Annotated in this window: 54 protein-coding genes (2 of these 54 cut by a window edge); 14 read left to right on the top strand and 40 right to left on the bottom strand. The window is 66.7% G+C overall.

Annotated elements, in window-relative coordinates:
- The 3 genes from gltX to AC07NY_RS19990 all read left to right on the top strand — a co-directional run.
- On the top strand, positions 1-222 hold the final stretch of the coding sequence (gltX, locus tag AC07NY_RS20000) for a glutamate--tRNA ligase (RefSeq protein ID WP_494585260.1). The gene continues 1200 nt to the left of window position 1, outside the view; 222 of the gene's 1422 nt are visible here — the last part of the coding sequence; the start codon falls outside the window, past its left edge; it ends in the stop codon at positions 220-222.
- A 447-nt stretch (positions 223-669) separates the two neighbouring features.
- A complete protein-coding gene (gene gltA / locus AC07NY_RS19995) occupies positions 670-1959 on the top strand; it encodes a citrate synthase (protein ID WP_492286464.1) in 1290 nt (429 codons plus the stop codon).
- A gap of 139 nt (positions 1960-2098) precedes the next feature.
- Entirely contained in the window at positions 2099-3088 is a 990-nt protein-coding gene (locus tag AC07NY_RS19990; protein WP_494585259.1) for a Bug family tripartite tricarboxylate transporter substrate binding protein, read from the top strand.
- A 6-nt stretch (positions 3089-3094) separates the two neighbouring features.
- On the opposite strand, the gene lpxB is transcribed toward AC07NY_RS19990, so the two are convergent.
- The 11 genes from lpxB to frr all read right to left on the bottom strand — a co-directional run bounded on the left by lpxB (position 3095) and on the right by frr (position 15232).
- On the bottom strand, positions 3095-4282 hold the full coding sequence (lpxB, locus tag AC07NY_RS19985) for a lipid-A-disaccharide synthase (RefSeq protein WP_494585258.1): 1188 nt from the start codon (positions 4280-4282) through the stop codon (positions 3095-3097).
- Positions 4282-5151: an LpxI family protein gene (locus AC07NY_RS19980; RefSeq protein ID WP_494585257.1), complete on the bottom strand. Its 870-nt coding sequence runs from the start codon at positions 5149-5151 to the stop codon at positions 4282-4284. The genes lpxB and AC07NY_RS19980 overlap by 1 nt, the downstream gene beginning before the upstream one ends.
- Positions 5148-5957 (bottom strand): acyl-ACP--UDP-N-acetylglucosamine O-acyltransferase, encoded by an 810-nt coding sequence (gene lpxA / locus AC07NY_RS19975; protein ID WP_492286468.1) that lies wholly within the window; start codon positions 5955-5957, stop codon positions 5148-5150. The genes AC07NY_RS19980 and lpxA overlap by 4 nt, the downstream gene beginning before the upstream one ends.
- A 35-nt stretch (positions 5958-5992) precedes the next feature.
- A complete protein-coding gene (gene fabZ / locus AC07NY_RS19970; protein ID WP_492286469.1) occupies positions 5993-6451 on the bottom strand; it encodes a 3-hydroxyacyl-ACP dehydratase FabZ in 459 nt (152 codons plus the stop codon).
- 193 nt (positions 6452-6644) lie between these two features.
- Complete coding sequence (lpxD, locus tag AC07NY_RS19965) at positions 6645-7706, bottom strand: UDP-3-O-(3-hydroxymyristoyl)glucosamine N-acyltransferase (protein ID WP_492286470.1); 1062 nt, start codon at positions 7704-7706, stop codon at positions 6645-6647.
- 132 nt (positions 7707-7838) lie between these two features.
- Positions 7839-10340 carry an outer membrane protein assembly factor BamA gene (gene bamA, locus AC07NY_RS19960; protein ID WP_494585256.1) on the bottom strand — a complete coding sequence of 834 codons (2502 nt, stop codon included), beginning with the start codon at positions 10338-10340 and terminating at the stop codon, positions 7839-7841.
- Between the two features lie 216 nt (positions 10341-10556).
- A complete protein-coding gene (rseP, locus tag AC07NY_RS19955; RefSeq protein ID WP_494585255.1) occupies positions 10557-11705 on the bottom strand; it encodes an RIP metalloprotease RseP in 1149 nt (382 codons plus the stop codon).
- A 134-nt stretch (positions 11706-11839) separates the two neighbouring features.
- Complete coding sequence (gene dxr / locus AC07NY_RS19950) at positions 11840-13021, bottom strand: 1-deoxy-D-xylulose-5-phosphate reductoisomerase (RefSeq protein ID WP_494585254.1); 1182 nt, start codon at positions 13019-13021, stop codon at positions 11840-11842.
- 5 nt (positions 13022-13026) lie between these two features.
- Positions 13027-13854, bottom strand: coding sequence for a phosphatidate cytidylyltransferase (locus AC07NY_RS19945; protein ID WP_494585253.1), 828 nt, complete (start codon positions 13852-13854; stop codon positions 13027-13029).
- Positions 13851-14609: an isoprenyl transferase gene (locus AC07NY_RS19940; RefSeq protein ID WP_492286475.1), complete on the bottom strand. Its 759-nt coding sequence runs from the start codon at positions 14607-14609 to the stop codon at positions 13851-13853. Before AC07NY_RS19940 ends, AC07NY_RS19945 begins: the two co-directional genes overlap by 4 nt.
- A gap of 59 nt (positions 14610-14668) precedes the next feature.
- The gene (gene frr / locus AC07NY_RS19935; protein ID WP_492286476.1) at positions 14669-15232 is read right to left on the bottom strand and encodes a ribosome recycling factor; all 564 of its coding nucleotides are present in this window, start codon (positions 15230-15232) and stop codon (positions 14669-14671) included.
- Between the two features lie 249 nt (positions 15233-15481).
- Between frr and AC07NY_RS19930 the strand changes: the two genes are divergently transcribed.
- Positions 15482-15895, top strand: a complete 414-nt coding sequence (locus AC07NY_RS19930; protein WP_492286477.1) for a VOC family protein — start codon at positions 15482-15484, stop codon at positions 15893-15895.
- A 10-nt stretch (positions 15896-15905) separates the two neighbouring features.
- Here AC07NY_RS19930 and pyrH read toward each other — a convergent pair whose 3' ends face one another.
- The 4 genes from pyrH to AC07NY_RS19910 all read right to left on the bottom strand — a co-directional run bounded on the left by pyrH (position 15906) and on the right by AC07NY_RS19910 (position 19542).
- Positions 15906-16613, bottom strand: a complete 708-nt coding sequence (gene pyrH, locus AC07NY_RS19925) for a UMP kinase (protein ID WP_199085617.1) — start codon at positions 16611-16613, stop codon at positions 15906-15908.
- 174 nt (positions 16614-16787) lie between these two features.
- Positions 16788-17711, bottom strand: a complete 924-nt coding sequence (gene tsf / locus AC07NY_RS19920; RefSeq protein WP_494585252.1) for a translation elongation factor Ts — start codon at positions 17709-17711, stop codon at positions 16788-16790.
- A gap of 194 nt (positions 17712-17905) precedes the next feature.
- Positions 17906-18898, bottom strand: a complete 993-nt coding sequence (locus AC07NY_RS19915) for a 30S ribosomal protein S2 (protein ID WP_492286479.1) — start codon at positions 18896-18898, stop codon at positions 17906-17908.
- Positions 18899-19149: 251 nt separating this feature from the next.
- On the bottom strand, positions 19150-19542 hold the full coding sequence (locus AC07NY_RS19910) for a pore-forming ESAT-6 family protein (protein ID WP_492286480.1): 393 nt from the start codon (positions 19540-19542) through the stop codon (positions 19150-19152).
- Between the two features lie 137 nt (positions 19543-19679).
- Between AC07NY_RS19910 and AC07NY_RS19905 the strand changes: the two genes are divergently transcribed.
- Positions 19680-20834, top strand: a complete 1155-nt coding sequence (locus AC07NY_RS19905; protein WP_494585251.1) for a GGDEF domain-containing protein — start codon at positions 19680-19682, stop codon at positions 20832-20834.
- Positions 20835-20849: 15 nt separating this feature from the next.
- Here AC07NY_RS19905 and pncA read toward each other — a convergent pair whose 3' ends face one another.
- The 7 genes from pncA to AC07NY_RS19870 all read right to left on the bottom strand — a co-directional run bounded on the left by pncA (position 20850) and on the right by AC07NY_RS19870 (position 29874).
- The gene (gene pncA, locus AC07NY_RS19900; protein WP_494585250.1) at positions 20850-21476 is read right to left on the bottom strand and encodes a bifunctional nicotinamidase/pyrazinamidase; all 627 of its coding nucleotides are present in this window, start codon (positions 21474-21476) and stop codon (positions 20850-20852) included.
- A 10-nt stretch (positions 21477-21486) separates the two neighbouring features.
- The gene (gene dnaE / locus AC07NY_RS19895) at positions 21487-24960 is read right to left on the bottom strand and encodes a DNA polymerase III subunit alpha (protein WP_494585249.1); all 3474 of its coding nucleotides are present in this window, start codon (positions 24958-24960) and stop codon (positions 21487-21489) included.
- Positions 24961-25653: 693 nt separating this feature from the next.
- Complete coding sequence (locus AC07NY_RS19890) at positions 25654-26340, bottom strand: ABC transporter ATP-binding protein (protein ID WP_492286484.1); 687 nt, start codon at positions 26338-26340, stop codon at positions 25654-25656.
- A gap of 4 nt (positions 26341-26344) precedes the next feature.
- Positions 26345-27652, bottom strand: a complete 1308-nt coding sequence (locus tag AC07NY_RS19885) for a lipoprotein-releasing ABC transporter permease subunit (RefSeq protein WP_494585248.1) — start codon at positions 27650-27652, stop codon at positions 26345-26347.
- A 43-nt stretch (positions 27653-27695) separates the two neighbouring features.
- Positions 27696-29027 carry a proline--tRNA ligase gene (proS, locus tag AC07NY_RS19880; protein ID WP_494585246.1) on the bottom strand — a complete coding sequence of 444 codons (1332 nt, stop codon included), beginning with the start codon at positions 29025-29027 and terminating at the stop codon, positions 27696-27698.
- 164 nt (positions 29028-29191) lie between these two features.
- Positions 29192-29692 carry a pantetheine-phosphate adenylyltransferase gene (coaD, locus tag AC07NY_RS19875; RefSeq protein WP_494585245.1) on the bottom strand — a complete coding sequence of 167 codons (501 nt, stop codon included), beginning with the start codon at positions 29690-29692 and terminating at the stop codon, positions 29192-29194.
- Between the two features lie 59 nt (positions 29693-29751).
- Positions 29752-29874, bottom strand: coding sequence for a hypothetical protein (locus tag AC07NY_RS19870; RefSeq protein ID WP_494585244.1), 123 nt, complete (start codon positions 29872-29874; stop codon positions 29752-29754).
- A 156-nt stretch (positions 29875-30030) separates the two neighbouring features.
- On the opposite strand from AC07NY_RS19870, the gene AC07NY_RS19865 reads away from it, so the two are divergent.
- Positions 30031-31902, top strand: coding sequence for an ABC-F family ATP-binding cassette domain-containing protein (locus tag AC07NY_RS19865; RefSeq protein ID WP_494585243.1), 1872 nt, complete (start codon positions 30031-30033; stop codon positions 31900-31902).
- A 42-nt stretch (positions 31903-31944) separates the two neighbouring features.
- Here the strand turns inward: AC07NY_RS19865 and AC07NY_RS19860 are convergent, their stop codons facing one another.
- The 5 genes from AC07NY_RS19860 to clpS form a co-directional block, all read right to left on the bottom strand.
- Complete coding sequence (locus AC07NY_RS19860) at positions 31945-32199, bottom strand: hypothetical protein (protein WP_494585242.1); 255 nt, start codon at positions 32197-32199, stop codon at positions 31945-31947.
- 114 nt (positions 32200-32313) lie between these two features.
- Positions 32314-32652, bottom strand: coding sequence for a YciI family protein (locus AC07NY_RS19855; RefSeq protein WP_494585241.1), 339 nt, complete (start codon positions 32650-32652; stop codon positions 32314-32316).
- 195 nt (positions 32653-32847) lie between these two features.
- A complete protein-coding gene (locus tag AC07NY_RS19850) occupies positions 32848-33144 on the bottom strand; it encodes a hypothetical protein (protein WP_492286492.1) in 297 nt (98 codons plus the stop codon).
- Between the two features lie 7 nt (positions 33145-33151).
- A complete protein-coding gene (clpA, locus tag AC07NY_RS19845; RefSeq protein WP_494585240.1) occupies positions 33152-35677 on the bottom strand; it encodes an ATP-dependent Clp protease ATP-binding subunit ClpA in 2526 nt (841 codons plus the stop codon).
- Between the two features lie 46 nt (positions 35678-35723).
- Positions 35724-36089 carry an ATP-dependent Clp protease adapter ClpS gene (clpS, locus tag AC07NY_RS19840; protein WP_492286620.1) on the bottom strand — a complete coding sequence of 122 codons (366 nt, stop codon included), beginning with the start codon at positions 36087-36089 and terminating at the stop codon, positions 35724-35726.
- Positions 36090-36354: 265 nt separating this feature from the next.
- Between clpS and kdsA the strand changes: the two genes are divergently transcribed.
- Both kdsA and AC07NY_RS19830 read left to right on the top strand, forming a co-directional pair.
- Positions 36355-37227 (top strand): 3-deoxy-8-phosphooctulonate synthase, encoded by an 873-nt coding sequence (gene kdsA / locus AC07NY_RS19835; RefSeq protein WP_494585239.1) that lies wholly within the window; start codon positions 36355-36357, stop codon positions 37225-37227.
- Positions 37220-38416, top strand: a complete 1197-nt coding sequence (locus tag AC07NY_RS19830; protein WP_494585238.1) for an MFS transporter — start codon at positions 37220-37222, stop codon at positions 38414-38416. Before kdsA ends, AC07NY_RS19830 begins: the two co-directional genes overlap by 8 nt.
- 116 nt (positions 38417-38532) lie before the next feature.
- On the opposite strand, the gene queF is transcribed toward AC07NY_RS19830, so the two are convergent.
- Entirely contained in the window at positions 38533-38988 is a 456-nt protein-coding gene (gene queF, locus AC07NY_RS19825; RefSeq protein ID WP_293808740.1) for a preQ(1) synthase, read from the bottom strand.
- Between the two features lie 292 nt (positions 38989-39280).
- On the opposite strand from queF, the gene AC07NY_RS19820 reads away from it, so the two are divergent.
- Both AC07NY_RS19820 and eno read left to right on the top strand, forming a co-directional pair.
- The gene (locus AC07NY_RS19820; protein WP_494585237.1) at positions 39281-39604 is read left to right on the top strand and encodes a hypothetical protein; all 324 of its coding nucleotides are present in this window, start codon (positions 39281-39283) and stop codon (positions 39602-39604) included.
- A 201-nt stretch (positions 39605-39805) separates the two neighbouring features.
- Positions 39806-41089 (top strand): phosphopyruvate hydratase, encoded by a 1284-nt coding sequence (eno, locus tag AC07NY_RS19815; protein WP_494585236.1) that lies wholly within the window; start codon positions 39806-39808, stop codon positions 41087-41089.
- A 24-nt stretch (positions 41090-41113) separates the two neighbouring features.
- On the opposite strand, the gene AC07NY_RS19810 is transcribed toward eno, so the two are convergent.
- Positions 41114-41743: a hypothetical protein gene (locus AC07NY_RS19810; RefSeq protein ID WP_494585235.1), complete on the bottom strand. Its 630-nt coding sequence runs from the start codon at positions 41741-41743 to the stop codon at positions 41114-41116.
- Positions 41744-41914: 171 nt separating this feature from the next.
- Between AC07NY_RS19810 and AC07NY_RS19805 the strand changes: the two genes are divergently transcribed.
- Complete coding sequence (locus AC07NY_RS19805) at positions 41915-42886, top strand: DMT family transporter (protein ID WP_494585234.1); 972 nt, start codon at positions 41915-41917, stop codon at positions 42884-42886.
- Here AC07NY_RS19805 and AC07NY_RS19800 read toward each other — a convergent pair.
- The 3 genes from AC07NY_RS19800 to AC07NY_RS19790 form a co-directional block, all read right to left on the bottom strand.
- Positions 42818-43603, bottom strand: a complete 786-nt coding sequence (locus AC07NY_RS19800) for a hypothetical protein (RefSeq protein ID WP_494585233.1) — start codon at positions 43601-43603, stop codon at positions 42818-42820. The two genes, AC07NY_RS19805 and AC07NY_RS19800, sit on opposite strands and share 69 nt — an antisense overlap.
- Entirely contained in the window at positions 43600-44763 is a 1164-nt protein-coding gene (gene tgt / locus AC07NY_RS19795; RefSeq protein ID WP_494585232.1) for a tRNA guanosine(34) transglycosylase Tgt, read from the bottom strand. Before tgt ends, AC07NY_RS19800 begins: the two co-directional genes overlap by 4 nt.
- Positions 44764-44845: 82 nt before the next feature.
- Complete coding sequence (locus AC07NY_RS19790; protein WP_494585231.1) at positions 44846-45202, bottom strand: ArsC family reductase; 357 nt, start codon at positions 45200-45202, stop codon at positions 44846-44848.
- A 121-nt stretch (positions 45203-45323) separates the two neighbouring features.
- Here AC07NY_RS19790 and AC07NY_RS19785 point away from each other — a divergent pair, with 121 nt between their 5' ends.
- Positions 45324-45893 carry a phosphoribosyltransferase family protein gene (locus AC07NY_RS19785; protein ID WP_494585230.1) on the top strand — a complete coding sequence of 190 codons (570 nt, stop codon included), beginning with the start codon at positions 45324-45326 and terminating at the stop codon, positions 45891-45893.
- Positions 45894-45927: 34 nt separating this feature from the next.
- Here AC07NY_RS19785 and AC07NY_RS19780 read toward each other — a convergent pair whose 3' ends face one another.
- Positions 45928-46635, bottom strand: coding sequence for a glutathione S-transferase N-terminal domain-containing protein (locus tag AC07NY_RS19780; protein WP_494585229.1), 708 nt, complete (start codon positions 46633-46635; stop codon positions 45928-45930).
- Between the two features lie 118 nt (positions 46636-46753).
- Positions 46754-47338: a 2'-5' RNA ligase family protein gene (locus AC07NY_RS19775; protein ID WP_494585228.1), complete on the bottom strand. Its 585-nt coding sequence runs from the start codon at positions 47336-47338 to the stop codon at positions 46754-46756.
- 203 nt (positions 47339-47541) lie between these two features.
- Here AC07NY_RS19775 and AC07NY_RS19770 point away from each other — a divergent pair, with 203 nt between their 5' ends.
- Complete coding sequence (locus AC07NY_RS19770; RefSeq protein ID WP_494585227.1) at positions 47542-48921, top strand: M20/M25/M40 family metallo-hydrolase; 1380 nt, start codon at positions 47542-47544, stop codon at positions 48919-48921.
- A 263-nt stretch (positions 48922-49184) separates the two neighbouring features.
- On the opposite strand, the gene AC07NY_RS19765 is transcribed toward AC07NY_RS19770, so the two are convergent.
- The 3 genes from AC07NY_RS19765 to AC07NY_RS19755 form a co-directional block, all read right to left on the bottom strand.
- Positions 49185-49967, bottom strand: a complete 783-nt coding sequence (locus AC07NY_RS19765; protein ID WP_494585225.1) for an enoyl-CoA hydratase/isomerase family protein — start codon at positions 49965-49967, stop codon at positions 49185-49187.
- Between the two features lie 11 nt (positions 49968-49978).
- The gene (locus AC07NY_RS19760; protein WP_494585224.1) at positions 49979-51172 is read right to left on the bottom strand and encodes a CaiB/BaiF CoA transferase family protein; all 1194 of its coding nucleotides are present in this window, start codon (positions 51170-51172) and stop codon (positions 49979-49981) included.
- 254 nt (positions 51173-51426) lie between these two features.
- The gene (locus AC07NY_RS19755) at positions 51427-52743 is read right to left on the bottom strand and encodes an aspartate aminotransferase family protein (RefSeq protein ID WP_494585223.1); all 1317 of its coding nucleotides are present in this window, start codon (positions 52741-52743) and stop codon (positions 51427-51429) included.
- A 133-nt stretch (positions 52744-52876) separates the two neighbouring features.
- On the opposite strand from AC07NY_RS19755, the gene AC07NY_RS19750 reads away from it, so the two are divergent.
- Positions 52877-53668 carry an IclR family transcriptional regulator gene (locus AC07NY_RS19750; protein ID WP_494585222.1) on the top strand — a complete coding sequence of 264 codons (792 nt, stop codon included), beginning with the start codon at positions 52877-52879 and terminating at the stop codon, positions 53666-53668.
- A 5-nt stretch (positions 53669-53673) separates the two neighbouring features.
- Here AC07NY_RS19750 and AC07NY_RS19745 read toward each other — a convergent pair whose 3' ends face one another.
- The 3 genes in view from AC07NY_RS19745 to AC07NY_RS19735 are tightly spaced (at most 43 nt apart) and all read right to left on the bottom strand, a layout consistent with a single transcriptional unit that may run on beyond the window.
- Entirely contained in the window at positions 53674-54621 is a 948-nt protein-coding gene (locus tag AC07NY_RS19745; protein WP_494585221.1) for an ABC transporter permease, read from the bottom strand.
- Positions 54618-55496 carry an ABC transporter permease gene (locus AC07NY_RS19740; RefSeq protein WP_494585220.1) on the bottom strand — a complete coding sequence of 293 codons (879 nt, stop codon included), beginning with the start codon at positions 55494-55496 and terminating at the stop codon, positions 54618-54620. Before AC07NY_RS19740 ends, AC07NY_RS19745 begins: the two co-directional genes overlap by 4 nt.
- A 43-nt stretch (positions 55497-55539) precedes the next feature.
- On the bottom strand, positions 55540-55979 hold the 3' portion of the coding sequence (locus tag AC07NY_RS19735; RefSeq protein WP_494585219.1) for an ABC transporter substrate-binding protein. The gene runs 1099 nt beyond the window's last position; the window shows 440 of its 1539 coding nt (coding positions 1100-1539); the start codon falls outside the window, past its right edge; its stop codon occupies positions 55540-55542.

Here is a 55979-nt window from a genome sequence, read left to right as displayed (position 1 = left end):
CAGATCGCGGAAAAGCTCGCGGCCGTCGAAGACTGGTCGCCGGCCCCGCTTGAGGCGGCGGTTCGCGCCTATGTCGAGGAAAGCGGGTTGAAGCTCGGCCAGGCGGCGCAGCCGCTGCGCGCCGCGCTGACCGGCCGTGCGATGTCGCCGGGCCTGTTCGACGTCATGGCCGTTCTCGGCCGCGAGGAGACGCTGGCACGGCTCGCCGATCAGGCGGCGTGAGCAGGCGCGAACAAGGCCACCTTGTCATTCCGGGGCTTCGCGCAGCGGAGAACCCGGAACCCACGACCGGGTGATCCAAGGCTTTTGGGCTCGCCAGCACGGCGCCTTCCGTCAACGCAGGCCCGGGAAAATCGCAGGTTCAAAAACACCTTCATCGGGCGCAAACCACCCGCTCGCGCAGATATGAGCGCAGCGCGGCTCCAACCGCCTTTTGGCTCGGTTGAATGCACTGCGCAAATGGTCTAGTGACGCGCAAGTGCATTGCAGCGCGCCAGCGCGGCGGGCACGAATATTGCTTGTAAATCAGTCACATGGACCGCCTCTTCCCGTCTCCTTTCGACATGTGTCCGTCACATCGCGGCCTTCGGATGCGAGATGCCCGGCGCGAAAGCGCGGAGAGGCGAAACCAGGGCTGAACAGCAGCGAGCCTTGAAAGGATCGGTATCGATGAGCGGAAGTAACAGCCAGCTCCAGGTCGGCGACAAGACCGTCGACATGGCGATCAAGGAGGGGTCGGTCGGCCCCGCCGTCATCGACATCGCCAAGCTCTACGCCCAAACGGGCATGTTCACCTACGATCCCGGCTTCACCTCGACGGCGAGCTGCGAGTCGCAGATCACCTATATCGACGGCGACAAGGGCATCCTGCTTTATCGCGGCTTCCCGATCGATCAGCTCGCCGAGCATGGCGACTTCCTCGAGACCTGCTACCTGCTGCTCTACGGGGAGCTGCCGACGGCCGCCCAGAAGGCCGATTTCGACTATCGCATCACGCGCCACACCATGGTGCATGAGCAGATGGCCCGCTTCTTCCAGGGCTTCCGCCGCGACGCGCACCCGATGGCGGTGATGGTCGCCTCGATCGGCGCGATGTCGGCCTTCTATCACGACTCGACCGACATCTCGGACCCGCACCAGCGCATGATCGCCTCGATGCGCATGATCGCGAAGGTGCCGACGCTGGCCGCGATGGCCTACAAGTACTCGGTCGGTCAGCCCTTCGTGTACCCGCTGAACTCGCTCGACTACACCTCGAACTTCCTGCGCATGTGCTTCGCGGTGCCGGCCGAGGAGTACAAGGTCAATCCCGTCCTGTCGCGCGCGCTCGACCGCATCTTCATCCTGCATGCCGACCACGAGCAGAACGCCTCGACCTCGACGGTCCGCCTCGCCGGCTCCTCGGGCGCCAATCCCTTCGCCTGCATCGCGGCCGGCACCGCCTGCCTCTGGGGCCCCGCCCATGGCGGCGCCAACGAAGCCGCGCTCAAGATGCTCGAGGAGATCGGCTCGGTCGAGAACATCCCGAAATACATCGCCAAGGCGAAGGACAAGAACGATCCGTTCCGCCTGATGGGCTTCGGCCACCGCGTCTACAAGAACTACGACCCGCGCGCCAAGATCATGCAGAAGACCACGCATGAGGTGCTGAACGAGCTCGGCATCAAGGACGATCCGCTGCTCGACGTTGCGGTCGAACTGGAGCGCATCGCGCTCTCGGACGAGTACTTCATCGAGAAGAAGCTCTACCCGAACATCGACTTCTATTCGGGCATCACGCTCAAGGCGATGGGCTTCCCGACCTCGATGTTCACGGTGCTCTTCGCCGTCGCCCGCACGGTCGGCTGGATCGCGCAGTGGAAGGAAATGATCGAGGACCCGTCCCAGCGGATCGGCCGCCCGCGTCAGCTCTATACCGGCTCGCCGCAGCGCGACTACACCCCGATCGGCCGTCGCTGATCCCGGCGAAAGCGTGAATACCTGCAAGGGCGCGGTGGTCTCCACCGCGCCCTTATTGTTTCAGATGATTGATCAATGCAGCGCGAGTGATCCGCAGGCGCGTCCGGTTAAAATCGCATCATCCAACGGAGATCCGTTCATGACCGAAAGCCGCTTCCTCGACCGCCGCTCCTTCCTGATCGCAGCCGGCGCCGCCGGCTTCGCGAGCACGCAGGCGCGGGCGCAGGCCGCTTTCCCTACCCGGCCGATCACGCTGATCGTCCCCTTCGCCGCCGGCGGCTCGACCGATATCGTCGCCCGCCTCGTCGGACAGAAGATGGGCGAAATCCTCGGCCAGAGCGTGGTGATCGAGAACCGGGCCGGCGCCGGCGGCAATATCGGCTCCACCGCAGTCGCCCGTGCGCAAGCTGACGGCTACACGCTGCTGCTCGGCACCATCTCGACCCATGCCCTCAACCCCGCGATCCTGAAGACGGTGACCTTCGACGCGGTGAAGGACTTCACCCCGATCTCCCTGCTCGCGATCGTGCCGAACGTCATGGTCGTGCATCCGGACTTCCCGGCCAAGACGGTCAAGGAGGTGATCGAGGTGCTGAAGGCCAATCCCGGCAAGTACTCCTATGCCTCCTCCGGCGTCGGCACGCCGCTGCATCTCTCGGGCGAATTGTTCAAGTCGCTCGGCGGCGTGCAGATGAACCATGTGCCCTATCGCGGCGCGGGGCCTGCCCTGAACGATGTGGTCGCCGGCGCGGTGCCGATCATGTTCGACAACCTGCCCTCCTCGGCCGGCTTCATCCGGAACGGCCAGCTGCGGGCGATCGGCGTCACCACCAAGGAACGCGTCGCCTCCTTCCCGGATTTGCCGACGATCGCCGAGGGCGGCCTTGCCGGCTACGAGACCTATACCTGGAACGCGCTGTTCGGCCCGGCCAACATGCCCCGCCCGATCGTCGACAGGATCAACCAGGCCGCCAACCAGGCCCTGAAGGACGAGAACGTCAAGAAGAAGCTCAACGACGTCAGCGCCGATATCGTCGGCTCGACGCCGGAGCAGCTCGGCGAGCACGTCAAGGTCGAGCTCGCCAAATGGGCGCCGATCGCCAAGGCCTCGGGCGCCGTCGTCGAGTAAGCCGGCTCAGGCTTGCGTCGCCTCGCGGCCGCTCCGCAAGGCGACCAGCTCCAACGCCGCCGCAACCGCGTTCGCGGCTGGGCTCGGCCCGGCCGAACGCATGATCGTCTCGACCTCGGCGAAGCCGTCGAGCTGCTCGCGGCGCTTCTCGCCTTCCGCTATCGCGGCAAGCAGGTGGCCGCTCAGCGCATCGGCGGTCGCCTCTTCCTGGATGAATTCGGGGACGACGCTGCGGCCGAGAATGAGGTTGGGCAGGATGACGCTCGGCAGCTTGACGAGGCGCCGCGCCAGGAAGGCCTCCCAACCAGCACCACGATAGGCAGCGACGGTCGGAATCTGCGACAAGGCAAGCTCCAGCGTCACGGTCCCAGAGGCCGCCAACGCGGCGCGGGCCTCCCGGAACGCCGTGAGCTTGGCAGCCTCACCCGTCACGATCTCAGGCGCGACCGGCCAACGCGCAGTCGCCTCGGCAATCATCGGCTGCAACCGCTGCACCGCCGGCAGGACGAAACGCGCGCCCGGCACCGCCGCTGCGGCCTTCGCGACCGCCTCGCCGAAGACCGGCATCAAGTGATGGATCTCGGAACGCCGGCTGCCGGGCAGGACGAGCACGACCGGCTGCCCGACATCGTCACGACGACGCCGTTCCTCCGTATCGGGGCGCATCTCGGCGAGCCGCTCCATCAAGGGATGGCCGACATAGACGGTCTCGGGCCCGTGCAGGCGCGCGAGCGCCGCGGGCTCGAAAGGCAGCAGCGCGAGGATGCGGTCGACATGCGGTGCCATCCGGCGCGCCCGGCTGGAACGCCAGGCCCAGACGCTGGGGCAGACCCAATGCACGATCGGGATGGAAGGTGCCCGCGCCCTCACCTTCTTCGCGACGCGCAGGCAGAAATCCGGGCTGTCGATCGTCAGCAGCAGGTCGGGCTGGAATGCGACGATGCCACGCGCCGCATCCTCCATCCGCCGCAGCAGCAAAGGCAGGCGCGCGATCACCGGGCCGAAGCCCATCACGGCGATATCGGCCTGGGGAAAGAGCGATTTGAGCCCGGCCTCGGGCAGGCCATGGTCGCCCACGCCGCAAAGCGCGATCGGGCGATCGCCCATGCGCTCGCGTAGAGCAGCGAGGAAGCGCAAGGCCAGGGCATCGCCCGAAGCCTCACCCGCGATGATCGCCAGCCGGAAGGGCCGCATCAGGCAAAGCCCTCGACGAAGAGGCCGAGCTGGTCCGCCTGCCGACCCAGCGCCGCCCGGTCACCGACCAGCACCGCGCCGGCACGGACGCCGATACCGGAAAGCCCGGCCTCGGCGATGTTCCGCAGGGTCTCCGGCCCGATGGCCGGCATGTCGACGCGCAGATCCTGCCCGGTCTTCGGGACCTTGACGAGGAAACCGTCGCCTTTCCCGATCTTGAGACGCCCCCGTGCCACCAGATCGGCCACCCGGCGGATCATCGCATCCGTGCCTTCGGCGGCCTCGATCGCGACGACGCGATGATCGGCGAGGATCGCGGCCTGTCCGACATCGAAAGGCGAGAGCGTCGCCAGCAAGGCGAAGCCGCGCTCGAGCTCGGCCCTCTGTTCGGGATTGACCTGCTTACGGCCGAGCGCCCCCTGCGGCGCGGTCATCGCGGGCGCGATATCCGCCGGCCCGTGGACGCGAAAGCCCTGCATCTCGAAGAAGCGGACCACGCCGCGCAGCAGATGGTCGTCCCCGCCCTGAAAAGCCTTGGCGAAATGCGGAAGATATTTCAGCGTCGAGACTTCGGGGCGCAGCGAGCCGAAGCTTGGCCGCGGCAGGGCGCCCAGCATGACGATATCGGCGATGCCCCGCCGACGCAGCTCTTCGAGCAGGCTGCCGAGCTGGCCGAGGCGATAGGTTCTAACCTCCGCGGAATCACCGAACGCTGCCGGATCAGCCGCGCCAGCGAGCGCCGCGATGTACGGGCGCTCGCCACGAGCCTCGAGGATACCGGCAAGCTGTGGCGGGAAGTCGCCACCACCCGCGATCATCACGAGCGGCCCGCGCGGGGCGGCTGCGTCGGCCGGACGGCCGGAGTTCACCGCTCCGCGACGGTGGCGTCCCGCGGCGTGCAGAGCGCCTTGTCACCGCCTTCCCTGATGAAATTCAGGATCTCATGAACCAGAGGATCCTCGCTGAACTCGGCCGCGACATCCTCGACACGCTCGGTCAAGGTTCCCTCGGCCGCGAAAAGCGACCGATAGGCACGGCGCAGCTCGTGGATCTGCTCGCGCGTGAAGCCGCGCCGCTTGAGGCCGATGAGATTCAACCCGACAAGATGGGCGGGGTTGTCACGAATGGTACCGAACGGAATGACATCGCTCAGCACACCGGCTCCGCCGCCGATGAAGGCGTGGTCGCCGATACGGATGAACTGCTGCAAGCCCGCGCCGCCGCCGACGATGACGTAGTTCCCGATCGTGACATGGCCGGCGCACATCACGTTGTTCGAGAAGATGATGTTGTTGCCGAGGCGGCTATCGTGGCCGACATGCGAATTGGCGAGGAAAAAGCAGCGATCCCCCACGCTGGTGATCATGCCGCCGCCTTCGGTGCCCGGATTCATCGTGACACCCTCGCGGATCTGACAATCGGCTCCGATCGTCAGCGTCGAGGGCTCGCCGCGATACTTCACGTCCTGCGGCGGGTGGCCGATCGAGGCGAAGGGGAAGATCCGCGTACGGGCACCGATGGTGGTACGGCCGGCGACGACAGCATGGCTGACGAGCTCGACACCCTCGCCGAGCACGACATCGGGGCCGACCTGGCAAAACGGCCCGATCGTCACGCCCGCACCGAGCTGGGCCTTCGGGTCGACCAGCGACATGGGATGGATGGATACGCTCATCGAGACGCTGCCCTGATCCTGAACCATCGCAACGCTCAAACGACCATCGCCGAGATCTCGGCTTCGGCCACGAGCACGCCATCGACGCGCGCCTCGCCACGGTAGAAGAAGATATTGCGCTTGCGGGCGAGCTTGGTGAGGTGGAAGCGGATCTGGTCACCCGGCGTGACGGGCTTGCGGAACTTGGCCTTGTCGATCGTGGTGAAGAGGACGGATTTGACCTCCTGCGCCCCGACCTCGCGGGCATTCACGACCAGCACGCCGGCCGTCTGGGCCATCGCCTCGATCATCAGGACGCCCGGGAACACCGGCCGCTCAGGGAAATGGCCGGTGAACTGCGGCTCGTTGACCGTCACGTTCTTGATGCCGACGCCAGACGTATCGCCATCGATCTCGACGACCCGGTCCACCAGCAAAAACGGGTAACGATGGGGAATGCTGGCCATGATCCTCTGGATGTCGATCACACCCAGTGCCGTCGTCGCCTCGCTCATGGTCTGTCTTCTCCCGCGTGCCTTCGCCGGGCAGCGCCTTGCATTCACGTCAGCGGCCGGAAGCAGGCAACGCCCCTGCAACCCGCCACGATTTCAAAGCCTTCCGCCGCTTTGCCGGAAACGGAGCGGGTTCGGCAACAAAATTCTCGGCATTCGCGGTAGAAAGAGCCTATCCAGCGTTGAAAACGCTGGATCAACCCTGCGCTGCGCCGGTCTTCTTGCCGCGATTGGCGACCAGCGTCTTGAGCAGCGCCGTCTCGCGCGCCCAGCCGAGCGCCGGCTGGGCCGGATAGCCGCCATAGCGGGCGCCGCGCGGAACATCGCCGGCGACGCCGCTCTGCGCCGCAATCTGAGCGCCGACGCCGATGGTGAGATGGCCTGCAAGCCCGACCTGGCCGCCGAGAACCACGAAATCCTCAAGCGTCGAGGAACCCGCCAACCCCGTCTGCGCGCAGATCACGCAATGGCGCCCGATGACGCAGTTATGGCCGATCTGGACGAGGTTATCGATCTTGGTGCCCTCGCCGATCACCGTGTCGCGGCTGGCACCCCGGTCGATCGTGCTGTTGGCACCGATCTCGACATCGTCCTGGATGATGACGCGGCCGATCTGCGGCACCTTCATGTGGCCCTTCGGGCTCATCGCGAAGCCGAAACCGTCCTGCCCGATCCGCGCACCGGGGTGGACGATGACGCGATTGCCGATCAGGGACGCTTGGATCGTGCTGCCCGCGCCGATCGAGCAGTTGCGCCCGATCCGGACCTGCGGACCGATCACCGCATGCGACGCGATCACGGTGCCAGCTCCGATCTCGGCACCCGGGCCGATCACGGCGCCCGGATCGACGGTCACGCCCGCCTCGAGAACGGCGGTGGCATGGACGATCGCGCCAGGCGCGACGCCCTGCGAGGCGAAAACCGATTCAGGCTTCAGCGCGCTCGGGAAGCAGCGCGCCATCACCTTCGCGAAGGCGTGGTAGGGCGCCGGCGAGACCAGGGCCACCGTACCGGCCGGCACGCGATCAGCGAAGCGCGGCGAAACCAGGCACAGGCCCGCCTTGGTCGCAGCCAGCGCCTCGGTGTATTTGGGATTGTCCATATAGGCGAGATCGGCCGGGCCGGCCGTCTCGAGAGCGGCGACACCATCGAGCTTGCGGGTCGGCTCGACGCCGTCCGGCAAGGCTCCGCCTGAAATGCTTGCGACCTCGCCGAAGTCCAGCGAGGTCGCGAAGGGAAAGAAAACTGGCTCTGCCATGATCCGGTCCGAAGCGGGCAGGATCGCCGCACGCCCTGCCGGGCGCGAAATCGGCGATCGTCCATGTTATCGCACCGGACTTGCCCGAAAAGTGGAAGCCACTTCTCGGGCCGGTGCTACGCCCCGCTTACGTCAGAAGCGGGTGCCGCCCGAGAACCGGAAGGCCTGGAGACGGTCGCCGCCGTACTTGCCGACGAGACCGGTCTGCGGATTGATGCCGATCTGGCCCTCGTCCTTGGTCAGGGCGTAGGCGTAGTCGAAGCGGATCGGGCCCAGCGGCGACTGCCAGAGCAAGCTGACACCCACCGACGAGCGCAGGATGTTCTTGTCGCGGATACAGCCGATGCTCGACTGCGCACCGCCGGTCACGACATTGTACTGGCGCGCCTCGGAGCCGGCCGGGCAGGCATAAGCCACCGACTTCGAGCCGCCGTCATAGTTGAACAGCGTGCCGGCATCGGCGAAGACCGCGCCGCGCAGGCCGAGGTCACGCGGCAGGCCGAAGATCGGGAACTGCACCTCGACGGTGCCGCCGAAATAGGTCGTACCGCCGACCGCGTTCGCCGTCGGGTCGTTCAGCACGTCGCGCGGACCGATGCCGGAGGGCGCGAAACCACGCACCAGCGACGGTCCGAGGAAGTAGTGATCGACCATGCGCAGATTGCCGCTGGTCGCCTGGACGTGACCGCCCTGGACGCGCAGGAAGCCGACGACATCGTCGAAAATCTCGCGGTAGTAGCGGGCATCGGCCGAGATACGCATGAACTTCGAGTCGCCGCCGAGGCCGGCGAATTCCGGCTTCAGCTCAGCCGTGAAGCCGTTGCGCGGGTTCTGGACGCTGTCGAGCGAGTTGTAGTTGAAGTTCAGGCCGACGAGCGAGGTCAGGGTCGAGCCCTGGGCCTCCTTGACCGCCACCGTCGCCTCGCCGTTGGTCACGCAGTTAAACGGGGTCGCCGCCGTGGCGCCTGTCGGCGTGATGCCCGGGATCGGGAAGGTACAGTCGTTATAGGGCCGGTTGGGCTCGTTCGGGATGTCGATCTCGGTCGTGTAGAGCGAGTAGCGCGGCGTGATCGAGAATTCTTCCGTGATCGGGAAGGTGAAGCGCACCTGACCACCCGTCACGCGGCTCTCAAAGCGGCCGGTGTTGTAGTTGTCGTTGAACTTCGAGAACAGGTCGATACCCGCAGCCACGCGATAGCCCAGAAAATAGGGCTCGGTGAACGAGAAATCGACGCCTTGCGTTCTCTCGCCGAGCGTGCCGGCGATGCGAACGAACTGGCCACGGCCGAGGAAGTTCGACTCCGACAGCGAGATTTCGCCGATGACACCGTCCGAGGTCGAGTAACCGCCGGCGATCGAGAACGAGCCGGTGGCCTTGTCCTCGACGTCGATATTGACGACCACGCGGTCCGGAGCGGAGCCCGGCTCGTTGGTGATGCGGACCTTGTTGAAGAAGCCAAGGTTGTTCAGGCGCCGCTCGGCGCGATCGACCATGACCTTGTTGTAGGCATCGCCCTCGCCGAGATCGAGCTCGCGGCGCACGACATAGTCGCGGGTACGGGTGTTGCCGCGCACGTTGATGCGCTCGACATAGACCCGCGGGCCTTCGTCGACGACATAGGTGATGCCGATCTGGCGGCCGGAAGCGTCGCGATCACCGCGCGGGCGAACCTGGGCGAAGGCATGGCCGCGGCGCGCAACTTCCGTCGTGAGCGCGACCAGCGACTTCTCGACCGCTTCGGCGTTGTAGGTATCGCCTGTCGAGGTCGCGACGTAACGCTGCAGGGCAGCGGCATCGACATCGCGCAGCGAGGAATCGACCGAGACATTGCCGACCTGGTAGCGCGGACCTTCCTGGACCTGAATATCGACGACCCAGCCACCAGCCGCCTCGTCGAAGCGAGCCGCGCTATTGGTGATCTGGAAATCGGCGTAGCCGTTCTTCAGATAGAAGCGGCGGATGAGATCCATATCGGAATTGATCTTGTCGGGATCATAGACGTCGGAGGTCTTGATCCAGCTCAGGAAGTTTGATTCCGTCGAGGTCATCAACCCGCGCAGGCGCCCGGCCGAATAAGCTTCGTTGCCGGTGAAGTTGATCGACTTGATGCCGGTCTTGCCGCTCTCGTTGATCGTGAAGACGACGTCCTGGCGGCCGTTCGGCAGCGGCGCGACACGGGCGCTGACCGAGGACAGACCGTAGCCCGACCGCTTATAGGCTTCGCGCAGGCGCTCAGCATCGGAGTCCATCAGCGCCTGGCTGATAGGGCCGCCGGCGCGCGACTGCACGACCTGGGCGAGCTGCTCGCCCTTGATCTTGCGGTTGCCTTCGAACGCGACGCGATTGACCGTGCCGCCCTGCTCCTGGACCGAGACGACGATCTGCGAGCCACGGCGGTTGACCTGCACGCTGCTGAACAGACCGGTCGCCAGCAGGCTCTCGCGAATCTCCTGCGGGTTCTCGCGGCCGACCGCGTAGGAGCGGATCGTCTCCGCATCCACGCGCCGGTTGCCGTGGACGACCACGGCCTGCGCGAAAGCCACACCACCACTCACGGCCAGCATCAAAGCCGAAAGTCCGATCGATCGAGAGAGCCGCGTCTTGGTCGTCCGGCTCTTTTGGGTCGACGTCATCGGGTCGCCTATTCCATCTCTCTGGTCACCACCCCAAACGGGGACCGCCATCAACCGATGGCAGCACGGGGACATTGCGGTTCAATCGCTTCTACAAAGTTTCCGGCAGGGTGCAAACCGCGATCGTCGTTAATAAAGTGTTTTTAGGAATCTCGTTGCCGGAGGGCCACGCAGCGTGCCGTTTTTCCGCCGCAAAGTGCGGCGCCGCGGGCGGTTTCAGAGCATCCCGCGAACGTGGACGATGTCGTTCCAGGTCACGAACAGCATCAGCATCAGCACGAGCGCAAGGCCGACCCGGAAACCGATTTCCTGCGCGCGCGGGCTCAGAGGCCGGCCACGGAGCGCCTCATAGAGATAGAACAGGAGGTGACCGCCATCGAGCATGGGAACCGGCACCAGATTCATCAGGCCGATCGAGACCGAGAGGATCGCGGCGAGATTGATCAGCCCGAGCAGCCCGCCATTCGAGGCGACGATGCCCGAGACCTGCGCGATCCGAATCGGGCCCGAGAGCTGGTCGGTGGACTCGCGCCCCGTCACCAGCTTGGCGATGTAGTCATAGGTCCGCGTCACGACGAACCAGGTCTCGACGAAGCCGGCCTTGGTGGATTCGAGCAGTCCGAATCGTTGCGTCTGCCAATCCTCCGGCCGCGGCGAGGCCTTCACGCCGATCACGCCGATGCGCTGGATGCCGAGCTGGGTCTTCATCTCGGTGAGCGCAGGCGTCACCGGCAGGGTCACCGTCCCGCCGTCACGCTCGACCTGGACCTCGAGGCGCTCGTCGGGTCGGGTCGAGACGATGCGCTGCATGTCCGAGAAGTTGGTGACCCTCTGACCGTCGATGGCGATCACGATATCGCCCGCCTTCAGGCCGGCCTTCTCTGCCGCGCTGCCCGCGACGACGGCATCGACGCGCGGGATCAGCACCTGCTTGCCGAAGAAGAAGGCCGAGCCGGCGAAGATCAGGATCGCCAGCAGGAAATTCGCGATCGGGCCGGCGGCAACGATCGCCGCCCGCTCCCCGAGGGACTGCGCCGGGAAGGAGCGCGCGCGCTCCTGCGCCGACATCCGGTTGACCGCAGCATCGTCAGGGGCGCTGGCGGCGTCGGCATCACCGGAAAACTTGACGTAGCCGCCGAGCGGAATCAGCGCGAAGCGCCAGCGCGTGCCATGCCGGTCGTTGAAGCCGAAGAGCTCGCGGCCGAAGCCGATCGAGAAGGTCTTGACGTCGACCCCGCACCAGCGGCCGACCAGGAAATGCCCGAGCTCGTGGACGAAGACGACGATGGTGAGAACGAACAGGAACGGCAGCAGATAGCCGAGCACGAATTGCCCGGCATTCCAGAGCGACGCTGCGAATTCCATGAAACTATTCCCCCAAGGGTCCTAGATCATCGCGCGTCCTGTCGGACGCGATCACGATGATCTAGCTGATTGGTGCTGCATCGGATTTGTCCGAAAAGTGGATTCCACTTTTCGGTCCGATGCAATGTCGGCCTTTAGGTGACAGTGAACCGTGCTTGCGACAAGAGCGAGGCAGCTCGCCGTCTCGAATCGTGGTCAATGGCGAGCGCCTCAGCGACATCGCCCGAAGCTTGCGATCCGCCGGGAGACGTTGCGCAGACCGCCTCCACCAGGGCCGCGATATCGGGAAAGCGGAGCCGGCCTTCGAGAAAGGCAGCGACCGCGACCTCGTTGGCGGCGTTGAGCACGGCCGGCATCGCTCCGCCTTCCCGCAAGGCGGCCGTGGCGAGCCTCAATGCCGGAAAGCGGATGAGATCGGGCCGCTCGAAACTGAGCGGCGCCGCCAGGGCGAGATCGAGGAAGCGTGGCGGCGGGGCGTCAAGGCGCCCGTCGATGCCGAGGCAATGCGCGGCCGCGACCCGCATGTCCGGCACCGCCATGCCGGCGCTGACCGAGCCGTCGCGGAAGGTCACCAGACCATGGACGAGCTGCTGGGGATGGACGAGCACGTCGAGCTGGTCCGGCTGCAGATCGAACAGGAAGCGGGCCTCGATCAGCTCCAGCCCCTTGTTCATCATGCTGGCGGAATCGATCGTGATCTTGGCGCCCATCGCATAATTCGGGTGCTTCAGCGCCTGATCGGGCGTCGCCGCGGCGATGCGCTCGGCGCTCCAGGTCCGGAACGGGCCGCCCGAGGCCGTCAATGTCATGCTGCGGACCGATGAGAGCGGCTCCGCGCCGAGCACCTGAAACAGGGCGTTGTGCTCGGAATCGAGCGGCAGCAAACGGACGCCGACCTCGGCCGCGCGCGCCATCACCGCAGCCCCGGCGCAGACCAGGCTTTCCTTGTTGGCGAGCGCGATCGTGCGCCCGGCCTGCAGCGCGGCAAAGGTCGCCTCCAGCCCCGCCGCACCGGAAATCGCGCTGACGACGATATCGGCCGGGCGGTCGACGGCTTCCAGCACGGCGGAACGCCCTGCCCCGCACGCGATCCCCGTGCCGGAGAGCGCCTGTTTCAGCGCCTCGCCGCCTGTGGCGTCGGCCAAGGCGGCGAAGGATGCGCCGGTCTCGATCGCGGTTCGGGCGAGCGCCTCAGCATCCCGGCCGCCGACAACCGTCGTGATCGACAGGCGCTCAGGATTCTCGGCGACGATGTCGCGGACCGAACGTCCGACGGAGCCGGTCGCTCCCAGAAGCGTGACGCTGCGCAGGGGCATCGCGATCAGACGTTGAGATGCAGGGCGAAGAGCGCGAAGCCGGCGAGCACCAGCACCGCCCAGTAGCCGTCGAGCCGGTCGAGGAAGCCGCCATGGCCGGGGATGAGCTTGCTCGAATCCTTGGCGTCGAAACGGCGCTTGAGGGAGGATTCGAACAGATCGCCCGCCTGGCTGACGATCGAGCCTGCGAGCGAAGCTGCGACCACAGGCCCGGCTGCCGTCACGCCTTGGAGCGCCGGCATCAAGCGCCAGACGAGGTAGCCGCCGACCATGCCGGCGACGGCGCCGCCGATCGCACCCGACCAGGTCTTCTTCGGGCTCACCGCCGGCATCAGCTTCGGCCCGCCAAGCTTGCGGCCGGTGAAATAAGCGGCGATGTCGGTAAGCCAGACGACCGCGAAGCTCCACAGGATCAGGGCGAGGCCGATCGCCGGAAGATCGCGCAAGGCCGGCGTGACCAGCGCGAAGGCCAGCGCATAGGCGACGCCGCAGAGTTCCAGCGCCAGGCGCGAGCGCACGAAGGGCGTGGCGAGCGCGCCGAGAAGGGCTGCGGCCGCCGCCGTACCCGCGAGCGCGGCTGGGCTTGCGGGGGAGTAGGTCAGTGCGAAACCGGCGACGACCACGCCGATGCCGGCGGGGATCGCATTGCCCCGCCCGACGATCGCGAGCCATTCATAGGCGACGAGCCCGGCGACGAGAATCCAGACCAGCCGGAACGGCCAGCCGCCCCAGAGCGTGACCAGCAGGATCAGCGCGCCGAGCACCAGCGCCGAGGCGACCCTGAGCCTCAGCTCGGAGTTCGCGCGTGGCGCGGAGGGTGACGGCGCATTCACGCGACGCCCACGCTGCGGTCGGAGGGCGTGGACAGTCCGCCGAAGCGGCGATCGCGCTGGCGGTACTGGGCGAGCGCGTCCTCGAAGGCGGCCCGGTCGAAATCAGGCCACATCACCGGGGCGAAGATGAACTCGGCATAGGCCGCCTGCCAGAGCAGGAAATTCGAGATGCGGGTCTCGCCCGAAGTCCGGATGACCAGCTCGGGATCGGGAATGTCGTGGGTGTCGAGCTGGCCGGCGATCGCGGCCTCGTCGATCGCGGCTGGGTCGATCCGCCCTGCCACGGCCTCCGCCGCCAGCCGGCGCGTCGCGCGGATGATCTCGTCGCGGGAGCCGTAATTGAAGGCGATCACCAGCACGAGGCCGGTATTGTCGCGCGTGCTGGCCTCGGCATGCTCGACGAGGCGGCGCAGGTCGGCCGCCAGATCGTCGCGGCTGCCGATGATCCGCACCCGGACATTGGCGGCGGAAAGCTCGGCAAGGTCCTTCTCGACGAAATGCTTGAGCAGCCCCATCAGGAAGGAGACTTCCGCATAGGGGCGGCGCCAGTTCTCGGTCGAGAAGCTGTAGAGCGTCAGATAGCGGAGGCCGAGATCGCTGGCATTGCGGACCGTGCGGCGCAGCGCCTCCAGCCCGCGGCGATGGCCCTCCTGCCGCGGCAGCCCGCGCATCTGCGCCCAGCGCCCATTGCCGTCCATGATGATGGCGACATGAGCCGGGTTGGACGGGCCTGCGTCGCGCTGACCGGATGACATGCGGATGAGCCTCGCTCGGCTTCGGCCGAAGGGGCGCGGGAGATCTCCCGCGCGGGAAATCAGACGTGCAGGATTTCCTTTTCCTTCGCCGCGAGCGCCTGGTCGATCTCGGCGATGTGCTGGTCGGTCGCCTTCTGGACGAGGTCGGAATTGCGCGCGGCGTCGTCCTTGGTCATGTCGCTGTCCTTCTCCAGCTTCTTGACCACGTCGATGCCGTCGCGGCGGACATGGCGCACGGAGATCTTGGCCTCCTCGGCATATTTATGCGCGACCTTGACCATCTCCTTGCGGCGCTGCTCGTTCAGCTCCGGAATGCGGATGCGCAGAACCTGGCCTTCCGTCTGCGGGTTGAGGCCGAGATCGGACTCGCGCACCGCCTTGTCGACGGCGTTGACCATCGAGCGGTCCCAGACCTGGACGCTGAGCAGGCGCGGCTCCGGCACGCTGACCGTTGCGAGCTGGCTCAGCGGGGTGCGGGCGCCATAGGCCTCCACCATGATCGGGTCGAGCATGTTGGCGGAGGCGCGGCCGGAGCGCAGCGAGGCGAGATCGCTCTTGAAGGACTGCACCGCACCGGCCATGCGGCGCTTGATGTCGGCGAGGTCGAACGTCGTCTGGGCCATTTCAATCGGGACCTTGCAGGTAATTCAAAATCGGCGCGACCATGGCGGCGAGGCCGCGCAGGGTCAAGATTGACATCCTCGAACAGCATTTTCCCCCGCGATGAGCAAGGGAAAAGCGTCGATGCGGGCAGCTCATGGCCGGTTGGCAGCGCGACCCGCTAGCCCGCGGCATTCCGGATGCCCATCTCATCCTAGAGACCGGCCCGCCCGTCGGCCACCACCGCCCGCACGAAACCACGGAGAAAAGACGTGCCTCGCCTGAACCGCATCGTCGAGACCGCGCTCTATGTCGACGATCTCGACCGCGCCCGCATCTTCTACGAGGACAAGCTCGGCCTCGCGCCGCTGCTCAAGACGAAGACGCTCTTCGCCTATGATGTCGGCGGATCGAACGTGCTGCTGCTGTTCCAGCGTGGTGCCTCGCTGCAGACGCAAGCCTCGGCGGGAGGCAGCATCCCGCCCCATGACGGCAGCGGGCCGCTGCACATCGCCTTTGCGATCGATGCCGATGAGCTCCCGGCCTGGGAGGCCAGGCTGGAGGAACTCGGCATCGCCGTAGAAGGGCGCATGCAATGGGAGCGCGGCAGCACGAGCCTCTATTTCCGCGATCCGGACGGGCATCTGCTCGAACTGGCGACGCCCCGCCTGTGGCAGACCTACTGAGACTGGCGCCTCAGGGCGTGACGTAGGTCGCCCGGCCCTCGCCGCGCAGGACAGCCGCCAGCATGCCGGGCTCGGCGATCGAGAAGACGACGATGGTCAGGCTCGCGTCGCGGGCGAGCGCGAAGGCGGCGGTGTCCATCACCTTGAGATCGCGCTTGATCGCATCCTCATGGGTCAGCGTGTCGTAGCGGGTCGCGGTCGGGTCCTTCTTCGGGTCGGCGCTGTAGACGCCGTCGACCTGCGTCGCCTTGAGGAGATGGCTGCAGCCAAGTTCGGCCGCGCGAAGCGCCGCGCCGGTGTCGGTGGTGAAATAGGGGTTGCCGGTGCCGCCGCCGAGGATGACGACCTTGCCATTGCTGAGATGGTCGAGCGCGCGCTTGCGGGCATAGCTCTCGCAGAGCGAGGGCATCGGCACGGCCGACATGGCGCGCGCCGGAGCGCCGGCCGCCTCGATCGCATGCTCCAGCGCCAGCGCGTTCATCACCGTGCCGAGCATGCCGATCGAATCGGCGGTGGTGCGGTCGAGACCCTTGTTCAGACCCTGGACACCGCGGAAGAAGTTGCCGCCGCCGACGACGATGCCGATTTCGACGCCCTCGCGAGAGGCATGGGCGATATCGGCGGCCAGCGCCGTCAGCGTGATGCCGTCGAGGCCGTTTCCGACAGGTCCCGCAAGGGCTTCGCCGGAGAGCTTCACGAGAACGCGTTGGGGTCTCATCGATGTCTCTCCGTCGTGTTGGGGGCCGGCCGCGATTCGACGCAGCCCTATCTTCCTACAAAAAAGGCCGCGCGATGCGCGGCCTTTCTGTCACTTGATGAGCATTTTGTCTTATCGCATTTTCTTCGCGCGAACCGGTGTCCACTTCGCTTGAAAATGCTTTGAGCGAGCTTGTCAGCCCGTGGTGCCGCCGGCGGCAGCGACCTCGGCCGCGAAGTCCTGCTCTTCCTTCTCGATGCCCTCGCCGAGCGCGAAGCGGGCAAAGCCCGTGAGCTTCACGGGAGCGCCGACCTTGCCCTCGATCTCCTTGAGGACCTGCGAGACCGACTTCGAGCCGTCATGGATATAGGCCTGCTCGAGCAGGCAATATTCCTTGGCGTAGCTCTTCAGGCCGCTCTCGGTGATCTTGGCGAGAACGTGCTCGGGCTTGCCGGCGTTCTTCTCGGCCAAGATCGCCTTCTCGCGCTCCAGCACTTCCGGGGCGACCGAGGCGAGGTCGAGCGCGACCGGGTTGGTCGCGGCGACATGCATGGCGAGCTGGCGGCCAAGCGCGGCGAGCTCATCCGACTTTCCGGTCGACTCGAGCGCGACGATGACGCCGATCTTGCCGAGGCCCTCGGTGATCGCACCGTGGACATAGGAGCCGATCACGCCCGAGGAGACCTTGAGCGAGGAAACGCGGCGCAGCGTCATGTTCTCGCCGATCGTGGCGATGGCATTGGCGATCGCGTCCTGCACCGAGCCGCCGCCCGGATAGTGATGGCCGAGCAGTGCCTCGACATCGCCGCCGCGCTCAAGCGCGACATCGGCGATGGTCTTGGCGAGCGCCTGGAACTCGGGGTTGCGCGCGACGAAGTCGGTCTCGGAGTTGACCTCGACGACGACGCCCTCGTTGCCCTGCACGGTGACGGCGACGAGGCCCTCGGCGGCGACGCGGCCGGCCTTCTTGGCGGCCTTCGACAGGCCCTTGGCGCGCAGCCAGTCGACGGCGGCTTCCATGTTGCCGTCGGTCGCCGAGAGGGCGGTCTTACAATCCATCATGCCCGCGCCGGTCTTGTCGCGGAGTTCCTTCACCATCGCGGCGGTGATCGCTGCCATCTGTCTTGTCCTTGCTGTCGGTGCGGCGCTGGCCCGGAGGCCGGCCACGGATCGGAATGATGCGGACGCCTGCATGGGGAAACGCCGACGCTCCGTTTCCGGCCGTCGGCGCGTCCTCTTAACGTTTCAAAGCCGGCGTCAATCGAGAGGCCCGATTGCGACGCGCCGATGACGCGCCGCAACCGCTAACCGAATTACGCGTCGGCGAGATCGCGAGCCTGGGCGACCCAGCCCTCGCGCTCGATCTTGCCACCGAGCTTCAGGTCGTGGTCGATCTTGGTCACATCGGCCGGGGTCATCGCAGCGATCTGCCAGAAGTGGTAGATGCCGCCGTCGTTCAGCTTCTGGACCGCGTCCGGACCCATGCCCGAGAGCTTGGTCAGGTCGTCCGGAGCGCCACGCGGGGTGGTCAGCGTCTCGAAGGCACCCGAAACGGTCTCGAGAGCCTCCTCGACGACCGGCGCCTCGGCGGCGCCGACATCGATGCCCTGGTCGCCCGAGGCGCGGCCGATGCCGTCGATCGCCGAGCGCGCAACCAGATCGCAATACAGAGCGATGGCGCGGCCGGCGTCGTCATTGGCCGGAACCGGGAAGGTGATGCCATCCGGATCGCTGTTCGAATCGATGATCGCGGCGACCGGGATGCCGAGGCGCTGAGCCTCCTTGATCGCCAGCTGCTCCTTGTTGGTGTCGATCACGAAGATCATGTCCGGCGTGCCGCCCATGTCCTTGATGCCGCCCAGAGCCTTCTCGAGCTTGTCGCGCTCACGCGACAGCATCAGGCGCTCCTTCTTGGTCAGGCCGGTGCCGCCGCCGTTGAGCAGCTCGTCGACCTTGCGCAGACGCTGGATCGAAGCCGAGATGGTCTTCCAGTTGGTCAGCATGCCGCCGAGCCAGCGGGAGTTGACATAATACTGGGCCGAACGCTTGGCGGCATCGGCGATGGCATCCTGCGCCTGGCGCTTGGTGCCGACGAAGAGGACGCGGCCGCCACGGGCGACGGTGTCAGACACGGCCTGCAGGGCGCGGTGCAGCATCGGCACCGACTGCGACAGGTCGAGGATGTGGATGTTGTTGCGGACGCCGAAGATGTACGGGGACATCTTGGGGTTCCAGCGGTGCGACTGGTGGCCGAAATGGGCGCCGGCCTCGAGGAGCTGGCGCATGGAGAAATCAGGCAGAGCCATGGTGTTCTAGTCCTTCCGGTTGAACCTCTGGAGCGCGAATGAACAGGGCATGAGCTGCCACGTCACCGGAACGCCTCGGGATAGCGAGGCGATGCACTCCATGTGGGATGGGCTGCGCCTTACAGGGGATGGCGCCGCATTGCAAGCCGCTTGGGCCGGGAAAGCCGGGAGCGCGACATGATAAGGCCCATGCGGATACCGCATGGGCCCATCCACAGGCATCCGCCGGACAAGAGCGCCGGGGGCTCGCCTTACTGCGGCAGCTTGGCGCCGATCTGCTTCACGACATCGCCGATCTGCTTGCAATAGGCGGCCGGCGTGCTGTTCGTCGCCTTGGCGATCGCCTCGATGTTCTGCTCCATGCCCATGGCCGAGATCGTGCCCTTGCGGCCGGCGGCCTCGGCCGCGTCTCCGCCGCTGACATCGGCCGGCACCGGGATCATCGCGATCAGTTTCTTCTGGACATCGGCCGCAGCCGCGTCGGTGAAGCCCTTGTCGGCGCAATAGCCGAGAATGCCGAGCTGATTGCGGGCCGCCTGATAGGCGACCTTGAGCTGGTCGGCCTGGCTCTGCGCGAAGGACGGGGCGACCGAGCCCAAAAACGCGACCGCAGAGGCGGCCATCAACGACTTGTAAAAGGTCATGGGGAATATCCTCAGGCTATCATGTTCTCAAGCATGCCACGATGCTCGCCCACCCGCCGCCACCTGCCTAGCGCGTGGAACCGGGCCGAACAACCCGGATCGCCCCGTCAGGACGGCGGTCGGAGACCGGATTCGGCGTGATCCTCGACCTGAGAACGATCTTCGTCACCGGCGCGCTGACCTGCTTCATCATCGGCGCGCTGCAATTGATGACCTTCGCCACCGGCCGCTTCACCCGCAGCCCGGTCTGGTGGGGCGTCAGCAGCCTGTGCATCGGCACCGGCCTGCTCGGCGCGGCTTTCCGCGGCACGATTCCCGACATCGTCTCGATCGAGTTCGCCAACACCATCATGCTGGCCGGCTGCCTGCTGCTGCTTTTCGGCATCCGCAATTTCGCCGGCCGCGAGCTCAACTGGTTCGGTTTCGGGGTGGTGCTCCTCGGCATCTGGACCCTGCTCGCGCTCTCGCCCGGAACAGAGGGCTATTCGACGCGCGTCATGGTCGTGGCGACGGTGATGGCGCTCTGCGATGCCGCCATCGTCCGCGAAGCCGTTCGGCTCGGCCGGCGGGAAAGGTTGCGCTCGGCCTGGCTGCTGGCCGTTCTGTTCGCGCCGACGGTGGTGATCTATGCCGGACGCATCACGCTGGCAGCGCTGGACCAGGTCGGCACGACGCTGTTCCCGACCGATTCGGGAGCGACGGGCTGGCTCGCCGCGACGGGCGTCGCCTTCGTCATCCTGAGAGGCCAGGCGTTGCTGCTGCTCGCGGCCGAGCGCAGCAACCGCATTCTGGCGACGCTCGCCCGCCGCGATCCGCTGACCGGAGCGATGAACCGCTCCGGCCTCGAACAGTGGCTGGCGCGACAGTCGCGCGGCGAGCAACGGGCCGCGCTCCTGCTCATCGACATCGATCATTTCAAGCAGCTCAACGACACGCTCGGCCACGCCGAGGGGGATCGCATCCTGCGCCTCTTCGCCACTGCCGTGCAGGAGCAGTTGCGCAGTACCGATATCCTGGCCCGGCAAGGCGGTGACGAATTCGCCATCATCCTGCCCGATGTCGGAGTCCGGGAAGCGGTGCGGGTGGCCGAGCGGCTGCGCGGCGCCTTCCGCGACAAGGTCGCCGATCTCGCCGAGATCGGGTTGCAGCCGACGCTCAGCATCGGAGTGGCCGAGGTCGAGCTCGGCGGGCGCGAGCTCGACGACCTGCTGGTCGAGGCCGATGAGGCGCTCTACCGCGCCAAGCGGCTCGGGCGCGACCGCGTCCAGGCGCAGCTCAAGCCCGCGGCCTGAAGCCGGGCTCAGGTCTCAGAGCATCAGGGTCGCGGCGCTGACACGCTTGATCCCGGCCGCCGCCATCTCGGCCCAGGCCCGGTCGAGCGAGCCGTCGAGATCGATAGCGCGGCAGGCATCCTCGACCACGATGGTCTCGAAGCCGGTGCGGGCGGCATCCTGCGCCGTCCAGCTCACGCAGAAATCCGTCGCGAGCCCAGCCACGACGACGCGCGTAAAGCCGCGCTCGCGCAGATAGCCTTCCAATCCCGTCCACGTCTGGCGATCGGCCTCGATGAAGCCGGAATAGCTGTCGATGCCCTGGCGAAAGCCCTTGCGGATCACCGCTTCGGCATGGGGCAGGTCGAGCCCGGCATGAAAGGCGGCTCCGACCGTGCCCTGCACGCAATGGTCCGGCCAGAGCACCTGCGAACCATAGGCCAGTTCGATCGTCTCGAAGGGTTTGCGGCCAGGATGGCTGGAGGCGAAGGAGGCATGGCCGGCCGGATGCCAATCCTGCGTCAGCACGACATGGCGGAAGCGGCGCCCGAGCGCGTTGACGACGGGCACGACCGCGTCGCCGTCCGGCACGGTGAGGCTGCCGCCCGGACAGAAATCGTTCTGGACGTCGACGACGAGCAGCACGGTCCGGTCGTCGGCCATTGATGCGCTCCTATTGCAGCCTGACATCGACCACGCCGGGCGCGGCCCGCACGGCATTGGCGATCTGCTGGTTGACCGGGAACTTGCCGGGCAATTCGATCTCGACCTCCTGGGCGCCGTCGTCGATGATCATGATGATCGAGACCTTGCCCTCGGCGCGCGTCGCCTCGCGCGGACGGATGCGCTCGGCGACCGAGGCCACCGCCTTGTCGTCACGCAGATAGACGACGAGGTCCTGCTTCTGGCGCGCGGCGAGCCCGTCGAGCTCCTCGGCATCCTCGATGCGCGGGCGCACCTCTTCGCCATCGAGCACCGCCGACAGGCGCAGCACGAGCGCCCTGCCCGGTTCAAGCAGATCGCGCAGCTTCATCAGCCCTTCGGAGAACAGAACGGCCTCGAACTGGCCGCTCGGATCGGACAGGTTGACGATGCCCATCTTGGAGCCGGACTTGGTGCGCCGCTCCGACTTGTCGATGACGGAAACCGCGACCTTGCCGACACCAGTGCCGTTGACCTTCACCGTCTGGGCGAAATCGGCATAGCGCTGCACGCGCAGACGCTTCAGCACATGCTCGTAATCGTCGAGCGGGTGGCCGGAGAGGAAGAAGCCGACCGCCTCGTGCTCGCGCTTGAGCTTCTCGGCCGGCGCCCAGGGCTCGACCTGCGGGATGCGGAAGGCCTCCTGCACCACACCGCCGCCGAGCAGGTCGAACTGGCCCGCAGCCGCTTCGTCGCGGGTGCGGTTGGAGAGCGCGAGCATGCCGTCGAGCGCCGCGACGGCCCGGGCGCGATCCGCCTCCAACTCGTCGAGCGCGCCCGCAGCAATGAGCGCTTCCAGCGTGCGGCGGTTGACCAGCCTTGTGTCGATCCGGCGGGCGAGATCGGCGAGGTCCCGGAACGGACCGGCGGATTGCCGCGCTGCCACCAGCGATTCCACCGCCGCCGTGCCGACGCCCTTGATCGCGCCGAGCGCGTAGAAGATCTTGCCGTCGGCAACGTCGAACTCGACGCCGGATTGGTTGATCGCCGGCCGCTCGACCTTGATGCCGAGCCGCTCGGCATCGCGGCGGAATTCCGAGAGCTTGTCGGTATTGCCCATGTCGAGCGTCATCGACGCGGCCAGGAACTCGACCGGATAGTTCGCCTTCAGATAGGCGGTCTGGAAGGCGACGATGGCATAGGCCGCCGCGTGGCTCTTGTTGAAGCCGTAATCGGCGAATTTCGCCAGCAGGTCGAAAATCTCGGAGGCGATGTCCTTCTTGATGCCGCCGTCCACGGCGCCCTTCACGAAGCGGTCGCGCTGGGCATCCATCTCCGCCTTGATCTTCTTGCCCATGGCGCGGCGCAGCAGATCGGCCTCGCCGAGCGAATAGCCAGAAAGCGCCTGCGCCACCTGCATCACCTGTTCCTGGTAGACGATGATGCCGTGGGTCTCGCGCAGATAGGGCTCCATGCCCGGATGGAGATAGGTCGGATCCTCCAGCCCGAGCTTGCGGCGGCAATAGGTCGGGATGTTGTCCATCGGGCCCGGCCGATAGAGCGCCACCAGCGCGATCAGGTCCTCGATCCGGTCGGCCTTCATCTCGACCAGCGCCTTGCGCATGCCGACCGATTCCACCTGGAACACGCCGACCGTCTCACCACGGGCCAGCATGGCGTAGGTGGTGGGGTCGTCGAAGGGCAGATCGGCGAGATCGATGTCGATGTCGCGCTGTTTGATCAGCCTCACTGCCGTGGTCAGCGTGGTCAGCGTCTTCAGCCCGAGGAAGTCGAACTTCACCAGTCCGGCCTGCTCGACCCATTTCATGTTGAACTGGGTGACGCGCATGCCGGTGCGCGCGTCGACCGAGAGCGCGACGAGCTGCTCCAGCGGCCGGTCGCCGATCACCACGCCTGCGGCGTGGGTCGAAGCATGGCGATGAAGCCCTTCCAGCTTCTGGCCAATTTCGAGCAGGCGCGCGACGATCGGCTCCTCCTCGGCGGCCTGCTGCAGCTTGGGCTCGCCCTCGATCGCATCCTTGAGCGAGATCGGCTTGGCCGGGTTCTGCGGCACGAGCTTGGTCAGCTTGTCGACCTGGCCATAGGGCATTTCGAGCACGCGGCCGACGTCGCGCAGCACGCCACGCGCCAGCAGTGTGCCGAAGGTGATGATCTGGGCGACGCGTTCCTGCCCGTAATGGTGCTTCACATACTCGATCACCTCTTCACGCCGGTTCTGGCAGAAGTCGATGTCGAAATCGGGCATCGAGACGCGGTCCGGGTTGAGGAAGCGCTCGAAGAGCAGGCCGAAGCGCAGCGGATCGACATCGGTAATGGTCAGCGCATAGGCGACGAGCGAGCCCGCGCCCGAGCCGCGGCCCGGCCCGACCGGAATGTCGTGGTTCTTCGCCCATTTGATGAAGTCCGCGACGATCAGGAAGTAACCCGGGAACTGCATCCGGGTGATGATCGAGAGCTCGAATTCGAGCCGCTTCTCGTAGGTCTCGACCGTGTAGCCCTCGGCCGGGCCGTGCTTGGCGAGACGGGCGGCAAGGCCGGCGCGGGCCTGCTCCTGCAGCTCCTCGGCCTCGTCGCGTCCCTCCTCGCCGAAGCGCGGCAGGATCGGCTTGCGGGTGGTGACGCGCCAATGACAGCGCATCGCGATCTCGACCGTGTTCGCCAGCGCTTCCGGCAGGTCGGCGAAGCGCTTCCTCATCTCGGCGCGCGAGGCGAAATAATGCTCCGGCGTGACGCGGCGGCGCGTGCCATCCGAGACGAGACGGCCCTCGGCCACGGCGAGCAGCGCGTCATGCGCGTCGAAATCGGCGGGCTTGGCGAAGAAGGGCTCGTTGGTCGCGACGACGGGTAAGTCGGAATCATAGGCGAGGCGCAGGAGATGGGCCTCCCGCGCCGCCTCGCCCTCGCCGCCATGGCGCTGGATCTCGACATAGAGCCGGTCGCCATAGATGCCGGCGAGCGTCGAAAGGCGCGAGGCGGCCTGCGGGAGCTGGCCGAGGCGCAGGGCGACATCGATCGGCCCGCCCTGCCCGCCGGTCAGCGCGATCAGCCCGCTATTGTAGGCGGCGAGGCGCTCGACCGTGGTCACCGGCTGGCCGGAGCCGCCAGTCGCCAGCGCCGCCTCGCTGACGAGCTTCATCAGGTTGCCGTAGCCGGCCTCATCCATAGCGAGCAGGACGATATGCGGCAGGCGCTGGAGCTGCGCCGGCTTGCGGCCGCCCTCGCCCTCATCGGCGAAATCGACCGAGAGCTGCACGCCGACGATCGGCTGCAGGCCTGAACCGGCGAGCTTCTCGGAGAATTCGAGGCCGCCGAAGAGATTGTCGGTGTCGGTCAGCGCCAGGGCGGGCTGGCCGTCGGCCACCGCCATCTTGGCGAGCGTCGCGATCGTCATCGCGCCTTCGAGCAGCGAATAGCTCGAATGGACATGCAGGTGGACGAAGCCGATCTCCTGGAGAACGCGCGCCTCGTCAGCTTCCCGACTCATGTCCCACTCCTGTCGCCGCGCGGGCGACTCGTCGACCCTGTCCTCAAGCGCCTCTTATGCGTCCTGGGCGGGGCCGGCGTCGAGGCCTTGCAGGCCCATCTGTGGATGGCTCCTGCCGTCCTCAGACATGCGGGCCGGAGAGGATGGCGGCCCAGAGCCAGATCATGCCGAGGAAGACGCCGAGCGAGGCGATCTCGGCAAGGCCGGCGGCGAATTTACGCGCTGCAGTCATGGGAACCTCCTGTGTTCGCGATAAGTTCAGTTTAGTTCACTATTTGTTCTCGTCAATGTCGATAGGGAAGCGGGCAGCGCGTTCCCGGCATGGAGGTTAATGAAACCCTACCAGCACTCGGATTCAGGTATCGCGATCAGTGTCGCCGCTCCAGGATTTTCCCGGCCGTCATGGTCGGGCTCGTCCCGACCATCCACGCGTTCACGGATGCAGTGCGGTATTCAAGACGTGGATGCTCGCCACAAGGGCGAGCATGACGCAGGATTGTTCTCGGCCAAAGAGCACCCTTGTCATTCCGGGGCGCGCCACAGGCGCGAACCCGGAACCCACGACTGGGTAAATACCCCAATGCCCGGTTGCAGGCGGCTCACCCGGTCGTGGGTTCCGGGTTCTTCGCTGCGCGAAGCCCCGGAATGACAAGGGTAGCGCTGGTCATGAGCGATCTAGCCGACGCAAGCCGCCTACAGCTTGACGACCAGCCCGTCGCGGATCGTGACCTGCCGGTCCATCTGGCGGGCGAGGTCGAGGTTATGCGTCGCGATCAGCGCCGCGAGTCCCGAGGCGCGCGCCAGCGCCATCAGCGTGCCGAAGACATGCTGCGCCGTCTGCGGGTCGAGATTGCCGGTCGGCTCGTCGGCCAGCAGCAGGCGCGGCCCGTTGGCGACGGCGCGGCCGATGGCGACGCGCTGCTGCTCACCGCCCGACAGTTCGCCCGGCAGATGGTCGAGCCGCTCGCCGAGGCCGAGGAAGGTCAGAAGCTCGGACGCGCGTTCCTCAGCAAGGCCCCGCGAGAGGCCGCGGATGCGCTGGGGCAGCACGACGTTCTCCAGCGCCGTGAACTCGGGCAGGAGATGGTGGAACTGGTAGACGAAGCCGATCTCGGTGCGGCGCAGCCGCGTGCGGCCCTTGTCGTCGAGCTTGGTCGTGGCGAGCCCGCCGACGAAGACCTCGCCGGAATCGGGCTTCTCCAAGAGGCCGGCGACATGCAGCAGGGTCGACTTGCCGGTACCGCTCGGCGCGACCAGGGCTACGACCTCGCCCGGCCAGAGCGCGAAATCGGCCTTGCGCAGCACTTCGAGCGGCGCGTCGCTCTGCGGGTAATAGCGCTCGACCTGGGAAAGGAAGAGCGCGGGCATTTCCTGTGCCATGTGCTCAGCCCATCCTCAGCGCTTCGACCGGATCGAGGCGCGCCGCCTTCCAGGCCGGATAGAGCGTCGCCAGCAGCGACAGGGTCAGCGCCATCAGCACCACGCTGGTGACCTCGCTCCAGTCGGTGACGGAGGGAATGTCGCTGAGGAAGCGCACGGTCGGGTCCCAGAGATTGGCCCCGGTGATCCAGTTCAGTGCCGCCATGATCGACTTGATGTTCTTGGCGAAAACAACGCCGAGGGCGAGACCCGCCAGCGTGCCGATGACGCCGATCGCCGCCCCCGTGATCAGGAAGACGCGCAGCACCGTGCCGCGCGTGCAGCCCATGGTGCGCATGATCGCGATATCGGCGGTCTTGTCCTTCACCAGCATGATCAGGCCGGAGACGATGTTGAGCGCCGCGACCAGCACGATCAGGGTCAGGATGATGAACATCACGTTGCGCTCGACTTCCAGCGCATTGAAGAAGCTTCGATTCCTCTGGCGCCAGTCGGAGAGCACGAGCGGACGCGGTGCATCGGCCTCGATGGCGTCGCGGACGGCCTGGGTCCGGTCGGGATTGTCGACGAAGATCTCGATGACGTTCACGTCGCCATCGCGGTTGAAATAGGCCTGCGCCTCGCCGAGCGGCATATAGACGAAGGTGCCGTCGAATTCGGTCATGCCGATCTCGAAGATCGCCTTGACCGGATAGGCCTTGATGCGCGGCGCCGTGCCGAAGGGCGTCGAGGCCCCTTGCGGCGAGACCAGCGTCATCATGTCATTGACCTGGATGCCCAGCGCATTGGCGAGGCGGCGGCCGATGGCGACGCCGGGCGTCCCGCCATCGAAGCCATCGAGCGTGCCGCCCTTGATGTTGCCGCCGATGAAGGGGATCGCCTTGATGTCGCTCTCGCGGATGCCGCGCACCAGCACACCGTTGTTGCCGGTCTGCGAGGACGCGAGCGCCTGCCCCTCGACCAGCGGGATGGCGAGCTTGATGCCGGGGATCTTGCTGAGCCTGGCCGCGACGCTGTCGTAATCGTCGAGCGGCCGGTCGATCGGGGTCGCGAAGATATGGCCGTTCACGCCGACGATCTTGCTCAGCAGCTCGATGCGGAAGCCGTTCATCACCGACATCACGATGATCAGCGTCGCGACGCCGAGCATGATGCCGAGGAAGGAGAAGCCGGCGATGACCGAGACGAAGCCCTCGCGGCGACGCGTGCGCAGGTAGCGCCCGGCGAGCAGCCATTCGAAACCGGCGAAGGCCTTGGTTCCGGTCGGAATCTCGCCGGTCGGGATGTCGGCGCTGTCGGCGACGGCGCTCATGCGGCAGCTCCCATCCGATGCGTCTGCATGGCGGCGCCCGCCGTCACGCCGCCCGGCCCTTGAAGCGGTCGAGCGCGGCCTCCAGCGAGACGAGTTCGCGCTCGCCGCCGGCGCGACGCTTGATCTCGACCTTGCCCTCGGCCAGCCCCTTCGGGCCGACGATGATCTGCCAGGGCACGCCGATCAGGTCGGCGGTCGCGAACTTGGCGCCCGGCCGGTCGTCGGTATCGTCGAGCACGGCGTCGTAGCCCTTGGCGAGCAGATCCTTGTAGATGCGCTCGGCCGCGCCGTCGGTCGCCGCGTCGCCGGCCTTGAGGTTGATGACCGCGATGTCGAAGGGCGCGATCTCCTCGGGCCAGACGATGCCGGCATCGTCATGGCCGGCCTCGATCAGCGCCGCGACGAGGCGGCTCGGCCCGATGCCGTAGGAGCCGCCATGCAACAGCACGGGCTGGCCGTCGGGACCGGCGACGGTCGCGCCCATCGGCTCGGAATATTTCGTGCCGAAATAGAAGATATGGCCGACCTCGATGCCGCGCGCCGAGACGCGCTTGTCTTCGGGAACCGCCTCGAAGGCGGCCTTGTCGTGCATTTCCTCGGTCGCGGCGTAGAGGCTCGTCCACTTGTCGAAGACGCCCTGCAGGCCGGCGACGCTGTCGAAATCGGTGTCGGCGGCCGGCGTCTCGAAATTCAGGTAGTCGCTGTGGCAAAAGACCTCGCTCTCGCCGGTCGAGGCGAGCACGATGAACTCGTGGCTGAGATCGCCGCCGATCGGGCCGGTATCGGCCTTCATCGGGATCGCCTTGAGGCCGAGCCGTGTGAAGGTGCGCAGATAGGCCGTGAACATGCGGTTATAGGCGTGGCGCGCCGCATCCTTGTCGAGATCGAAGGAATAGGCGTCCTTCATCAGGAACTCGCGGCCGCGCATCACGCCGAAGCGCGGGCGGACTTCGTCGCGGAACTTCCACTGGATGTGGTAGAGATTGAGCGGCAGGTCCTTGTAGGACTTGACGTAGGAGCGGACGATCTCGGTGACCATCTCCTCATTGGTCGGCCCGTACAGCATGTCGCGATCATGCCGGTCCTTGATGCGCAGCATCTCCTTGCCATAGGCGTCGTAGCGCCCGCTCTCGCGCCAGAGATCGGCCGACTGGATGGTCGGCATCAGGATCTCGACGGCGCCCGAGCGATTCTGCTCCTCGCGGACGACGTTGCTGATCTTGTTCAGCACCCGCAGGCCCAGCGGCAGCCAGGAATAGATGCCCGCCGATTGCTGGCGGATCATGCCGGCGCGCAGCATCAGCCGATGCGAGACGATCTCCGCTTCCTTGGGCGTGTCGCGCAGAAGGGGCAGGAAATAGCGGGAAAGACGCATCGGAAAACCTGTCGGAGGGCCCTGCGCGCGGAATCGCGCCGGGAGATCGGAAAGCGAGTCGGCCTCGCTGAGAGACACCATCGCTCTCGGCAAAATGCAAACCAAAATCAGCAGGAAGCGGCGGAAGATGGCGAAGTTATGTGCCTTTCGCCGGGTTCGCGCCTTCAGCCCTTGGCGAAGCGCGCCTTCAGCGCGACGAGCACCGGTGCCGGCACGAAGGGCGAGACATCGCCGCCCATCGCCGCGATCTGGCGCACCAGTGTCGCGGTTATGTAGCGCACGCCGGGCGAGGCCGGCAGGAAGACGGTCTGCACATCCGGCGCCATGGTGCCGTTCATCCCGGCCATCTGCATCTCGTAGTCGAGATCGCTGCCGTCGCGCAGGCCACGGATGATGATCGAGGCCCCTGCCCGGCGCGCCGCGTCCACCGCGAGATCGTCGAAGGTCACGACATCGAGCGCCGCGCCTTTGGCCGCGAGCAACGGCCCGGCGACGGCGCGCAGCAATTCGGCGCGGATATCGACGGAGAGCAGCGGGGTCTTGCCGGGATGGACCCCGATCGCCAGGACGAGCCTGTCGCAGAGGCCGGCGGCGGCCGCGATGACGTCGGCATGGCCGTTGGTCACGGGGTCGAAGGAGCCGGTGTAGAAAGCGATGCGTGCCATAGGGCCAGCGTTAGCGGCTGGACCGGGAGACGACAAGTCTTCTCAGGGGCTTGGCGGTCTCAGCTCAGCGGCACCAGCGCGGCGAGCGCTGCGGCGCTGCCGATGATGATCGAGACGAGAACCATGAGGGACGCCGTAGTGGAAGCGCGGCGGGAGCTGGCGAAGGACAGGCGGGTATCCATGAAGATAACCTCGGCGAATCGCGGTTGATCCGGTTCCCTTGGGTGATGGCCAGCGGGGGCCGTCCCAAGGCAAGATTTTGACGAAACGGTGACATCGGCCGCTTGTTCCGGCTTTCGATTGCCTTTTCAGGCCTCCCCGGCCTAAACGGGCGCGCCATGCTGACGATCAACGACATCACCTACCGCCTCGGCGAGCGCCTGCTGCTCGACCATACCGGCGCCGCCATCCCCGACGGCGCGCGCGTCGGCTTCGTCGGCCGCAACGGCACGGGCAAGACCACGCTGTTCAAGATCATCACCGGCGATCTCGGCACCGAGAGCGGCAATATCAGCCTGCCCAAGGGCCGGCGCATCGGCGGCGTCGCACAGGAAGCGCCGGGCGGCCCGGAGACGCTGATCGAGGTCGTGCTCGCGGCCGACACCGAGCGCACCGCCCTGATGACGGAAGCGGAGACCGCGACCGATCCGCATCGCATCGCCGAGATCGGCACGCGGCTGGCCGATATCGGCGCCCATTCCGCCCCAGCGCGTGCCGCGATGGTGCTGCACGGGCTCGGCTTCAACGAGGAGGCGCAGCAGCGCCCCTGCTCCGATTTCTCGGGCGGCTGGCGCATGCGCGTCGCGCTCGCGGCCGTGCTGTTCTCCGAGCCCGACCTGCTGCTGCTCGACGAGCCCACCAACTATCTCGATCTCGAAGGCACGCTCTGGCTCTACGACTATCTGGAGCGCTATCCGCATACGGTGATCGTCATCAGCCACGATCGCGAACTGCTCGACACCTCGGTCGATCACATCATGCATCTCGACCAGGGCAAGCTCACGCTCTATCGCGGCGGCTATTCCTCCTTCGAGAAGCAGCGCGCCGAGAAGCAGATGCAGCTCGCCCGCGCCAAGGAGAAGCAGGACGCCGAGCGCAAGCATCTCCAGTCCTTCGTCGACCGCTTCAAGGCCAAGGCGACCAAGGCCCGGCAGGCGCAGTCGCGCGTCAAGCGGCTGGAGAAGATGCAGACCATCGCCGCGATCGTCGATCGCGACGTCCAGCCCTTCGTCTTCCCCGGGCCGGAAAAGCCGCTCTCGCCGCCGATGATCGTGCTGGAAGATGCCAGCGCCGGCTATGGCGAGCGCAAGGTTTTATCGCGGCTCAACCTGTCGCTGGCGCCGGACGACCGCATTGCGCTGCTCGGCTCGAACGGCAACGGCAAGTCGACCTTCTGCAAGCTGATCGGCGGGCGGCTCGACGCTATGTCCGGCGAGATGAAGAAGTCGAGCAAGCTGGAGACGGCGTATTTCGCCCAGCACCAGCTCGACGAGCTGCGCATCGAGGACACGCCGGTCGGCCATCTGCGCGACCTGATGCCGGATGCACCCGAGGCCAAGGTCCGCTCCAAGGCGGCGCAGATCGGCTTTCCCGCGAACAAGGCGGATACCCCGGTGAAACTGCTCTCCGGCGGCGAGAAGGCGCGCCTGATGCTGGGGCTCGCGACCTTCCACGGGCCGCATCTGCTCATCCTCGACGAGCCGACCAACCATCTCGACATCGACAGCCGGACCGCGCTCGTCAACGCGATCAACGATTATCCCGGCGCCGTCATCCTCGTCAGCCACGACCGCTTCCTGATCGAGGCCTGCGCCGACCGGCTCTGGCTCGTCGGCGGCGGGACGGTGAAGAATTTCGACGGCGACATGGACGATTACCGCACCTATGTGCTGGGCGCCGCCAAGGCCGAGAAACGCGGCAAGGCGGCGCCTGAGGCCAACGCCAAACCCAAGGCCGACGAGCGCAAGGAAGCCGCGACGAAGCGCGCCGCGCAGGGGCCGCTCAGGCAGAAGCTCAACCTCGCCGAGGCGCGCATCGCCAAGCTGACGGGCCTGATCGAGAAGGTCGATGCGGCGCTCGCCAACGGCGCTTTCGCACGCGATCCCGACAAGGCTATTCAGATCTCGCGCCAGCGCGCCGAGCTGTCGGAGGCGCTGGCGGCTGCGGAAGAGGAATGGCTGCTGCTCGGTGAGGAGCTGGAGAACGCCTGAGGCGTCAGGTCTCCCGTATACGGCGCTATCGCGGCCGGCGGCCTACTGGCGCGGGACGCAGGCGCCCAGTCGCAGCATGGTACCGGCCGGACAGGCATGCGCGCCGGTGGGCTGCGAGATCGGCCGGACGGATTCGCAGCAGGCGCCGCGAACGACATAGCCGCTCGGGCAGCCGCCGGACATTTCCATCCGGTCCTTGCCATCCCGCGTCGGGCGGCACGAACCAGACGCAAGCGCGGCATTGGCGGCACCCAGGGCGATCGCGACCAGCGCGGTAGCGAGAGCGAATCTGATCATAGGCGGTAACCTACGACGGCGGCGGGGCGCCGGCCACTCGTCTCGGCTTGCGATGGCCTGCTTGTCGAGCGGCTACCAGCGAGCGGCATTTCCGCCAGCAACGCACCCGTGATTCTAGCTGGCCGGATCGTACATGAACTCGCGGAGTTCCTGCGAGCAACGGCAAGCGCGCGCGAGCTTCGCGGCCCACTTCACAGCCTCCTCGCGCGTCGGCAGCTCCAGCACGGCGAAGCCGCCATTGAGGCGGCTGCCCGGATAGATCTCCTCGGACACCGATCCATCGGCAGCGACGAGCACGGGGGCGACCGGCTCGTTGATCCCGCCGCCGAAAACATAGATGCCGGCCGCCTTGGCCTCCTCGATCACGGCGTGGGAATCGACGGAGGCAGCGGCCAGCTGCTCGCCCGTGACCACCATCGCCTCGCTTGGAAAGGAGATCAGGTATTTCGTCATGCCGCGATGATGCGCAGCCGTTCCGATGGAAACAAGCGCAGTCGGTGGCTCAGCCGTTCGCCAATCGCGCCTTCTCGCACGATCCTGACAAGGGTTGGCAGTTGTCGCGCCAGCAAAGGCGCTGGGCCGCTACGGAGAAGGAGTGGCTGCTGGTGAAGAGCTGAGAGCGCCTGAACAGCGTCCGCGGCGGCAGTCTCAGCCCTTGCCACCCTTCATCGCGAGCGCGATCAGCTCATTGGCGAAATCGACCAGTTCCTTCGGGATGCCGCCGACAGCCTGCACGCCGAGATAAATCAGATAGATGAAGGCCGGCACCAGGATCCAGCCCAACACCTCCTCGAAGATCTTGCGGCGGCGGCGGCGCCGGTCTCGCTTCTCGAACCAGCCGAGCTTTTCCTTCTTCGGGCGCGCCGGCGCAGCGGGCGCCACCGGCGCCTCCTGAAGCACCTCGCCGCTATCGGCGGCGAGGCTCGCGGTCTTTCGCTTGAACAACACGTTCTCAGGCCTTCGTCAGCGGAACCTTCGGCACGGTGCGGACGCCCTTGGCCGAGGCCTTCGGCGCGCCACCCGTCCCATCCGGAGTTCCGCCACCTTTAGGCGCTCGCCGCGGCGGAGTCTTGGCCGTTTTGCCGGCAGCCGCAGCTTTCGCGCGCGGCTTCGGCTCCCGCTTGGCGGTCGCGGCCTCGACATCCTTCTCCGGCTTGGGCTTGGCCGGCCCGTCCGGGAATTCGAGGCCGAGCACCTTGATGCCGGTCTCGGACTGAACGACGACGACCTTGACCGCGCCCCCGTTCTTCAGGCGCCCGAACAGCACCTCGTCGGCGAGCGGCGTCTTGATCGTCTGCTGGATCAGCCGCGCCATCGGCCGGGCACCCATCGCCTCGTCATAGCCGTTCTCGACCAGCCATTCGCGCGCCTCGTCCGAGAGCTCGATCGTGACGTTGCGATCGGCGAGCTGCGCTTCGAGCTGGAGCACGAACTTGTCGACGACACGAGCGACCACCGTCTTCGGCAGATGGCCGAAGGAGATGACCGAATCGAGCCGGTTGCGGAATTCCGGCGCGAACAGCTTGTTGATCGCCTCGGTGTCGTCGCCCTCGCGCTTGGTGCGGGTGAAGCCATAGGCGTTGCGGGCCATGTCGGCGGCGCCGGCATTGGTGGTCATGATCAGGATGACGTTCCTGAAATCGACCTGCTTGCCGTTATTGTCGGTCAGCTTGCCGTGGTCCATCACCTGCAGGAGGATGTTGAACAGGTCGGGATGGGCCTTCTCGATCTCGTCGAGCAGCAGCACGCTATGCGGATGCTGGTCGATCTGGTCGGTCAGCAGGCCGCCCTGGTCGAAGCCGACATAGCCGGGAGGCGCGCCGATCAATCGCGAGACGGTGTGGCGCTCCATATATTCGGACATGTCGAAGCGGATCAGCTCGACCCCGAGCGAGGAGGCGAGCTGGCGCGCGACCTCGGTCTTGCCGACGCCGGTCGGGCCCGCAAAGAGATAGCAGCCGATCGGCTTCTCGCCGTCGCGCAGGCCCGCGCGGGCGAGCTTGATCGAGGAGGACAAAGCCTCGATCGCCTTCTCCTGCCCGTAGACCGTGCGCTTGAGCGTCGTCTCGAGATTGCGCAGCACCTCGGCATCGTCCTTGGAGACGGTCTTGGCCGGGATGCGCGCCATGGTCGCGATCGCCGCCTCGATCTCCTTCACGCCGATCGTCTTCTTGCGCTTCGACTCGGTCACCAGCATCTGCGAGGCGCCGGTCTCGTCGATCACGTCGATCGCCTTGTCCGGCAGCTTGCGGTCATGGATGTAGCGCGCCGAAAGCTCCACCGCCGCCTTGATGGCGTCGTTGGTGTAGCGCAGCTTGTGGAACTCCTCGAAATAGGGCTTCAGCCCCTTCAGGATCTCGATCGTATCCGGCACCGACGGCTCGTTGACGTCGATCTTCTGGAAGCGGCGCACCAGCGCCCGGTCCTTCTCGAAATACTGGCGGTATTCCTTGTAGGTGGTCGAGCCGATGCAGCGCAGCGAGCCCGAGGCCAGCGCCGGCTTCAGCAGGTTCGAGGCGTCCATCGCGCCGCCCGAGGTCGCACCGGCACCGATCACCGTGTGGATCTCGTCGATGAACATGATCGCCTTCGGGTGCTGCTCGATCTCCTTCATCACCTGCTTGAGGCGTTCCTCGAAATCGCCGCGATAGCGCGTGCCGGCGAGCAGCGTGCCCATGTCGAGCGAGAAGACGGTCGCGTCCTCCAGCACCTCGGGCACCTCGCCGCGCGTGATCTTGAGGGCGAGGCCCTCAGCGATCGCGGTCTTGCCGACGCCGGGGTCGCCGACCAGCAGCGGATTGTTCTTCTGGCGGCGGCACAGGATCTGGATCGTGCGCTGCACCTCGGCCTCGCGGCCGATCAGCGGATCGATGCGCCCGTCCCTCGCCTTGCGGTTGAGGTTGACGCAGTAAGCGTCGAGCGCGCTTTCCTTTTTCTTCTTGTCCTTGTCCTCGGCCTGGCCCTGTTCGGAGCGCTGCTCGCGCTGCGGCTCACCCTCCTCCTCGGAGCCGCGCACGGGCCGGCTTTCGCTCGCGCCGGGGCGCTTGGCGATGCCGTGGCTGATATAGTTGACCGCGTCGTAGCGGGTCATGTCCTGCTCCTGCAGGAAGTACGCGGCGTGGCTCTCGCGCTCGGCGAACATCGCGACGAGCACATTGGCGCCGGTCACCTCCTCGCGGCCCGAGGACTGGACATGGATAACCGCCCGCTGGATGACGCGCTGGAAGCCGGCGGTCGGCTTGGAATCGTCACGTCCGTCGGTGACGAGATTGGTCAGCTCCGCGTCGATATAGTCGACGAGATTGCGCCTGAGCAGGTCGAGATCGACGCTGCAGGCGCGCATCACCGCGGCCGCATCCTGGTCATCGACCAGCGCAAGCAGCAGGTGCTCAAGGGTGGCGTATTCGTGACGGCGCTCATTGGCGAGGGCCAGAGCCCGGTGAAGCGCCTGTTCGAGGCTGCGCGAGAAACTCGGCAAGGGGCGCGCTCCTATCTGATTTCCAAAAGAACTCGATGACCCAAGGCTACTTTTTCTCCATCACGCATTGCAGCGGATGCATGTGCTTGCGCGCCAGATCCATGACGAGCGTAACCTTGGTCTCGGCGACTTCGTAGGTAAAGACGCCGCATTCGCCGACGCCGTTCTGATGCACATGCATCATGATCTGCGTGGCCTCGGAGCGGTCCTTGTTGAAGAACCGCTCCAGAACGTGAACGACGAACTCCATCGGGGTGTAGTCGTCGTTGAGCAGCAGGACGCGATAGAGATTGGGCTTGCGCGTCCGCGTCCGGGTGAGGACGGCGGTGCCGCTGCCCTCGCGCCCGTTGCCTTCGCGCCCGCCGCCATCGTTCGGCGGCTGGCCGCGCTTGGGACGATCGGCCATGATCAGCCCATCGCCGGCCCGCGCCGGACGCCCTGCCTGCCTTGCCTTGTCCTGGCCTGACTGCATCATTTCCGTCCGCGCCGTATCCACATCCGATCCTGCATCGCCAATCGAGATAGTGCTTCGCTTGCGAATTTACAGACCTCGCTCCCGCTTCGCCAGCCCGTTCGCAAGCGAGCCCCATCTATAAGCTCACCGCAGGGCTGCCCTGACTTGACCCGGCCGTACCGGCGGACTTAAGCCCGGCAGCCCGCTGGACAAGGACGCCGCCATGACTCCCAACGCCATCGTGACCATCGGCGAGAATCTCGCCCGCCCCGTGCGCTTCGGCAATGCGCTGCCGTTCGCCCTGATCGCCGGCCCCTGCCAGATGGAAAGCCGCAACCACGCGCTCGAATGCGCGCTGGCGCTCAAGCAAATTGCGGAGGAGCTGAATATCGGCCTCGTCTTCAAGGCTTCCTTCGACAAGGCCAACCGCACCAGCGTCAAGGGCGCCCGCGGCATCGGCATGAAGGCGGCCCTGCCCGTCTATGCCGAGATTCGCGAGCGCACCGGCCTGCCGGTCCTGACCGACGTGCACGAGGTCGACCAATGCGCGCCCGTGGCGGAAATCGTCGACATCCTCCAGATTCCGGCCTTCCTCTGCCGCCAGACCGACCTGCTCGTCGCCGCCGCGAAGACCGGCCGCGTCGTCAACGTCAAGAAGGGCCAGTTCCTCGCGCCCTGGGACATGGTCAATGTCGCCGCCAAGGTGACCGAGAGCGGCAACCCGAACGTGATGCTGACCGAGCGCGGCGCCTCCTTCGGCTACAACACGCTGGTCTCCGACATGCGTGCCCTGCCGACCATGGCCGAGATCGGCGCGCCCGTGATCTTCGACGCCACCCATTCGGTGCAACAGCCCGGCGGCAAGGGCGCCTCGACCGGCGGCCAGCGCGAATACGTGCCGGTGCTGTCGCGCGCGGCGGTCGCCGTCGGCGTCGCCGGCCTCTTCATCGAGACCCATCCCGATCCCGACAAGGCGCCCTCGGACGGCCCCAACATGGTGCCGCTTTCCGAGTTCAAGGGCCTGATCGCCGAATTGCAGGGCTTCGACCGCCTCGCCAAATCGCGGACGGCCCCGGCGGCGCTCGCCTATGTCTGAACCCGCCAAGGCTCCCGGCGACAATCTGGGGGCCCTGATCCCGGTCCTCGGGCTCTGCGGTTTCGCCTCGACCTTCACCATGCGGCTGATCGATCCGCTGGTGCCAACGCTCGCCGGCGAGTTCGGCCAGAGCGTCCATCAGATCGCCTTCCTGGTGACCGCCTTCGCCAGTTGCTACGCGCTGGGCCAGCCCTTCCTCGGCCCGATCGCCGACTCGGTCGGCAAGCTGCGCAGCATCGCCACCTGCCTCGCGGCTTTGTGCGTTCTCTCGATCCTTGCCGCCTTCGCGACGGATTTCTGGATGCTGCTCGTGCTGCGCGCGCTCGGCGGCGTCATGGCCGGCGGCATCATCCCGGCCGCGATGGCCGCGATCGGCGACCGCGCCCCGATGGCCGAGCGGCAAATCATGCTCGGCCGCTTCCTCGTCATCATGATCATCGGCCAGATGGCGGGCGCGACCTTCTCAGGCCTCGTCGCCGACCATATCGGCTGGCGCGCCGTGCTGGTCATTGCCGGGCTTCTCGCGGCGGGCGGCGCCCTGCTGGTGCGGCTCGTGCTCAAGCCCCGGCCGGACGCCGCACGGCCTCCCTTAAGCCTTGCCGGCGCGATCACGAGCTACAAGGCCGTCTTCGCCAACCCGCGCAGCAAGCTGCTCTATCTGCTCGTCATGATCGAAGGCGCCTTCGTTTTCGGATTGCAGCCCTTCATCGCCGCGATCCTGCACGAGCGCTCCGGCGTCGGCGCCTCCGAGGCCGGGCTCGCCATCGGTGCGATGGGGCTCGGCGGCCTGGTCTATGGCCTCCTCACCCGCATCCTCGTCGAGCGCGTCGGCCCGCGCCAGATGATGCGCTATGGCGGGCTCGCCGTGGCGCTGAGCTATTTCGCCTTCATCATTCCAGGCCCGTGGTGGAGCGCGATCGGCATCTTCCTGGTGACCGGCTTCGGTTTCTTCCTGATGCACGGCACTTTCCAGGCCCAGGCGACGGAACTGGCGCCGACGGCACGCGGCTCGGCCATGGCGCTGTTCGCCTGCTTCTTCTTCATGGGCCATGCGACCGGACCGCTGATCATGGGCGCGCTCTTGCATCTGCTCGGCCCGCAGCTGGCGCTGGTCGTCTTCGGCATCACCATCGGCACGCTGGGTATCGTGACCCCGCGCGTGCTCCCTCCATTGGGCACGCGAACCTGAGGCGCAGGCCGCAGGTCGAAGGCGTCATTCTCGGGGCTTGACCCGAGAATCTCGATCGGGAGATGCCCGGGTCAAGCCCGGGCATGACGCAGAACGTCAAGCGAGAACGATAAGACTCACCGCCCGCGATAGGGCGCGACGCCCTGGTCCGGCAGCCAGAGGCCCTTCGGCGGCTCGCCCGTCTGCCAGAACACGTCGATCGGAATGCCGCCGCGCGGATACCAGTAGCCGCCGATGCGGAACCATTCCGGCTCCAGCAGATCGACCAGCGTCTTGCCGATCGAGACGGTGCAATCTTCGTGGAAGGCGCCGTGATTGCGGAACGAGCCGAGATAGAGCTTCAGCGACTTCGACTCGACCAGCCATTGCCCCGGCAGGTAGTCGATCACGAGGATGCCGAAATCGGGCTGGCCGGTGACCGGGCAGATCGAGGTGAATTCCGGGCAGGTGAAACGGGCGAGATAGTTCGTGCCGGCATGCGGATTGGGCACGCGGTCGAGCCGCGCCTCCTCCGGCGAGGCGGGCAAGGCGCTGCTCTGGCCGAGCTGCAAGGTCGAGGCGTCGATGGTCATGGGATGCTCCTGCATTTGGGCGGGGTTCTAGAGCATCTCCGGCCGGTCTGGGAACTGCCACCGGCGCCGCGCCGCTTGAGCTGGCGGAAAGAGGCAGGCCCGGCGCACCGCAAGCCGGAACAAACGGCCTCCAATCAAATATAAAACAACAACTTGAGACAACACTAAAACTTTAAGCAATTAACTTCGGTAGTTTTCTTAAATATTTCTCGATCTTCCACACGCTTGTTTGCGTGATCGAGCGGTACGCTCTACTTCGATTTCGCGAAATCGGAAGTGTAGACCGAACTATATGATCATTGCCGGCATATTATTCCTGATCGGCCTTTTGATCGGCCTGTCCCATGGCTATCCGGCAATCATTCTTGCCAGCGCCGCGGTCACGCTCGTCGTCTTTCCGGCGTGGATTTTCCGCGGCGAGTTCGGCCTCTTCGTCGTCCTCGTCTGGATCGGCTATCTCTTCGCGCTGCAGGCCGGTTTCATGCTCGGCAGCTATCTCGGCCTGCCCGACGAGCCGGAAGACCTACCAGAACCAGACCGGCCGCCCCGCGACGAGGCAAAGCCCCGCCCACCACAGGACGGTGAGGCCGGACCAGAACAGGACAGAGGTGAGTGAAGGCCGGCGGCGGTTAGGCATGGTCTGGAACATGATCGTTTCCCGATGGGACGAAGCGTGTGGATGCCCGGACAATCCGCAAGCCCCGCGCCATCGAACCGCTGCCGTACCGTCGCGAACCGCCGATTGAGGCTTTCCCCGCGGCAGGCTCTTGGCTAGAAGCGCCCTATCCATCCCGCCCCGCCTCTTCCGGAGCCTGCCATGACCGCGATCATCGACATCATCGGACGCCAGATCCTCGATTCCCGCGGCAACCCGACGGTCGAGGTCGATGTCGTGCTGGAAGACGGCTCGATGGGCCGCGCCGCCGTTCCCTCCGGCGCCTCGACCGGCGCGCATGAGGCGGTGGAGCTGCGCGACGGCGACAAGTCGCGCTATCTCGGCAAGGGCGTGCTCAAGGCGGTCGAGGCGGTGAACGTAGCCATCGCCGAAGCGATCGTCGCCATGGACGCCGAGGACCAGACCGCGATCGACCAGACCATGATCGAGCTCGATGGTACCCCCAACAAGTCGAAGCTCGGCGCCAACGCCATTCTCGGCGTCTCGCTCGCCGTCGCCAAGGCCGCAGCCGAGGCGTCGGGCCTGCCGCTCTACCGCTATGTCGGCGGCACCTCGGCCCGCGTTCTGCCCGTGCCGATGATGAACATCGTCAATGGCGGCGCCCATGCCGACAACCCGATCGACTTCCAGGAATTCATGGTCATGCCGATCGGCGCGACCTCCTTCGCCGAAGGCCTGCGCATGGGCGCGGAGATCTTCCACACCCTGAAGAAGAAGCTGCACGACGCCGGCCACAACACCAATGTCGGCGACGAGGGCGGCTTCGCCCCGAACATCAAGTCGGCCGAGGCCGCGCTCGACTTCGTCATGCAGGCGATCGAGACCGCTGGCTACAAGCCGGGTGAGGACGTCGCGCTGGCGCTCGACTGCGCCGCGACCGAATTCTTCAAGGACGGCGCTTACGTCTACGAGGGCGAGCGCAAGACGCGCGATCCGAAGGCCCAGGCCAAATATCTCGCCAAGCTCGTCGGCAACTACCCGATCGTCTCGATCGAGGACGGCATGGCCGAGGATGACTGGGAGGGCTGGAAGGCGCTGACCGATCTCGTCGGCTCGAAGTGCCAGCTCGTCGGCGACGATCTCTTCGTCACCAACGTCACCCGCCTGTCGCAGGGTATCAAGACCAAGACGGCGAACTCGATCCTGGTCAAGGTCAACCAGATCGGCTCGCTGACCGAGACGCTCGCCGCCGTCGAGATGGCGCAGCGCGCCGGCTATACCGCCGTGATGTCGCATCGCTCGGGCGAGACCGAGGATTCGACCATCGCCGACCTCGCCGTCGCGACGAATTGCGGGCAGATCAAGACCGGCTCTCTCGCCCGCTCGGACCGGACCGCGAAGTACAACCAGCTCCTGCGCATCGAGGAAGAGCTGGGCGCGCAGGCCGTCTATGCCGGCCGCAACGCGCTGAAGGCTCTGGCCTGATCGAAAGCCTTCAAGCTGCCGCGCTCACCAGCGCGGCAGCAGGCCGTTCGCCTGCGTCAGGGTCCATGATCCTGCCGCCTGCACGCTCCCGGCCGCGCCGGATACGACATCGACGACCTTCATCGCCGGCGCCACAACGTACTGCCGCAGGGATGAATCGCCGGCCTCGCCGCCCGATGCTTCCGCCCGGTCCACGGTGACCATCGCCACTGGCGGCAAGATCACAAGCGGCGCTCCCGGCCCCTGCCCCTTCTTCTCGGACAGCGCCACCAGACGGCGCGGCGGCAGCGCGGCGGCGCTGGCTGCAGCCGGCGCCTTCGCTTGAGCAATAATTGCCCGCGGCGAGGTCCAGTCACCCGGCTCGGGCCAGACGAGCGCCATCGGCATCACCAGCGCGGCTGGCGTCAGCAGACGCTCCTCCGAGAAACCGTCCTCGCTCCCTGATGCAAACTCCGCCAGCCGATCCGTGAGCTTGCCGTCGCGCAGCAAGGTCAAGCTCGGCGCCTTGGCGCGATCGGGCGCCGCATCGGACATGAGCGTCGGCACCATCACGAGCAGCGCTGTCGCCGTGGCGACGCCCAGCGTGAGCAGGAGATCGCTCCCCAATCGCGCCACCATCATGGTCGGCACGGGAAAATCAGAATCTGTCGGCATCGGTTGCGCTCCGCATTGCTGCGCCCCTTGCATGTTGCGATGCAAGGAAGCCGGTGCGTCTGGGCGCCAGCGGGGCCGAAACGGGGCGCAAATACGGTCTGCCGCCGCACGCGCGGACGCCATGCGTACTGCCCCGTAACGGCTCGGACGATGCGGCGTTAGAGAAGGGAGATGGATCAGATCACCCCCGCCGCCATGCTCGACACGGATGCGAGGGTGCGCCGCCGCAAGCGCCTCGCGGCCTTGGGCATGCTGCTGGCCGTGCTGATCTACGGCTCCAACTTCGTCATCAGCCGCCATGCCGTCCTGAACGGGCTGACCCAGCATGACCTGATGGCGCTGCGCTTCGCCACCGCCGGCCTGCTGCTATTGCCGATCTTCCTGCGGCGAGGCCTGGCCTCCTGCGGCGGCGTCGGCTGGAAGCGCGGCCTCTGGCTGACGCTGAGCAGCGGCTTCCCGATGACCTATCTGATGCTGACCGGCCTGACGATGGCGCCCGCCGCCCATGGCGCCACGATCGGACCAGGTACGGTGACGCTGATCGGCATCATCGGCTCGGTCGTGATGTTCGGCGCCGCCCTGACCGGGCGATTGATGATCGGCGTCGCGGGCGTGCTCGCCGGCCTGATCTGCCTCGGCATCGCCGGCAGCGCCGGCGCGAACGCCATGACGCTGCGCGGCGATCTCTGCTTCCTCGGCGTCGGCCTGCTCTGGGGCTTCTACCCCCTGATGATCCAGCGCTGGCAGATCGACGGCCTGAAGGCGACGGCGATCGTCTCGGTCCTGTCGCTGGTCTATCTGCCGATCTATTTCCTGTTCTATTTCCGCGGCTTCGACGTCGCGCCCTGGTGGGTGCTGGCGCTGCACGGCTTCAATCAGGGCGTGCTCAACGTCATCGTCGGGCTCTGGGTCTGGGGCTGGGCCGCCCATGTGCTGGGGCCGTCCGTGGTCGGGCGCTTTCCGCCGCTGATCCCGGTCACCGGCACGCTGCTCGCGATCCCCGCTTTGGGCGAGATTCCGTCCTCGCTTCAGCTCGTCGGCATCGTGCTGATCATCGGCGGCCTGTTCGTGGCGTCATGGCGCCGCCCGGCGCGCCAGCCCGAGCAGGATCAGGTTCCACAGAACCGCGATGGCGAGGCCTAGCCCCAGCGCCGTCCATGAGCCCCAGGGCACGGCGGCGAGATGCACCGCCGCCAGCCCCAGGCCGGCGCCGAGCAGGCCAAGCGCACTGCTGCCGATGACGGCCGCCGCGGCCGGGCCGCCGGCCCGCAGGTGCAGGATGATGATCAGGCTCGACAGGATGATCGGCAGGCCGGCGAGGATGCCGGACCATTGCGGCCCGACGCGCTCGCTGAGGCCGGTCACGATGCCGACCAGCGCCGCGACGCAGGCGGCGCGGATCGGAATGGCATAGCGCGAGATTCCGGCCGGGGGCTTGGCGCGCACCTTGAGATAGGGCCGCACGAGCACATGCACGACCGACAGGGCGAGCACCGTCAGCACCGTGAGCGGCACGACCGACAGGGCCATGCTGCGCAAAAGCAGCAGGAGCACCGTCCAGATCGCCAACGCCCCTCCGAGGGAGACGACCACCTCATGGCGCTGTGCGAGCAGGACATAGCTCAGCACGAAGCTGGCATGGGTCGCGTTGGCGTTCATCGTGCCGAGCGCGGCGCCCGCGATGAAGTCAGGGCCATGGTCGAGCGCGAGGAAGACGAGGACAGGCCCGAGCGAGATCGGCAGGGTCGCGATCATCGCCGCCATCAATGGCCCGGCCCGCTCGGCCAGCATCGAGCAGCTCACGACCACCGAGGCCGCGAGCGCCATCTTGAGAGGCAGCAGGGCGAGGCCCGTGCTCAAGCCGGCTCGCCCCTTTCCCAGCCTTCGCGGGTCTCGGCGATGAAATCCTCGAGCCGCCCGGCGGCGATCGCGGCGCGCAGGCCCGCCATCAGGTCCTGGTAATAGGCGAGGTTCACCCAGGTCAGCAGCATCTTGCCGAGCATCTCCTCGGCCTTGACGAGATGGTGCAGATAGGCACGCGACCAGCTATTGGCGGCCGGACAGGAGGACTGCGCATCGACCGGGCGCGGGTCCTCGGCGTGCTTGGCGTTCTTGAGGTTCATCCGGCCGAAGCGCGTGAAGATCTGGCCGTGGCGGCCGGCGCGCGTCGGCATCACGCAATCGAACATGTCGATGCCGCGCGCCACCGATTTCACGATGTCGTCGGGCGTGCCGACGCCCATCAGGTAACGCGGCTTCTCCTGCGGCAGATGCGGCTCGACCGTCTCTATCATCGCCAGCATGACGTCCTGCGGCTCGCCGACGGCCAGCCCACCGACCGCATAACCCTTGAGGTCCATGGCGGCGAGTTCGCGCGCACTCTCGACGCGCAGATGCGGCACGTCCCCGCCCTGCACGATGCCGAACAGCGCCCGCCCCGGATGGTCGCCGAACGCCACCTTGCAGCGCTCGGCCCAGCGCAGCGACAGCCGCATGGCCTTTTCCGCGACCTTCTCCTCGCAGGGCAGCGCGACGCATTCGTCGAGTTGCATGACGATGTCGGAGCCGAGGAGGTTCTGTATCTCGACCGAGCGCTCGGGCGTCAGCACATGCTTCGAGCCATCGATATGCGAGCGGAAGGTCACGCCCTCCTCGGTCAGCTTGCGGAGATTGGCGAGCGACATCACCTGGAACCCGCCGGAATCGGTCAGGATCGGGTGGGGCCAGTTCATGAACTTGTGCAGGCCGCCGAGCTTTGCGACGCGCTCGGCGCCCGGCCGCAGCATCAGGTGATAGGTGTTGCCGAGCACGACATCGGCGCCGAGCGCCCTCACCTGCTCGGGATACATGCCTTTCACGGTCGCGGCGGTGCCGACCGGCATGAAGGCCGGCGTGCGGATGACGCCGCGCGGCATGCTGATCGCACCGGTTCGCGCGGCGCCGTCACGGGCGGCGACCTTGAAGGTGAATTCGGGTGTGGCAGCGATCTCGGGCTGCGTGGCTTGGGGCTGTGCGGTCATGGCCTGCGAGGTAGAACAGCGCGCCGGTTTAGGGAAGAGACCCGCGCGCCGGATGGCCGTTCCGCCCCGTCATGCGCGGGCTTCAGCCCTTCGCGACCGCCGCCTCGTAGATATCCGGCTTGAAGCCGACGATCGTCTTGCCTTTGCCGAGGTCAAGCACCGGCCGCTTGATCATCGAGGGCTGCGCCAGCATCAGCGCGATCGCCTTCCCGGCATCGAGCCCCTGCTTCTCCTCGTCAGGCAGTGCGCGGAAGGTCGTGCCGGCGCGATTCAGCACCGTCTCCCAGCCGTGCTCCTTGACCCAGCGCTCAAGCGAGGCCTTGTCGATCCCGCTGGCCTTGTAGTCGTGGAAGGCGACCGCGACGCCGTGGCCGTCGAGCCAGACGCGCGCCTTCTTCATCGTGTCGCAATTCTTGATGCCGTAGATCGTGATCGTCATGCCGTCGTCCGAACCCCGTGAAGCTGCTCGGCATCCGCTGCCCGGCTGTCATCACGGTCTGCCGGGCGGCAGACAGGCATGACAGGGCGGGCGGCAGCGCCGGATACAGGCAGGGATTAGCATGGATACCGCTTCAGCCTCCGAGCCAAAAATGCCGGATAGCCCGGCTTTTCCCCATCGGCGCTGGAAGAACCATCCCGTCCCCGGCGTCGACTTTCCCGATGCCACGACCTTCACCAGCGATCCCCGCTGGATGCGGACGGCTTGCGACGCTCTCTCGGCCGGTCTCGACAAGGAGATCGACCTCCTCGCCGGCATCGATATCGGCGGCTTGGGCTTCGCCGGCGCGCTGGCGCTGCGCAACGGCCTCGGCTTCATCGATATCCGCAAGGTCGGCTCGATCCGCGCCGATGTCGTCCGCAGCCTCGCGGCCAATTACGAGCTCGGCAATGGCATCGCGCTGTCGAAAGGCCAGGCACTGGAAGGGCGCGAGGTCGCGATCATCGACGATTGCCTGATGACCGGCGGCACCGCGCTGGCGACGGCGCAACTGCTCCGCCGGCTGGGCGCACGCTGCACGCATGCGCTCTTCGTCTTCGAGCTCGAAGGCCTCGGCGGCCGCGAGCGGCTGGCGCAGGGCGGCATCGCCGTGCACACCCTGCAGAAGCTGCCTCCGGCCCAACCCGAATAGTCCCTCGGGGCTGGACCAGAGCAGTGGCCGGCGCTCAGGCCGGGCGCTTCGGGCTGTCGAGGCCGCGCTGCACGGCCGGACGCGACAGGCAGCGCTCCAGCCAGATCGGCACATGGGTCAGCTTCGCGTAGTCGACGAGCCCGCCCGCGTCGTAGAAGCCGACGAGGTTGCGCACCCAGCCGAGGATCGCGATATCGGCGATGCTGTAGTCGTCGCCCATGATCCAGCTGTGGCTGGCGAGCCGGCTCTCCAGCACGCCGAGCAGGCGCTTGCTCTCGCTGGCATAGCGGTCGCGCGGACGCTTGTCCTCGTATTCGCGGCCGGCGAACTTATGGAAGAAGCCGAGCTGGCCGAACATCGGGCCGATCGCCGCCATCTGGAAGAACACCCACTGGATGGTCTCGTAGCGGGCGGCAGGGTCCTTCGGCAGGAGCTTGCCGGTCTTCTCGGCGAGATAGAGCAGGATCGCGCCGGATTCCCACAGGCCGAACGGCTTTCCGTCAGGACCGTTGGGATCGATGATCGCCGGGATCTTGCCGTTGGGGTTCAGCGATAGGAATTCCGGCCCCCAGGTCTCGTTCTTGCCGATATCGATGAGATGCGGCTCGTAGGGCAGCTCCAGCTCCTCCAGCGCGATCGAGACCTTCACGCCGTTCGGCGTCGGCAGCGAATAGAGCTGGATGCGGTCGGGATGCGCTGCGGGCCAGCGCTTGGTGATCGAAAAGGCAGAGAGATCGGCCATGAAAGGCTCCGTCTGAATCGGATGAGGCTTCGGCCGGGAACGATAGAGCCGGCCGCGCCCAAAGCAACGGCGCGGGAGCCCGATTGCCGCAAACCGGCCTTGCACGGCTGCATGGAGGTCAGCCGAGCGGCCAGGAGCCCAGAATCTGATAGGGCCTGCGGTCGATGCTTTCGATCAGCACGAATTCACGCACCTGCCAGCGCAGCTCCGGCAGATCGATCGGCTCCCGACGACTCCGGTCGTAGAAGAGCGTTACATGCGGCTGGAAGCTCGACCCGTCGACCTTGAGTCCAGTGCGCCGCAACGCGTCGAGGAGTGTGCCGGACAAGCCGTTGGCCCCCGGCAAGTCCTCTCGGGTCATCAGCGAGAATGCGTAATTCGGCGCCGCTCCGAAGCTTGCGACCTGATCGAACATGACGGCAAAAGACGTCTTTCGGATCGCGCCGGCGACCGTGCGCGCCATCGCAATGTTCTGCCCGAACGGGCCATCAGGGGCAGCGATGCCTCGCAAGGTCACATGATATTTGTCCGCCCCGCGCAGCTCGCCCGAGGCGCGAAGCCGCACGCTCAACTCACCTGCCAATTGGTGGATCCGCAGCCGCGCTTCCGCATCCGGAAGGAGCGCGAAGAAATAGCGGGCCGGGCGGCCACCCTCTCGCGGCCGAAACTCTCGCCCACCGCCAAGGTCGAGAACGAGCTGCATCAAGCGATTTTAGAACAAAACAAGAACAATACAAGCCGCAAACTGCCCAGCGAAAATCGCAAGGCAGCCAGTCGCCGCAACAGCCCTGACCGCGCTTGAGCACCGCAGAACCCGCGTCTAGGTTGCCTTCGGTGGCCGCACGGCCGCCGCTTGCGCCCCCCGCTCGGCGGGCGGCACGGATTCCTCTCCTGTCAGGCATGGCTATGGCTTCCTCAGACGCACTCGCCGCGGTCTTCGACCATATCGAGACCAACCGCAGCGCCTTCCTCGACCGCCTCATCGCGTATCTGCGCCATCCCAGCATCAGCGCCGAGAACATCGGCATCGCCGAGGTCGGCGTCCTGCTCGTCGACCTGCTGACCGAGATCGGCCTCGAAACCAGCCTGATTCCGACCGAAGGTCATCCGGTCGTCGTCGCGCGCTGGGAGAAGGCGCCGGGCAAGCCGACCGTCCTGCTCTACGGCCATTACGACGTCCAGCCGCCGGACCCGCTCGACAAATGGGTTTCGCCCCCGTTCGAGCCGACGATCCGCGACGGCCGGCTCTATGCGCGCGGCGTCGGCGACAACAAGGGCCAGCATTTCGCCCAGATCCTCGCGATCGAATCCCATCTCAAGGTCCATGGCGAATTGCCTTGCAACGTGATCCTGGTCCTTGAGGGCGAGGAGGAGATCGGCAGCCCGAACATCGCCGGTTTCGTCCGCGCCAACCCGCATCTGCTCAAGGCCGATCTCGCCGTCACCGCCGACGGCCCGCGCCATGCCAGCGGCGCGCCGACCATCAAGTTCGGCTCGCGCGGCGTCGTCTCCTTCGACCTGCGCTGCCGCCATGCCAGCCGCGACGTCCATTCCGGCAATTTCGGCGGCGTCGTGCCGAACCCGATCTGGACGCTGGTCCATCTGCTCGCGACGATGAAGAACCCCGAAGGCGAGATCACCATCGAGGGCCTGCATGACGACATCGAGCCGCCGACGGCGGAGGAGCTGGAGGCGGTCGAGCGCCTGCCGCTCGACATCGAGGCCTTCAAGAAGGGCGTTGGCCTCACCCGCCTCGATGCGCCTGCGAACCGGCCCTTCTACGAGCGCCTCTGCTTCCGGCCGACGCTGACCATCAACGGCTTCCATGGCGGCTATGGCGGGCCGGGCACCAAGACCGTGCTGCCGAACGAGGCGCTGGTGAAATGCGACATCCGCCTCGTCGAGGCGCAGGACCCGGAGGACATCCTGCGCAAGGTCCGGGCTCACGTCGAAAAGCACGCGCCGGAGGTCGAGTTCATCGCCGAGGAGAAGGGCATGCAGCCCTCCAAGACCTCGATCGCCTCGCCCTATACCGCGCCGCTGCGCCGCGCCTTCGTGGCGGCTCAGGGCGAGGAGCCGCTATTGATCCCGGCCGGGTTCGGCAGCCTGCCGAACTACGTCTTCACCAAGATTTTGGGCATCCCCGCCTTCGTGACGCCTTATGCCAATCACGACGAGGCCAACCACGCCCCCAATGAGAACATGACGCTGGACTGCTTCTACAGCGGCCTGCGCACGGGCGCGGCCCTGCTGCACGAACTCGGGCAATTGGGGAAGGCGGACTGAGCGACCCTCGCCGTCATGGTCGGGCTCGTCCCGACCATCCACGTCTTCAGTCATGCAATGGAGTGTTCATGACGTGGATGCTCGCCACAAGGGCGAGCATGACGCTCAAAACACAAACGCGGGTCATCCCGGACAAGCCGCGAAGCGGCGCCGATCCGGGATCCATGCCGGAACCTTCATCGGGAGCGCTCCGGAATGGATCCCGGGTCTCCGGTTCGCTCCGCCCGGGATGACGGCGTGGTTCCGATGAAAATCTGGAGGAGCTACCTGCCCTTCCAGTTCGGCGTCCGCTTCCCAAGAAACGCCTCCATCCCCTCGCGGAAATCGGCGCTGGTGTAGCAGAGCGTCACGAGATCGTGGCCGTCGATGCCCGCAGCGGTCGCAGTCGTCAGGCGGCGCATCGCTTCCTTGGTCGCACGCATGGTCAGGGGCGCATGGCCGGCGATGGTCTGTGCCAGTTCGCCGGCTCGCCGCATCAGCGCCTCATGATCCGGCACCAGCTCGTTATAGAGGCCGATCCGCGCGCCCTCCTCCGCCTCGACCAGCCGGGCGGTGAAGACGATGTCCTTGACCCGCGCCGGGCCGAGAATGGCGTAGAGCCGCCCGTAATTCTCCATCGACAGGCAATTGCCGAGCGTCCGCGCGATCGGGAAGCCGAAGCGCGCACTCGTGGTCGCGATGCGCAGGTCGCAGGCGAGCCCGATCGCCGCGCCGCCGCCGGTGAAGGCGCCGGAGATCGCAGCCAGCGTCGGCACCGGGCAGCTCTCGATCGTGCCGATCACGGTCTCGATCCGCTCCTCATAGGCCAGCGCATCCTCGGCGCTGGAGAAGGCGCGGAACTGGGCGATGTCGGTGCCCGCCGCGAAGGCCTTGTCGCCCGCCCCGGTCATGACGATGACGCGCGGATCGCCATGCGCCGCCGGGGCGCGGCAGATTTCGGCGATGCGCTCATACATGGCGAAGGTCAGCGCGTTGCGCGCCTGGGGCCGGTTGAGCGTGATCATGCCGACCCCGCCCTCGACCGCATACAGGATTTCGTCGTTCACGCGGGTCTCCGTCAGATCACGCCGTCGGCCCGCAAGCGCGCGAGCCCGGCTTCGTCATAGCCGAGATCGGCCAGGATCTCGTCATTATGCGCGCCGGCCGCAGGCGTCGGCGTCGCGACATCGGCGGGCGTGCGCGACAGCGTCACCGGCTGGCCGATCAGGCGGATATCGCCGAGCTCGGGATGGCTCACCGGCTTGGCGATGCCGAGATGGCGCACCTGCGGGTCCTCGAACATCTCGTCGACCGCATAGATCGGCCCGGCCGGTACGCTGTTGTTCTCCATCGCCTCCAGCCAGTCGGCACTGTCCGCTGCCGCGAAGATTTCCTCGATCAGCTCGCGCAATTCCGGCCGGCGGGCGAAGCGCTTCTCCGTGCTGTCATAGCGCGCATCGGTGCCCCAGTCCGGCCGCCCGATCGCGCGGCAGAAGGAGCGCCACTGCTCCTCGCCACCGACGCCGAGATTGATCGCGCCGTCGCGCGTCCGGTAGACGCCCATCGGCGTCTGGTAGGGATGGTCGTTGCCGGATTGCGGCGGCACCGAGCCCTCGACGAGATAGCGCGCGGCCTGGAAATCCATCATCGCGATCTGCGCTTCGAGCAGCGAGGTCTGCACCCACTGCCCCCGCCCCGAGACCGCCCGCTCCTGCAGCGCGACCAGCGCGCCGACCGCGCCATAGAGCCCGGCCGAGGAATCGGCGAGCGCGATTCCAGCCCGCACCGGTCCCTGCCCCGGCAAGCCGGTCACCGACATCATCCCGCCCATGCCTTGCGCGATCTGGTCGAAGCCGGCGCGCGTCCGGTACGGGCCGGACTGGCCGAAGCCGGAGATCGAAACGAGGATCAGACGCGGATTGCGCGCATGCAGCGTCTCGAAATCGAGCCCGAGCCGCTCCTTTACGTCCGGCCGGAAATTCTCGACGACGAGATCGGCCTCGTCGACGAGCTTCATCAGGATCGCCTTGCCCTCGGGCGTCTTGAGGTTGAGCGCCAGCGAGCGCTTGTTGCGATGCAGGTTCTGCATGTCGTAGCCGAGGCGCGGGCCGCTCATGTTCTCGTTAGGATCGAGCCCCGGCGGGCTCTCGACCTTGATCACATCGGCCCCGAAATCGGCGAAAACGCGCACGCAGGTCGGCCCGGCCCGCACCCGCGTCAGGTCCAGCACCTTGAGCCCGGCAAGCGCGGTGGACGGTCTCGGCTGCGGCATCTCTGTTCGCTCCCTCTCAGAGCGAACTATCCGGTACGGTACGCGGCGCGGTCAATGGCAGCGCGCATGCTGCATGCAGGAACGAGGCGCATGACGAACCCCTTTGTCATTCCGGGGCGCGCCGCAGGCGCGAACCCGGAACCCACGACTGGGTGGAACATTCAACGCCACGTTATGAGCCGCTCGCCCAGTCGTGGGTTCCGGGTTCTTCGCTGCGCGAAGCCCCGGAATGACAACAGGAGAGGCCTGAACCGCTAAGCCACCGCCCGCGCTGCATCCCTGACCGCCGCCAGCGTCGCATCGACCACCGCAGCATCGTGCTCCGACGACACGAACCAGGCGCCGCGCTCCAGCACGCGCACGCCGCGCTTCAGCAGTTCATGGGCGAAGCGGCTATAGGCGACCTTGTCGGCGCGCGCGACATCCCGGTAGTTCCGCGCCGGCGCATCGAGCCCGAAGGCGACGTGGAACATCAGCGGGAAGCCGGCGACCTGCGCCTTGATGCCCGCTTCCTTCAGGATCGTTCGAATGCCGTCCTGCAGGCGCTGGCCGTGGATGGAGCTGCGCTCATAATGCTCCGGCGTCAGCGCCTTCTGGGTCGCGACGAGCGCCGCCATCGCCACCGGCTGGGCATTAAAGGTGCCGCCATGCAGCACGCCGTCGGCGAAGAGGTCGAGCAGGTCGGCCCGGCCCGCGATCGCCGCGACCGGGAAGCCGTTGGCGATCGCCTTGGCCATGAGGGTGAGGTCGGGTGTGACGCCGAAGCGCTCCTGCGCCCCACCGCGCCCGAGCCGGAAGCCGGTGATGACCTCGTCGAAGACTAGGATCGCGCCATGCTTGCGGCAGGCGGCGAGCGCGCCTTCCAGATAGCCCGGCGCAGGCGCGATGGCGCCCTGGTTGCACATCGCCGGCTCCATCAGCACGGCGGCGACATCGCCCTTGGCGAGCCGGGCTTCCAGCGCCGGGAGGTCGTTCCAGCCGAGGATCGAGAGCCCCTCGCCCGCTTCCGGCTCCTGGCCCTTGCTGCCAATCACCGGCGTCGGTGCGTCCTCGGGACCTGCCGCGTTCAGCCCCGGTGCCGTCGACCACAGGATATTGTCGAACCAGCCGTGATAATGCCCCTCGAACTTGACGATGGTCCGCTTGCCCGTGGCCGCACGCGCTAATCGCATCGCCGCCTGCGCCACCTCCGAGCCCGACGAGCCGAAGCGCAAACGCTCGGCCGAGGGAATGCGCTCGCAGATCAGTTGCGCCGCTTCCGCCTCGACCGGCATCTGCCCGGCGAAGAGGATGCCCTTCTCGGCCTGCCGCTTCACGGCCTCTATCACCGGCGCAGGCGTATGGCCGAGCATGGTCGCGCCCATGCCGCAGTAATAGTCGATGATCCGGTTGCCATCGACATCGATCAGATAGGCGCCCTCGCCGCGTTCGAAGACGAGCGGCCCGGGCTGCATGCCCAGCCGGAAATTGCTGTTCACGCCGCCGGCGATGAAGCGCGCATTCGCCGCGATCTGCCGGGCGGATTCGTCGAAGCGCAGGGCGCCCGCCTGCTGGCTGTCCTTGCCTGTCATTGCGTTGCCTCCTGCTGTTGCCTCGACCTCACCAGACCGCTTACTCCGCGTAAAGGAACAGCGGTTTCGCCTTGCGGAATTCATTGACCTTGGCCATCCTGGCTCTCGAGCGAGCCCGACCACCGGAGCGGCCATGCCTAAGAGAACCGACAATCCCTATGTCGTGCAGCCGGTCATGAAGGCTCTGAAGGTGCTGGAACTGGTCGCGCGTCACGGCCACGAGATCGCGCTCACGGCCGTCAGCAAGGAACTCAAGATCCCGAAGACGACGACCTTCCGCTATCTCCAGACACTGACCGCCGCCGGCTTCCTCGACCACAACCGCGCGACCGACCGCTACAATCTCGGGCCGCAATTGCGCGCCATCGCCCGCGCCGATGCCAGCGTCAGCAAGGTCCGCGAGCTGGCGCGGCCTGCGATGATCGAACTGATGCAGGAGTTCAACGAAACCGTGAACCTCGCCGTGAAGGGCAACGGCACCGTCGTCTATATCGACCTGATCGAGGCCAATCGTTCGCTGCGGATGCAGGCCCGCATCGGCGAAAGCCACCCGATGCATTCGACCGCGCTCGGCAAGGCGATCCTCGCCTTCCTCCCCGACGCTGAGCGCCAGCGGCAGCTCGACCTGCCGCTGACCGAGCGCACCGGCCGTACCTTGCTGGAGCGCGAGGAGATCGAGCGGCAGCTCCGGCAGGTCGCGCGCACCGGCTATGCCACGGAGATGGGCGAGAACGAGGACGGCGCGATGTGCGTCGGCGTGCCGATCCTCGACGATAACGGCTATCCCGTCGCGGCGCTCAGCGTCTCCGCGCCCTTGATGCGGATGCCGCATTCGCTGGCGGCCAAGGTCGGCACGCGCCTGCGCGAGGTCGCGACGGGCATCTCGACCCATCTCGGCTCGCGGCCTACGGCTGATCTGCGCTAAGGCGCTCATCGGTATTCGATCCGCGGGTCGATCCAGGCATAGAGCATGTCGACCGTGAGGTTGATCAGCATGTACGCGACCAGGATCACCAGGATGCAGCCCTGGATCAGCGGGTAGTCGCGGGTGCTGATCGCCTGGATCAGCAGGCGCCCGAGGCCCGGATAGGTGAAGACCGCCTCGGTCACCACGGCGCCGCCGATGAAGTTCGCCATCATCAGGCCGACGATGGTGACGAAGGGCAGGAGCGCGTTGCGCATGATGTGGAAGCCGACGATGCGGTTCTCCGGCACGCCCTTGGCACGCGCCGTGCGGACATAATCGGCCCGCGCCTCGCCGATCAGCGACGCCCGCAGGAACCGCGCCAGGATGCCCGAGACATAGGTGCCGAGCGTGATCGCCGGCAGCGCGAGGCTGCGCAGCGCATCGACCGGCGATTCCCAGAACGGGACATGGCGCGAGGCCGAGGGCAGCCAGCGCAATTCCACCGCGAAGAGCAGGATCAGCAGGATGCCGAGCCAGAAGGTCGGCACGCCGAGCGCCAGCGCGCTCCAGCCGCTGAGCAGGCGATCGAGCCAGGAATTCGCCTTCACGGCGCTCGCGATCGCGACGGGGATGCCGATGACGAGCGCGACGAAGATCGCGGCGAGCGCGAGTTGCAAGGTTGCCGGCAGGCGCTCGCCGATCAGTTGCAACACCGGCTGGCGGCTGTGCAGCGAGAGCCCGAAATCGCCCATCGCCGCGCGGCCGAGCCAATCCGCGTATTGCACCACCATCGGCCGGTCGAGCCCGTAACGCTGGATCGCGGCGGCGATCTCTTCCGGCCCGGCATTCTCGCCGACGATCACCGCGACCGGCCCGCCCGGCACCGCATAGATCATCGCGAAGATCGCGAAGGAAGCGAGCAACAGCACCGGCAGCATCTGGAACAGACGGCGCAGGACATATCCCGTCATCGCCGGCCCCCGATGGTCTCGCCGCTGGCATCCGTCTCGTCGCGGTCGAGGATCGCGGTCAGCGCCCGGCCGATCGTGTCGAGCGACAGGATCGTCAGCGTCAGCACGATGCCGGGCAGCACCGCATAGGTCGGCGCCTCGTAGAGATAGGATTTCCCGGTACGCAGCATCTCGCCCCAGCTCGGGGTCGGCGGCGGCACGCCGACCCCGAGGAAGGCGAGCGCCGCCTCCAGCAGGATCGCGATGGAGGCCAGCACGATCGCCTGCACCACCAACGGGCTCAAGGCGTTGGGCAGGATCGTCCGGAACATGATGTAGCCGGGGCTGCCACCGAAGGCGCGCACCGCCGTGACGAAATCGAGCTGGCGCAGGGCCATGACCTGCGCCCGCGCGATGCGGGCGAAGCCCGGAATGCCGGCAATGCCGACCGCGATCAGCGCCGCGCCCTGGCTGCGCCCGAGCACCGCGATCAGCGCCATCGCGAACAGGATGTTCGGCAGCGCCAAGAGCACGTCGATGCAGCGCATCAGCAGGGAATCGCGCCAGTCACCGTAGAAGCCGGCGGCGAGCCCGATCGGCACACCGATGAGCGCCGCGATCACAACCGCGCCGACCGCAGTCAAAAGCGAGGTCCGCGCGCCATAGATGACGCGCGCCAGGATATCGCGGCCGAGTTCGTCGGTGCCGAACCAGTTCTCGGCCGAGGGCGGCAGTAGCGAGGCCGCCACGCTCTGCGACAGCGGATCGAAGGGCAACACGGTCGCGAAACCCGCCGCGAGCGCTACCAGCGCGAGGAAGCCAAGCCCCAGGGCGGCGCCGCGCCGGGCCAGCAGCCGGCGCAGCAATCCCTTGATCCGGGCAAGCGTCTCCGTCATCGCCGGGCGCCGCGCTCGCGCCGCCCGGCGCCGTTAGGCCGCATCATTTGAAGCCGATGGTGCGGGCGACGAAGAGGTTGTCGATATCGAGCGTCACGCCGCCGATCTTGTCGGAGGCGACGATCAGGCCGACATCGTAGGAATTGGTCGGGATGCCAAAGGCCTCCTCGACCATGACCTTGTTGAGGTTGTCATAGGCCGCCTTGACCTCGGCCGCTCCGCCCGAGGCGGCATCGACCCGGGCGATCGCCGCGACATAGTCGGGATGCGGATGCGGGTCCTTCAGGACCGGATTGCCCGAAGTGCGGTAGATCGAGTTGGTGGCGACGCGCGACGGGAATTTCTGGACATTGCCGACGGCGCCGAAGGTCGCCGCGAAATCGCCGCCGAGCAGCGCGGTGACGTATTCCGCGCCCTGCCGCATGTCGAGCTCGACGGGGATGCCGATCTTCTGCAGCGAGCCCTGCACGATCTGGCTGATCG

The sequence above is a fragment of the Allobosea sp. GW821-FHT09G06 genome (assembly GCF_059416005.1).
The sequence above is the reverse complement of the archived record's forward strand: the minus strand, read 5'-3'. Positions and strand labels throughout refer to the sequence as shown.

Excerpts from the sequence above, each read along its gene's own strand:
- kdsA (WP_494585239.1), top strand. The coding sequence starts at position 36,355 with ATGACTCCCAACGCCATCGTGACCATCGGCGAGAATCTCGCCCGCCCC.
- AC07NY_RS19820 (WP_494585237.1), top strand. The coding sequence starts at position 39,281 with ATGATCATTGCCGGCATATTATTCCTGATCGGCCTTTTGATCGGCCTG.
- proS (WP_494585246.1), bottom strand. The coding sequence starts at position 29,027 with ATGCGTCTTTCCCGCTATTTCCTGCCCCTTCTGCGCGACACGCCCAAG.
- AC07NY_RS19890 (WP_492286484.1), bottom strand. The coding sequence starts at position 26,340 with ATGGCACAGGAAATGCCCGCGCTCTTCCTTTCCCAGGTCGAGCGCTAT.
- eno (WP_494585236.1), top strand. The coding sequence starts at position 39,806 with ATGACCGCGATCATCGACATCATCGGACGCCAGATCCTCGATTCCCGC.
- AC07NY_RS19990 (WP_494585259.1), top strand. The coding sequence starts at position 2,099 with ATGACCGAAAGCCGCTTCCTCGACCGCCGCTCCTTCCTGATCGCAGCC.
- gltA (WP_492286464.1), top strand. The coding sequence starts at position 670 with ATGAGCGGAAGTAACAGCCAGCTCCAGGTCGGCGACAAGACCGTCGAC.
- AC07NY_RS19740 (WP_494585220.1), bottom strand. The coding sequence starts at position 55,496 with ATGACGGAGACGCTTGCCCGGATCAAGGGATTGCTGCGCCGGCTGCTG.
- fabZ (WP_492286469.1), bottom strand. The coding sequence starts at position 6,451 with ATGAGCGAGGCGACGACGGCACTGGGTGTGATCGACATCCAGAGGATC.
- AC07NY_RS19940 (WP_492286475.1), bottom strand. The coding sequence starts at position 14,609 with ATGTCATCCGGTCAGCGCGACGCAGGCCCGTCCAACCCGGCTCATGTC.
- AC07NY_RS19760 (WP_494585224.1), bottom strand. The coding sequence starts at position 51,172 with ATGCCGCAGCCGAGACCGTCCACCGCGCTTGCCGGGCTCAAGGTGCTG.
- AC07NY_RS19750 (WP_494585222.1), top strand. The coding sequence starts at position 52,877 with ATGCCTAAGAGAACCGACAATCCCTATGTCGTGCAGCCGGTCATGAAG.
- AC07NY_RS19830 (WP_494585238.1), top strand. The coding sequence starts at position 37,220 with ATGTCTGAACCCGCCAAGGCTCCCGGCGACAATCTGGGGGCCCTGATC.
- tsf (WP_494585252.1), bottom strand. The coding sequence starts at position 17,711 with ATGGCAGCGATCACCGCCGCGATGGTGAAGGAACTCCGCGACAAGACC.
- AC07NY_RS19745 (WP_494585221.1), bottom strand. The coding sequence starts at position 54,621 with ATGACGGGATATGTCCTGCGCCGTCTGTTCCAGATGCTGCCGGTGCTG.
- bamA (WP_494585256.1), bottom strand. The coding sequence starts at position 10,340 with ATGACGTCGACCCAAAAGAGCCGGACGACCAAGACGCGGCTCTCTCGA.
- AC07NY_RS19775 (WP_494585228.1), bottom strand. The coding sequence starts at position 47,338 with ATGCAGCTCGTTCTCGACCTTGGCGGTGGGCGAGAGTTTCGGCCGCGA.
- rseP (WP_494585255.1), bottom strand. The coding sequence starts at position 11,705 with ATGGAATTCGCAGCGTCGCTCTGGAATGCCGGGCAATTCGTGCTCGGC.
- AC07NY_RS19915 (WP_492286479.1), bottom strand. The coding sequence starts at position 18,898 with ATGGCTCTGCCTGATTTCTCCATGCGCCAGCTCCTCGAGGCCGGCGCC.
- AC07NY_RS19870 (WP_494585244.1), bottom strand. The coding sequence starts at position 29,874 with ATGGATACCCGCCTGTCCTTCGCCAGCTCCCGCCGCGCTTCCACTACG.
- AC07NY_RS19810 (WP_494585235.1), bottom strand. The coding sequence starts at position 41,743 with ATGCCGACAGATTCTGATTTTCCCGTGCCGACCATGATGGTGGCGCGA.
- dnaE (WP_494585249.1), bottom strand. The coding sequence starts at position 24,960 with ATGAGTCGGGAAGCTGACGAGGCGCGCGTTCTCCAGGAGATCGGCTTC.
- lpxB (WP_494585258.1), bottom strand. The coding sequence starts at position 4,282 with ATGCGGCCCTTCCGGCTGGCGATCATCGCGGGTGAGGCTTCGGGCGAT.
- tgt (WP_494585232.1), bottom strand. The coding sequence starts at position 44,763 with ATGACCGCACAGCCCCAAGCCACGCAGCCCGAGATCGCTGCCACACCC.
- pyrH (WP_199085617.1), bottom strand. The coding sequence starts at position 16,613 with ATGAGACCCCAACGCGTTCTCGTGAAGCTCTCCGGCGAAGCCCTTGCG.
- AC07NY_RS19885 (WP_494585248.1), bottom strand. The coding sequence starts at position 27,652 with ATGAGCGCCGTCGCCGACAGCGCCGACATCCCGACCGGCGAGATTCCG.
- AC07NY_RS19855 (WP_494585241.1), bottom strand. The coding sequence starts at position 32,652 with ATGACGAAATACCTGATCTCCTTTCCAAGCGAGGCGATGGTGGTCACG.
- AC07NY_RS19805 (WP_494585234.1), top strand. The coding sequence starts at position 41,915 with ATGGATCAGATCACCCCCGCCGCCATGCTCGACACGGATGCGAGGGTG.
- coaD (WP_494585245.1), bottom strand. The coding sequence starts at position 29,692 with ATGGCACGCATCGCTTTCTACACCGGCTCCTTCGACCCCGTGACCAAC.
- lpxD (WP_492286470.1), bottom strand. The coding sequence starts at position 7,706 with ATGGCAGAGCCAGTTTTCTTTCCCTTCGCGACCTCGCTGGACTTCGGC.
- queF (WP_293808740.1), bottom strand. The coding sequence starts at position 38,988 with ATGACCATCGACGCCTCGACCTTGCAGCTCGGCCAGAGCAGCGCCTTG.
- lpxA (WP_492286468.1), bottom strand. The coding sequence starts at position 5,957 with ATGAGCGTATCCATCCATCCCATGTCGCTGGTCGACCCGAAGGCCCAG.
- AC07NY_RS19910 (WP_492286480.1), bottom strand. The coding sequence starts at position 19,542 with ATGACCTTTTACAAGTCGTTGATGGCCGCCTCTGCGGTCGCGTTTTTG.
- AC07NY_RS19785 (WP_494585230.1), top strand. The coding sequence starts at position 45,324 with ATGGATACCGCTTCAGCCTCCGAGCCAAAAATGCCGGATAGCCCGGCT.
- dxr (WP_494585254.1), bottom strand. The coding sequence starts at position 13,021 with ATGCCCCTGCGCAGCGTCACGCTTCTGGGAGCGACCGGCTCCGTCGGA.
- frr (WP_492286476.1), bottom strand. The coding sequence starts at position 15,232 with ATGGCCCAGACGACGTTCGACCTCGCCGACATCAAGCGCCGCATGGCC.
- pncA (WP_494585250.1), bottom strand. The coding sequence starts at position 21,476 with ATGGCCGACGACCGGACCGTGCTGCTCGTCGTCGACGTCCAGAACGAT.
- AC07NY_RS19755 (WP_494585223.1), bottom strand. The coding sequence starts at position 52,743 with ATGACAGGCAAGGACAGCCAGCAGGCGGGCGCCCTGCGCTTCGACGAA.
- AC07NY_RS19860 (WP_494585242.1), bottom strand. The coding sequence starts at position 32,199 with ATGATCAGATTCGCTCTCGCTACCGCGCTGGTCGCGATCGCCCTGGGT.
- AC07NY_RS19865 (WP_494585243.1), top strand. The coding sequence starts at position 30,031 with ATGCTGACGATCAACGACATCACCTACCGCCTCGGCGAGCGCCTGCTG.
- AC07NY_RS19780 (WP_494585229.1), bottom strand. The coding sequence starts at position 46,635 with ATGGCCGATCTCTCTGCCTTTTCGATCACCAAGCGCTGGCCCGCAGCG.
- AC07NY_RS19790 (WP_494585231.1), bottom strand. The coding sequence starts at position 45,202 with ATGACGATCACGATCTACGGCATCAAGAATTGCGACACGATGAAGAAG.
- AC07NY_RS19770 (WP_494585227.1), top strand. The coding sequence starts at position 47,542 with ATGGCTTCCTCAGACGCACTCGCCGCGGTCTTCGACCATATCGAGACC.